This is a genomic window from Nocardia pseudovaccinii NBRC 100343 (genome assembly GCF_001613225.1).
Classification (GTDB): domain Bacteria; phylum Actinomycetota; class Actinomycetes; order Mycobacteriales; family Mycobacteriaceae; genus Nocardia; species Nocardia pseudovaccinii.
This window is the reverse complement of the sequence record NZ_BDBY01000144.1, coordinates 1-55,249: the sequence shown is the minus strand read 5'-3', so window position 1 is coordinate 55,249 and position 55,249 is coordinate 1. Positions and strand designations below refer to the sequence as shown.

Sequence of the window (55,249 nt, the reverse complement as noted above, 5' to 3'; positions counted from 1 at the left end):
CCGGTACCCCACGGACTCGGCACACGAACTCGCCCGCAGGCATGGCCTCGATATGCCCGACACCACACGCACGATCCTGCGCTGGGCCGACTATCTCGCCGCGCATCGGTTCGGGACTGCGCCAACCGGCAGTGCCGCACGGACTTTCGATGAATACGCCGGTGTCCGTACGTTCCGGATCGGCGAGCCCGACGCGCCCACCGTGATACTGCCCGGCCTGCCGGTCAATGCCGACACCTGGGCTCCGGTCGCCGCGGCCATCGGCCACGCCCAGGTGCTGGACCTGCCCGGTCTCGGGATGTCCGCGGGCGGTCGAGGCGACTGGCGCGCATTGCTCGAGGCATTGCTCGAACGATCACCCGGCGCGCACCTGGTCGGACACTCCATCGGCGCCGCCGCGGTGGTCGAGGCCGCGGCCGCGCATCCGGACAAGGTCGGATCGATCACGCTGGTCGCCCCGTTCTTTCTCCAGCCGAGCGCGGGGCTTTCGACACGGGTCACGCCCCTGACCCGCTGGTATCTGCGTCGGATCAGCCCGGAGGCCTTGTCCGAAAAGCTCACCGGCTCGACCGACCACGCGGCTGTTCTGCAATCGAGCGTCCAGGATCTGCGTCGCGCGAAGGTCGCGGCCAACGTCGCCACACTGTTCGCCGCTACGACGAACGCACGCTGGCGCAGCGAGCTCGCCGACAAGCTCGCGCAATATCCCGGACCGGTGCACGTGATCACCGGAAGCGCGGACCCGCTCGATCCGGTCCTGCTCGAATCACTCTCGCCCCGAATCGAACCAGCACCATTGACGGAGCTGCCCATCATCCACAATTGACTCACCCCGATGAGTCGGCGCGTGCTATTACCGGAGCGGAGACGGTTCATTTCAAGCGATGAGCCCCTAGTACTCCACTGCGGCCCCCGGAAAGTGCGTACCCAGGGCCGGAGTCAGCTCGTCGAACCAACGGGCAGTCGGGTCGTATCGGGCCAAGAATTGGCGGCCCACATCGGCCGGATTTCGGGCTTGCAGTAGGCGGAGGGCAAAAACCTTGACGCCCATGACGGTTATGATGCCGTCGATGAGGACCTTGCCGGGGTGGGCGGACATGACCGGTCCCCGGGCACTGCGCGCCAAGCCCGACACGCTGCGAATGGCATCAGTGTAGATGTCATGGGCGCGGGCCAAAGGCACTTCGAAGTAGTTGCGGGCACCGGTATCTCGCTCGACGAACATGTAGTACGGGATCACCCCGAGTCCGACCAACTGCTGCCACATATCCGCCCAGACCCGGGCGTCATCGTTGACATGCGCGACCAGCGGCGCCTGCGCCCGGATCACCGCACCGGTGCTCCGAATCCGGGAAATGGCCTGCCGCACCGCGGGGGTCGACAGCTCCTGTGGATGCGAGAAGTGCGCCATCACGGCGACGTGTCGACCGGTGTCCGCGCACTGCTCGAACAGACGCAGCAGATCGTCGGCGTCGTCGTCCTCGATGAATCGCGCGGGCCAGTACGACAGCGCCTTGGTACCGAAACGCAGCGTGCGGATATGGTTCAGCCCAGGTTCCGATATCGGCTCGACCCAACGGCGCAGGACCGCCGTCTTCATGATCAGCGGGTCACCACCGGTGAACAGCACATCGGTGACCTCGGGATGCGCGCGCAGGTAGGCGACCATGGTCGCCGGATCCGACAGCGCCTGGCGGGTTTCGGAGCCGACGAACTGAGCCCAGCGGAAGCAGTAGCCGCAGTAGGCATGACAGGTCTGCCCCTGGGACGGAAAAACCAGCACCGTCTCGCGATACTTGTGTTGCAGGCCGAGCACCGGCTTACCTCGCAGCACAGGAACATTGGCCTCGATTTGGCCCCCGGGGTGCGGGTTGAGCAGTCGACGGGCCTGTGCGCCTGCCTTGGCGAGCACCTCCCGGGTGGCGCCCGCGTCGTATAGTTCGGCGACGCCGGAGAAGACATCGGGCGGCAACATATCCCGATGCGGGAAGGTGAGCCGGAAGATCGGGTCGTCCGGCGCGGCCGACCAATCGATCAATTCGCGCTCGACGTAGTCGTTGACGCGGAACGGCAGTACCGCGGAAACGATCCGTAGCTCACGGAGATAGTCGTCGGAAAGGCCACGGGCGCCTGCCAATTCGGCCAGGCGCTCGCCGGTGTAGAGTTTCATGCGGTCACCAATTCTTCATCGCTGCGGTGGAGTGGAATGCCGCGGTGGCGGCGCAAACCGGTCGCCCAGACGACCGGTGCCGACACCCCGATGAGCGCCGCGGCCGCAAGAAACACCGGGCGCGGATTATTGCCGTCGAGCTGGGTGAGCAGTCCGGCCAGGACCACACCCACCGGCCCGGCCGCGAAGACGACCGAGCGGGTCGTACTGGTGACCCGCCCGAGCAGCTCGCGCGGGACCGTCTGTTGGCGCAGCGTCCGGATCACGATGCTCGCCAGCACATCAGCCCACACCAGCACCGCGTTGCTCGCGGCGAGCCACCAGATGCCGGGCGCGATTCCCGCGACGGCCAGGGCGACACCGATCAGCAGCACACCCAGCACACACACCGGGACTGGGCGATAGCGGGCGGCGACGGTGGAAGCCATTGCCGCGCCTAGGATTCCGCCGACACCACCGCCCGCGGCCACAACACCGACCAGACCGGGCGACGCACCGAAGACATCGCGGGCGAAGAAGACGATCAGTGTCGTCGCCGCCAGGCAGAGATTCGTGATCAGCTGCAATACCGCAAGCGAGCTCATGATCGAGGACGACGCGAGATACCGTAACCCCGCCCGGAATTCGGCTCGGAGCCGATGCCGCCGCTCGCCAGAGCGAATCCGCTGCGGCACACTGCGATACGTCCCCATCAGCGTCGCGAGCGACACCATGAACGTAACCGCGTCGATCAGCAGCGCCGCACCCGAACCCGCCGTGGCCGCCAGCAATCCGACCACCGCGGGACCGACTACCAAGGACGCCTGACTCGCGGTTTCGAGAAACGAGTTGGTGCGCAACAGTTCTCGATCACGGTAGATATCACGCACCACTACCGTCAGCGCTGTCTCGAAGAACACTCCGGCCGCTCCCGCGATGAATGCGAGCGCGAGAATGACAGGGACCAAACCGGTTCCGGTGATCGCCATGCCGAACAGGCCAAGGAAAATCGCCGCCCGCACCGCGTCGGCCGCGATGAGCACATGCCAGGGATCGGTCCGATCGACCAGCGGTCCGGCCGGAAACCCGGCCAGCAGGTAGCCCACCATGCGGGGTGCGGCGGCCAGCGCCACTGCCGTCGGATTGTGGGTGAGATGCACCACCAGCAGTGGAATCGCCAGTACAGCCAGCCCGTCACCGAACAGCGAGACGATCTGACCGGGTATGAACAGCCGACCAACCGTGGGACGGTTCAGAGCGTCCATGTGTAGCCCGCCAGCTGTTCCAGCCGACAGCCGAACGAGATCTTCTCCTGCCACTTCAAAGTGCCGTAGTCGATCTCGTTGATACCCCGCCGCAGTGCCGCCGCCACCAACTCGTAGAACAGCATCACGAAATAGGTGCCGTATACATCCGGCTCGTGGCCGCACCAGAGCACACGCAACGAATCACCGTGACGCAGCGACAGGGTGAAACCGACGACTCGGCCATCGCGACGAACCGTGGTGACCACCCGATCTTCGGGCTGATAGTTCCGGATCATCCGATCGAGCGTCGCAGCCTGGGTGGCACGGTCGGCGGCGGAGTCGTACTTGCGCAACAACCCCAAGCGCAATTCCAATACCTCGTCGCGGACCTTGCTCAGCTCGTCCTCGCCGAGCACCATGCCGTTCTCGTCGATCCGGCGCAGCAGCCGCCGCAGATCCCGACCCCGCTGCCGCGTCAACCGGCCCAGGTACTCGTCCAGATCCGCGAAATCCACCGGCCGGACGCAGGTCGGATACAACTGGACCGGCCGCGCCCCGAATTCGGTGAGCGCTTGCCGCAGAATGCGTTGCCGCTCAGGGACATACAGGAACGACACCGACCGGATGCCGTGCCGCCGCGCCCAGTCGTGCACGGCCTCCACGGTGCGCCCCAGCACGGCCGGATCGGCGGCGCCCGGCCCGGCGGGCGCGTAGGTGTAGCCGGGCAATACGAAAAGCAGGGCTGGGTACAGCGTCTCGGGCTCGAATGCCGAGAGCGGAACCGATCGCGGCTCGAACGCCGGGATTTCACCCCGCAGCACCGCGCCGATGTCGTAGCGAGGTTCCGCGGGTGCAGTTTCCAACAGCCGGGCATGCAATCCGACCTGCGGGCTGCCGTCGACACTGCCGATCAGCCAGCGCGGCTGCCCCGGCAGCAAAGGCCCCATGGTCTCGAGCCATCGGCCGGACACGGCGAAATCCGTGGTCGCGGCCGTCAGCGTCACCCATTCCGGCGGACAGTTATCGGGCCCCCTGAGTTCCACACGCATTGCTCACCTGCAGATTCCCGATGAGTGAGCGGATCGGCGCTGACACCGCGGAAGCACCACATCGATCATGCCGTTAACTGACGTAACTATATCAAGTGTGCCGTTGAACAGTGACATATACAACTTGGCTCGAGCGTAATTTTTTGTCGCCCCGCGTAACGATTCGGCCCTCGAGTCCGACGTCCTTCAAGACACACGGCCTGTCGGGGGGCCTGTCCGTCCACTTGTCGGTTTTTGGATTGGGGAACGGGACATGGCTCTTCGGGAGTTTTTCGCGCGCCATCGCATGGCTTCGGCCATCGTCGCGCCCGCGTCATTGGGAGTGGTAGCGATTGTCGCCGCCTCGATGGCGCTGACATCGACGCACGAAACCGTCGATACGCGCCTGCGGGCATCCGTGACGGAGTGCCACGACATGGTCACCATTTCGGTCGCCGGGCGTCGGGATACGCCCGACGCCGCGACCACGAAAATGCTGGTCGGGGCCAATGGTGAGGAGTTGCCCGCCGCGCTGTCTGGTGATCACAGCAGCGAATGGGTCGATCCGGTCGTCAACGCACCGGCCGACGATGTCGATCCCGGCTCGTATGCCGCTGTCTATATCGCCTATCCGGCGAATATGGACACCTACGAGGACGCCGTCAACGCGGGTGTCGCGAATACCGAACAGGTGATGCGGGAAATCTCGCAGGCCTGCCCGGACACCAAGTTCTCGATCGTCGGCTACAGCGAGGGCGCCGATGTGGTGCGCCGCGTCGCTATGACAATCGGACATCAGAGCGCCGATCAGGATGGTGGCTACGGCATCGTCGATCCGGCCGATGTCGTCGGCGTCGTCATCCTCGCCGATGCCGGACGTTCGGCGGGCGACGGTCCGTTCCCGGGTTCGAAGGATCCGTACAGCAACCCCGATGGGTTCGACCAGAAGTATCAGAACGGCACGAAAGCCACGTCGGGCCAGGGCGCGCTGCCCGGTACCAGCGGTGACTTCGGTGCGCTGAACGGCAAGATCGCGTCGTTCTGCTCCGATGGCGACCTCACGTGCTCGGCGCCGCAGAACATTTCGCTGCTGCAGTTGGTGGTGAATGTGGGTCGCCAGTTGAATGTCGATGCACTGGAACGCGACGGGCTCACCCCCGCGACCGGACAGGACGTCGCCGTTGTCCTCGGCCGAATCGCGCTGGCGGCATTCGCGGATATCCAGTCGCAGCCGAACTGGATGCAGAGCGATGAGACGTTTCTGCAAGTGCTGCTGAGGGTTTCGGATCCGGAATACAAGCCGGGACAGACGTCGCAGACTCCGGCCAAGGCGGATGCGATCTCGGCCAATCAGATGTCGCCGCTGGCCTATCTGCCGCAAAAGGTGTTCAACGAAATCATCGGTCTCATCGTGACGAACCAGAACACCATCCCGGTGATCATGAGCGACCCGTACCAGCAGACGCTCGGCCCCAATGCGACCGGTCACCACTTCGACTATTGGCGCGACGCCGACCCGAACAACGGTAAGCCGCTGACCTCCGCCGAGTACGCGGCCGCCTGGCTCACCCATCTGGCGAAGCAGGCCCAGGCGGGCCAGCCGGTCGACCCGACCGCCAAGCCGGAGTCGGCCGATCTCGCCGCCGCCTACCAGGCAGCGACCTCGACGACCAAGACGCCCGAACCGAGCAAGACCACGACCACGACCACGTCACCGACGACCACCACGGCCGCCCCCACGAAGACGGAAGTCAGCAGCCAGCCGACGACGACGACCACCACCACACCGGCGCCGCCGAGCACACCGGCAGTGACGACACCACCGGCTTCGACCACCACGACAACTCAGCCCCCGAAGCCGACCACGACCGAATCCACCACCACGACAACGCAATCCGCGGCACCGACCACCACCAGCGGGTCGAGTCGCCCCTGATCCGCTCAGGAGCGCAGGTCCGCACGGCTGACGCCGTCGCGGGCCTGCACCGACAACTTTTCAACGGTCGAGGCGTCAGATGGGTACCTGCCAGTAGCCCTAGGCGTCTCGATCGAACAGCCGCTTGGTCTCGTCCCGACGCCCCCAGGCGATGAAGACGAATAGCACCAGCAGGATCAGCGGGGTGTAGACCGGCCAGTAGCCGTCGATGACGAACGCGTTGGTATAGGCGGCGCCGATCATCGTGAGGCTCAGGCCGATGGCGGCCAGTCCCGACAGGCGGGGGATGACCAGGCCGATGGCACCGGCCAGCTCGACGACGCCGACGAAGTAGCGGAACCAGTCGCCGACCCCGATCAAATCGAAGCCTTCGACCGCGCTGGACTCGCCGATGAGCTTCGGCGTGGCGGAGGCGAATGCGAAGAACGCGGCAAGCAGGCCCTGCAGCACCCACAGGCTGATGTTGAGGGAACGGCCGGGCCCCGCGCCGACCTCGGCGGTGTTCTCAGCGGTCATGGTATGAGTCCTTCCGAGGACGTGTATCGGTTCTTGCGTCGGTACAGACGAGACCCGATCGCTGAATTCATCGCTCGTCCATCCATCCCGTGATGGGATGTATTCGTATAGGCTCCGATTCGATCGGAAGCGAGCAGGGCGAGATGGTGAAGCGATGACGCAGCGCGGGTGGGTGCTGTTCTTGGCGATGGGCGTCATCTGGGGCGTGCCCTACGCGATGATCCGGATCGCGGTCGAGGATTTCGACCCGATCGCGGTGGCATTCGGCCGGACGTTCCTGGGCGCGCTGATCCTGCTGCCGATCGCGCTATACACCAAGACACTCGCCCCGGTGTTCCGGCGTTGGCGCCCGCTGCTGCTGTACACGCTGGTCGAGATCACCGGACCGTGGTTTCTGATCGGGTACGCGGAGACCACGTTGAACAGCTCGACCGTCGGGCTGCTGATCGCCGCGGTTCCGCTGGTCGCAGTGGTGATCCTGTCCAAACCCATTCAGGGTCTCGGCGCCAAAATGTGGCCCAGGTACTCCTTCGCACACGATCGCTTCGACGCGCGCCGCACCACCGGCTTGATCATCGGATTCGCGGGGGTCGCTGCGCTGGTCGGCTTCGATATCGATCTGACACAGCCCGCGGCCATCGGCGCCATCGGGCTGACCACCATCGGTTACGCCATCGGCCCGATCATCATCAACCGCGGACTCGCCGATCTGCCGCCGCTCGGTGTTGTCACCGGATCACTGATTCTGGCCGCGGTGATCTACACACCGTTCGCCATACTCCGCCGACCGGCACATTTCACCGCCGACGCGTCGTGGTCGGTGCTCGGGCTGGCCGCAATCTGCACGGCCGCGGCGTTCCTGGTGTTCTTCGCACTGATCAGCGAAGTCGGCCCGGCCCGCGCCACGGTCATCACCTACATCAATCCCGCGGTGGCCATCCTGCTCGGCGTCACGATGCTGGACGAACCGCTGACCGTCGGCATGGGCATCGGCTTCCCGCTGGTCATTCTCGGCTCGATCCTCGGCACCACCCGCACCCGGGCCGCCGAGGAACCGGCCGCGACGCCGGTCACCCAGTCCTGAGCACCCGCACGCGCTGAGGGCTCCGCCGATGCCGCACGACCGGCGAGATCGATCAGTCGTCGCATACGGCCCTCCTGGCCATCGGCTTGATCCTCCCTGTCACGGGGCTTGGCGATGAAATTCAGCGTCGCGGATCGACTCGATGAAGGTGACAGGAGGGCATGATGTTCGGGTGACAGCGAACAGTCGAACCGATCCCGCGGACGTGGTCCACACCCGCGCCGCCTACGACGAGAACGCCATCCGCTACGCCGAATTCGCCAAAGATCACCTGGCGACACAGCCATTCGACCGCGCCATGCTCAGCGTATTCGCGGAACTGGTGCACGACGGTCGAGTGGCCGACCTCGGGTGCGGTGAAGGCCGAATGACCGCACACCTGGCCAGGCTCGGCCTCGATATCTTCGGGATCGACCTGTCACCACGGCTGCTCGAATTGGCGCGGGCTCAGTATCCGGCACTCGGCTTCGAGGAAGGCTCGCTCGAGCACCTCGATATCGGCGACGCCACTCTCGCGGGAATTCTCGTGTGGTACTCGATAATCCATCTGCCGCCCGAACGAATGCCCGCTGTGCTGGCGGAGTTTCATCGGGTACTCGAGCCGAGAGGGCACGCACTGCTCGCGTTCTTCCAGGCACCCGATGTCCAGGATCCGGAACCGTTCGACCACAAGGTGATAACCGCCTACCGATGGTCGCCGGATCGGCTCGCCACGCTGGCCGAACAGGCCGGTTTCACGCCGATCGCCCGGTTGGTCCGGGAACCGGATCCCGGCGAGCGGGGCCGCCAGGCGTACCTGCTCCTGGTCAAGGATCGCTGATTCGGCGAACGCGAATCCGCACCTTTCAGTAAGGTTGGGGACAGCGCACAGGGGACATGGCTGTGCGGGCCCTTATCGACATCGTGGTCGTTTTCCTTTTCACCAAGACCTCAGCACCACACCGTCGTCAGGGGGCGACAGACCATGGAGCTCATTTCTCCCATCGATGCCGTATTTCTGCTCGCCGAATCTCGCGAGCATCCGATGCACGTCGGTTCGCTACAACTATTCGAGGCACCGGAGGACGCCGGGCCCGATTTCGCGCGGCTGACCCACGAGAAATTATTGGCGGACAACGAATTCCACCCCACCTTCCGCAAGCGCCCGGCAACCTGGCTCGGCGCACCGCAGCTGGCGTGGACCCAGGACGAGCACGTCGAACTCGGCTATCACCTGCGTCGGTCGGCGCTGCCGAGTCCCGGCAGCTTCGCTCAACTGCTCGAACTCGCCTCCGACCTGCACAGCGCCCTCCTCGACCGGCACCGCCCGCTTTGGGAAATCCATGTGGTGGAGGGCCTGAACGACGGCCGCTTCGCGCTCTACTCGAAGATGCATCACGCGCTGATCGATGGCGTCGCCGCGCAGCGAGTGCTGCAGCGAACGCTCACCAACGATCCCACGGCGAGCGAAACACGCGTGCCGTGGAACCTGCCTCGATCGAAGCGCAAGGCCGAGCCGTCGGGCTCGCTGCTGGGCGGGCTCGCGCGAAATCTGTTGTCGGCGGCCAATTCCGGGCCCGCCGCGCTGCGGGTCGCGCGCGCCGCATTGGTGCAGCAACAGTTGACCATGCCCTTCGAGGCGCCGCGCTCGATGTTCAATGTGCCGATCGGCGGCGCCCGCCGGTGCGCGGTCCGGTCCTGGCCGCTGGAGCGGGTCAAGCAGGTCAAGAAGGCGACCGGCACGACCGTCAACGATGTGGTGCTCGCGATGTCCGCCGGTGCGTTGCGCGCGTATCTGATCGAACAGAATGCGCTGCCCGATAAGCCGTTGATCGCCATGGTTCCGGTCTCGCTGCGGACCGATGAGGACGATGCCGAGACCAGCGGCGTCAAGGTCGGCGCGATCCTGTGCAATCTCGGCACCGATATCGCCGATCCGATCGAACGGCTGCGCGTGGTGAGCGAATCGATGCGTCGCAGCAAAGAGGTCTACAACTCGCTCTCGCCCATCCAGACCATGGCGCTATCCGGGTTGATGCTCAGCCCGCTCGCCCTGACCCTGCTGCCCGGCATGCTGTCGTTCGCGAATCCGCCGTTCAATATCGTCATCTCGAATGTCCCGGGCCCCAAGGAACCGCAGTACTGGAACGGCGCGCGCCTGGACGCCTCCTACCCGATGTCGATTCCGTTCGACGGGCAGGCGGTCAACATAACCCTCACCACCAATGTCGACAGTCTGGACTTCGGGCTCGTGGGCTGCCGCCGCAGCGTGCCGCGACTGAACAGCCTGCTCGACCACCTGGAGAATTCGCTGGCCGAACTGGAGCAGTCGGCCACCTGAGGAGTCGAATCGCCCACGTCGCCAGTCGATAAGCCGAGGCAGGCGGTTGACTCTTTACAACCACACCGGGCAGACGTACGCGCGGACCCGGCAACCGGATCCGCGTATCGCCGCGGTCATCGATGACGCGGTACGTGACATGGACTCGATCGTCAACATCGGCGCGGGCAGCGGATCCTACGAACCGACCGGCACCGTGATCGCGGTCGAGCCGAGCGAGGTGATGATCGCGCAACGTCCGCCCGCCGCCGCACCCGCGGTACAGGCGGTCGCCGAGCAACTGCCGATCCACACCGATGCCGTCGATGCCGCCCTGGCCATCCTGACCGTGCACCACTGGACCGACCTCGATCGCGGCATCGCCGAACTGAAACGGATCGCCCGCCGCCGCATCGTCATCCTCACCTGGGACCACACCGTCTACCGCGAATTCTGGCTGGTCCGTGACTATCTGCCCGCCGCAGCCGTAACCGATGCGCGTTTGGCCGTCCCACTCCCGCGCCTCGCCGCCCTGTTCGGCGACGTATCGATCACCCCGATCCCGGTCCCGCACGATTGCGTCGACGGCTTCGGCGGCGCGTACTGGCGACGGCCCGAGGCGTATCTGGACGAAACCGTGCGCGCGGGAATGTCGATGCTGGCGATGACTCCGGCGGCACTGCTACAGGACGGACTGAACCGGCTCCGCGACGATCTCGCCACCGACGCGTGGTCCACCCGGTATGCCGACCTGCTCGGCAAATCCCACCTCGACCTGGGCTACCGGCTCGTCACCGCCGAACTCTGCTCCGGTCGGCCGTAACGGCTACCCCGAGAAAACTAGAACGTGTTACATTCGATGTCAGGCGTCCGCGCCTGTCGACGAAGCTACCGTCGCGTCATGGCGATATCTGCGGCAGTCGGCCGAATCGGCAGCGCGGGCCGGTGACCAAATATGCAACCCGTTCCAGCACTCGTCAGCCGTTGCGATCCGGCTGCTGAGCAAGTAGGGAGACCAGCACGCCATGCGTACCGAAATCTGCGACCGGCTGGGGATCGAATTCCCCATCTTCGCCTTCACCCATTGCCGCGATGTGGCGGCCGCGGTCAGCAATGCCGGTGGACTCGGCGTGCTCGGTGCGGTGGGCTTCACCGCCGAGGAATTGGAAGTCGAACTGGCCTGGCTCGACGACCATGTGCACGGTGTGTACGGCGTCGACCTCGTCATCCCGTCGAAGTACGAGGGCAAGGGCATCGATGACCTGACCCCCGAACAACTGGAAGCCAAACTGGCGGAACTGGTTCCGCAGGGACACCGGGACTTCGCGGAGAAGCTCCTCAACGACCACAATGTCCCGCATCTGCCCGACGGTGAGCACCACAACCAACTTCTCGGTTGGACCGCGACCACTGTCGCACCGCAGATCGAGGTGATCCTGCGCCATCCCAAGGCCAAGCTGGTCGCCAATGCCCTCGGCACCCCGCCGCCGGATGTTATCGAGCAGATCCAGGGATCCGGACGGCTCATCGGCGCGCTGTGCGGTTCGGTGAAGCATGCGCTCAACCACAAGCGCGCTGGCCTGGATTTCGTTGTCTGCCAAGGCACCGAGGGCGGCGGGCACTGCGGTGAGATCTCCTCGATGGTGCTGTGGCCGCAGGTGGTCGATGCCATCGGCGATATGCCACTGCTGGCCGCCGGTGGCATCGGCAACGGTCGCCAGGTCGCCGCGGCCATGGCGATGGGTGCGGCGGGTGCGTGGACCGGCTCGCTGTGGCTGACCGTCGAGGAGGCGAATGTGCCGCCCGCGCAGATGCAGACCTACATCGAAGCCACCAGCCAGGACACTGTGCGCTCGCGGTCCTGGACCGGTAAGCCGTGCCGCATGCTGAAGAACGACTGGACCGAGGCCTGGGAGGCGCCGGAGAATCCGGATCCGCTGCCCATGCCGCTGCAGATGATGGTGGCCCTGGACGGCGTCAAGCGCGGGCACCGCTATCCGGAAGCCGCCAAGGATGTGAACTTCAATCCGGTCGGCCAGGTCGTCGGCATGATGAACAAGGTGGAGCGCTCCGCCGATGTGATCGCCCGGCTGATCAACGAGTACGTCGAGGCGTGCGACCGTCTGAACAAGCTGAACAGCGCTCTTTGACGTCCTTCTCCCGCCTGAAGCCTGAAGCTGATGGCGGGAGATCCGGTCTGCGGGCTATGCCGCGCTTCCGGTGAGTTCCTGCTTCAACGCCGGTCGCTGTTGCCCCACAGTGGGATACAGGCGGGGAAGTTGTACCGAAGCTGCACACTCGATACTGCCATCGACTGATGGTCGACCGTGAGTCGTCCGCAACATGTGGGCGGTCTGTCATTGACACCACGCCCAGCGGATCGTTGGGCGTCGTCATCACTCCCGCGGCTGGGTAGCCGACCGTCGGTGCACGCGGTATACAAGTGATTCGCACGGTTGGAGTGCGAGCGCTCGCGTCAGTCTTGGGAGGTCGGCATGTATCCCTGCACCAACCCTCGGTGCGGAAGTCGCGGACATAATGAGCCGGAATGTCCGAACCTGGTGCACGCCGATCTGCCGCAACGGCGAAATTTGGTGGTGCTGGGCGTACTTGCCGTCGCGATCGTGAGCTCACTGGTCCTCGCCGCCTTCGCCGCGGCACCGCATTGATACCAAGCCAGTGCCGCGTCCAGCCAGTTCTGAGGTAATCGAGATCCGTCGAGCGTAGTCACATGGCGGCGCCACTGGGCGTGTCGTGCATCGTTTCGACTGCGCTCGGCGAGCGAGCCGGACCTGATGCGGGGCAACCTATCCGAGCGGGGCACTAGAAGTCGTAACGCACACCGGTCAGGTGCTCGCTGAGCTCCCACAGTTTGCGCGCGGTCGAGCGGCGGTAGGCAAGTGGATTACGCAGTGTGCGCCGCGGATATCCGGCGAACTCGAAACCCGGTCCCACATAGGAGTTTCCGCGCACTTCCGGAACCGTGGCGGCGTACAGCTGCGGCAATGCGCCCATGCGGTCGGACTGGGCCAGCGCGAACAGGATCGCCTGCGGGATCGCCGCCAAGACGCCGCTCACACCCTTCTCACCGTTGCGGTCGTAGAGATGGGTCGCCGACACTCCGGGATGCGCGGCCACCGCGCGCAGGTCGGAACCGGCCGCGCGGGCCCGGCGTTCCAGTTCGGCGGTGAACAGCAGATTCGCCAGTTTGGACTGACTGTAGGCGGGCCAGCGCAGATAGAGCCGCTGCCAATTCGGGTCGAGCCAATTGATCACGCCGACCCACGCGGCGACCGACGATACCGTCACCACGCGCGGCCGTTCGGCGCGCAGCAGTGCGGGCAGCACGCCGCCGGTGAAGGCGAAGTGCCCGAGGTGGTTCGTGCCGAATTGGGCGTCGAACCCGTCGGCCGTGCGTGAGCGCGGCAACGCCATCACGCCCGCATTGTTGATCAGCAGATCGATCCGCCCGATGGTGTCGTTGATCTGCTCGGCCGCCCGCGCGACCGAGGCCAGATCGGCCAGATCCAGCTGCAGCACTTCGGGTTCGGTCCCGGTGGCTACCGCGGTGACCGCATCCAGTGCCGTCGCGGCCTTCTGCGGATTGCGGCAGGCCAGCACAACGTGTGCGCCCTTGCTCGCCAATACCTCAGCGGTGCGCAGGCCGAGGCCGCTATTGGCACCGGTGACCACGACGGTCTTGCCGGATTGATCCGCGATATCCGCAATGGTCCAGCGGCGCGGCAGGATTGGTACCGATTTCACAGAGAACTCCTGGTTGATCAAGCGCAGATCCCGACGATGCCACCGAAGACCGGGGCCGAGCATGGCCAGCTCTGGGAGCTCGGTCGACGCCTTCACGGCCATAGACCTGGGGGCAAAAATGACCCAGACAGTCAATTCGGAAGAATCGAGGAGCGATCAGGCGGTCGCCGCGTGCTCCGCATCCTCGTGGCCCTCGGCCCCGACATCGAGCAATTCCTCGAACCGGGCGATCACCTTGTCGTGATACAGCCCGAACAGATCCTCGAACAGCGCGAGCTGCGCATCGGACGGCCCGAAACCGGAATCCCACACCGCGACCAGCGCACGCCATACCAGAACATGCAGATCCGCCGCACCCGCGAAGAAGGCCTCGACGGCCTCGGGTACCTCGAGCACCATCTCGCCGATGGAGTTCATGATCGCGCGCTGCATGCTCAGCCCGAGTGCGGTGAGCAGTCGGCGGACCAAGCCGACCTCGATGGCCAGGATCTGCCGGAAGTCGGGAACATCCTGCCGGGCAAGCGATTCCAGTTCATCGATCTCGGCCTTGAGTTCGGCCGGGTCGATCTCCTGCTCGCTGCTGGTGTATGCGAGCAGCGCCTCCATGACGATGCCGCGCTCCACCTCGACGATGTCGTGGAACATCTCGATGGCCACATCCGGCATCGGAACCGAGAACCGGAACAGGTGCCGATACACATCGATGCCGCCCGCCTCACGGACATCGCGGATCGTGAACCCCTTGCCGCGTCGCGCCTCGACGAATCCGTACGATTCCAGCCGACCGAGGGTCAACTGCGCGGTCGCGCGGTTCATATCGAACTCTTCCGCGACCTGACGGACCGACGGCATCAAATCCCCCGGCTGATATTCCCCTGCGGCAACCCGGCGTGCCAGCTCATCGGCAACGTCGGCGACTACCGTTTGGGATCCCATCGAGATGCCACCTTTCGACTTGGTTCCGATACGTCCCAGACAGTCTATGCCCTCCTGTGCGAGACTGCACCTGTGTAACACTGGTCAGCGTGCAGTGTGAGGTGAGTCATGACAATTCAGCGTGGCGACGGTCGATCGGCCGAGAGTTCGACAACTAGACGCGCACGCATTTTCGCGATGAGGTCGAACGGTAAACCTCCTGTTCGCACGGCGGTTCGCAATGCGAAATTGGCGGCGCTGCCGGTCGCTTTCGCGGGCCGTCAGGCCGCGGGCGTTGGTAAGCGCGCGCTGGGCCGACCGGCCGGTGAGGTCAATCGCGAAATCCAGATGCGCACCGCACAGCACATGTTCGAGGTACTCGGCGAGCTGAAGGGCTGTGCCGCCAAACTCGGTCAGCTGCTTGCCATTTACGAACTCGCACTGCCGCCGGATCTCGCCGAGCCGTACCGGATCGCGCTGAGTCGGCTACAGGATTCCGCGCCGACGATGCTCCCGCGCTCGGTGCACGCGGCGATGGCCGCCAGCATGGGGGAGAACTGGCGTTGGCATTTCCGGGAATTCGATGATCGGCGCGCGGCCGCGGCCTCGCTCGGCCAAGTGCATCGCGCGGTATGGCGCGACGGTACCCCGGTCGCGGTGAAGGTGATGTATCCCGGCGGTAGGCAGGCGGTCGCGAACGAGCTGGATCAGTTGCGCCGGATCTCGATGCTGGCAACGGTTTTCGTGCCCGGTGCGGATGTCAAAGGCGTGACCGAGGCGATCTGCTCCTGTGTGCTCGACGAACTCGACTATGCGGCCGAGGCCGAATCTCAGCGGATCTTCGCGGCGGCCTACGCCGATGATCCGGATTTCTACATTCCGCGGGTGATCGAACAGCGCGGCGATGTGCTCGTCACCGAATGGCTGGACGGTACGCCGCTGCCGCGCGTCATCGCCGCCGGTACGCGCGCCGAACGGGATCGGGTCGGCATGCAGCTGATTCGGTTCATGGCCTCCAGTTGGATCCGCAGCGGTCTGCTCTACGGCGATCCGCATCCCGGCAATTTCCGGGTGCTGCCGGATGGGCGGCTCGGCGTCGTCGACTTCGGGGCCTGCACACCGTGGCCGACCGAGGGTTTCGAGGAGTTCGCCTTCGACTACTGCGATGCGCTGTTCAACGGCGGCCCCGCGGAATTGGAGGCGGCGGCACGCCGGCACGGCTTCTGCGAACCGGGCCGGGTACTCGATGCCGAGGATCTGTTCCATGTGGTCGCGCCGTGCATCGAACCATTCCGGCACGCGAATTACCGGTTCACCATGCGCTGGCTGCGCAAACAGGTACTGCGCGTGACGAATCCGCGGCTGTCGAATGCCTTGCGTCAGGGCACGATGCCCGCGCGCTTCACACCGTTCGCGCGATCGATGCTGACGCTGATCGGTGCGATCGGTCAGTTGGAGACCGAGGGTTCGTTCCGCGACGAGGTCGGGCGCTGGCATCCGACGCTGCACGAGTTGGTGATTCGGCCCGTCGCGGAGGGCGCGTTGCCGGTCGATCTGGCGGTGGCTCGGCAAAAGCGCGCCGACGCGGATGCGCGACGGATGTCTGTCAGCTGAGTACAACCGCGCTGGCCTGCTCGGACGCCGCGGACGGAACTACCCGGGACACTACGTCTCAGACAGTGTGGCCGTTGCTCGCGGGCCGGGGGCATTCCGGCGTCGATGAGCGTCCGGCGTTTCCAAGGTTCGCGGCCCACCGACGATTCCGACTCCCCGGCGATGGGTGGATGCCGATCATCGCGGGGCCTCGATCGGCTCGTCGCCGCCCGACTGTCGGGCACTTTTCCGGATCGCTCAGCGCGCCAGCCAGTCTCGCCAGTCAGGGTGGACGAGCGCGGCCAATTCGTCGTAACCCGCCGCGCCGGGATGTGCGCCGTCACCCGCGCGCACCTCGCGCATCCATACCGCGCTGTCGCGCAGCGTTTGATGGACGCGCACGTAGGGAACCGCGGCGGCAGCGCAGATTTCGGCGAAATGTTCGTCGAGCGCGGCGGTCCTGGCATTCTGCTCGGCGTCATCGATGGGCGGCGGCGCGACGACCAGGACCGGAAGCGCGGCGGCCTGTGTGAGCAGTTCGGACAGATTGGCCGCCGATTGCCCGGGTGCGACTCGGGGCCCTCCCTCGATGAACGTGGTGTCGTTGACGCCGAACGAGACGACCAAGCGAGCATCGGAGCCGTCCGGAAATCGGGGCCCGCATTCGGTCTGCCAGCGGCCGAGGATCTCGGTCGAGGTCTGCATCCGCACACCCAGGTTGTACATGGTGAGCGGCTGGCCGTTCGCGTACGTCTGGGCGGCCAGGCGGCCGACCCAGCCGAGGCACAGCGGGTCGCCGACACCCGCCACGAAAGAATCACCGATGAAGCACACGCGTAGGTCGTTCCACATCCGGTGATCTTCGCAACTGCTGAGCCGGGCTACCGCCGGGGCACGAATTCCGCTCGTGCCCGCTAGGATCGCTGTGGTCATTCGGGAGGGATTCAAGTTGACAGGGGTAGCCGAATCCGCAGTGACCGCGGCGCCGCCGTGGTTCACGGATTTGTTCGCGCATCGGCGCTGGATTCGCCGAGTCGAACCGTTTCCGCATATCTACGCCAGGAATGTGTTCGTGCCCGCGTTCTACGGGCGGCTGGCCGATGAGCTGGCGCGGGTGCGCCGCGAGCGTCCGGAGGCCTTCGGAGCGGTAGCGGCGGACTACGGTGCGGTCGGGGCCTCGCTGGCGGGACTGCGGGACGGTCCGTTGGCGCTGTTCCTTTCACGGGAATGGCATGACCTGATCGCACGAGTGGCGGGGGTGGCGACGACCGGTGATGTCGAGGGGTCGGTGCACCATCATCGGCCGGGTAGTCCGTCGGGGTCACCGCACAATGATCTGAATCCGGCCTGGTTCAAGGGTTCGGCGCCCGAGCCGGGCGAGGTCAGGACCGTGGATCCGGAGGTGGATCTGAAGACCGGCCCGCGGCCGCCGGAGGTCTTCGCGCGGGAGACGGTGCGCGCCGTCGCGGTGCTGTTCTATTTCGGCAATCCGGACTGGCAACCGGGCGATGGCGGCGAAACCGCGCTGTATTCGCATATCGGCCCGAATCCGGTTCCCGCACTGACGATTCCGCCACTGGACAATTCGCTGCTGCTGTTCGAGTGCACACCGCGCTCATGGCATACGTTCGTCGGCGACAACGCCGCCGCGCGCAATAGCGTGGTGATGTGGCTGCACCGGCCGAAGGAGGATGTGGTGCGGCGCTGGGGAGGAGACAGCATTGCGCAGTGGCACTGAACGCCGGGTATGTCTGCTCACCGGAGCCGGAGGTGTCCTCGGTGACACCTTCTGCCGGGGCCTGTACACCGACTACGACATCATCGCGGTCTGCCGCAATCGCACCCCGGCCGCACCGTCCCAGCTCGAATGGTTCGTCGATCCCTTCGAACCGGAAATGCCGGTGCCGGAGAACGATTCGCGGATCTTCGTGATCAGGGCCGACCTGGCCGAGGCGGGTGAAGTCGAGCGCGTCGTCGATATCGCACTTGCCCGCTTCGGGCAGATCGATCTGCTGGTCAACAATGCCGCGCACCGCCGATTCCAGCCACGCGGCATCGTCGACGGCGATGCCGCACTCGACGAATTCGATCCGCATTTCGCGCTCAATGTCGGTGTGCCGCTACGTTTATCGGCTCGCTTGGCGCAACGGAGCTGGGTGCATGCCGGGGACGAGAACCGAGCCCGCAATCGCAATATCGTGAATGTCTCCAGCATCGCGGGCTCGCGGGTGTACCCCCGCGGACAGGCGCTCTACGCGGCGTCCAAGGCGGCGCTCAACCACCTGACCCGGCATATCGCGGCCGAATTCGAGGAGTTCGGAGTGCGGGCCAATGCCATCGCGCCCGATGATTTCCCCGCGACGGTGTCCACCGAACAGGTGGTGCGGGCCATTGTCGAACTCGATCGAGGCGAGATGAGCGGCGAAGTGTTCACCGTCGGTGTGGCGGCCGAGGGTGGGCGTCACGCACTCGGTGCGGACGCCCACTGACCTATGCCGTTCCGGTGATCTCTTCGGACATCGTCCAGAGCCGTTGCGCGAGTTCGGCATCCACCGCCTGCTTGTTCCGCGGCTCCTCCACCTTGAACCGGTGGAAGTACTTGCCGTTGATCTCGTCCGGCGTTGTCGCCAAGTGCACCAACGGATCCGCGCCTTTGTCTGCCCTGATGAAGAAGGGCCGTGACAGGGGCGAGCGGATGAACGCGCCGAGGCCGAGCGGAGCATTGTCGTAGACGTGGGTGGCGACCGCACCCGGATGGAATGCGGCGGTGACCAGCCCGGTGCTCTCGGTGCGGCGGGCCAGTTCCCTGGTGAAGATGATGTTGGCGAGCTTGGAGGTGCCGTAGGCGCCCAGCTGATTGAACGAACCGGTCGAGGCGTTGACGGTGTCGAGGTCCAGCTTCGCCATCCGGTAGGTCATGCTCGCGGTATTGACCACCCTGGCCTGCGACTGCACCAGCCGATCCAGCAGCAGGGCGGTCAACAGGAACGGCGACAGGTGATCGACCTGGAAGGTCAGCTCGTTGCCGTCATCGGTGACGGTGCGTTTCGCCCATGCGCCGCCCGCGTTATTGGCGAGCACATCGATGCGCGGATAGCGATCGAGGAGCTGATCGGCAAGTTTGCGCACCTCGTCGAAACGGGCGAAATCGGCGATGAACGGCTCCGCACCGACCCGCGTCGCCACCTCGGCGGTGCGCTCCGGCGAGCGCCCGACCACCGCGACGCTCGCCCCGCGCGCCACCAGCTTCGCCGCCGCCTCGGCGCCGATGCCGGAACTGGCGCCGGTCACCACCACCGTCTTCCCGGTTAGATCCTGTGCTGCCATGTCCTGCCTTCCGTCGGCTGATTCGTCCTGATCCTCATCGGCTGGGACAGATTCGGCAAGACCGTCTACTGACCGGTAGGTCGGCGGGGCGAACTCGCCAGGACGCCCAGGCCCAGCCATCCGGGGAAGCACCGGCCCGCAACGGTAAGTTAGGCACACCCAACACCGGCAGAGGCCCGGGGGAGGCGGACGAGCGGAGCCAGAGATGCGAGTTGATGGGCGGGATATCCCGGTCACGGGGAGCCTGCTGCAACCGCTGATCCGGCGGACCAGTGACATCATCCGTGTCGTACTCGCGGCACTGTGGGTCGGCGTGGTCGTCGCCGCATCGCTGATCACCCGGCCGGAGTGGCTGGCGCTGGAACGTTCGGTCTCGAATATCGTCGGCTTCCTCAATCCGGACCAGTCCAATCTGGTGTACCTGGTCTACGGCATGGCGATTCTGGCGCTGCCGTTCGCGATCCTCATCGAACTGATCATCGGCAGGCAGTGGAAGCTGCTCGCGGGCTACGCGACCGCGGGTTGGTCGCGGGCCTGCTGCTATCGATCACCGGCACCGGATTGTCCGCGCCGCAATGGCATCTGCAGGTACCGGATCGGCTCGATACCTTCCTGTCGCAGTTCCTCGACGATCCGCGCTGGATCGCCATGCTCGCGGCGGTGCTGACCGTATCCAGTCCGTGGCTGCCGACCCGGCCGCGGCGCTGGCTGTGGTTCCTGTTGCTGGCCTTCGCACCGATCCACCTGGTGGTCAGCACGGTGGTGCCCGCGCGGGCCATGTTCGGGCTCGCGGTCGGCTGGTTGGTCGGCGCGGTGATCGTGCTGGTGGTCGGCACCCCGGCGCTGGAGGTGCCGCTGGATGCGGCGGTGCGGGTGCTGGCCAGGCGCGGACATACCGTCACCGCGTTCACCGTCGTGCATCCCGCCGGACGCGGTCCGCTGGTGCTCGCCGCGGCCATCGACGGTCCGGAGCGCGAGTTGACCGTCGAGCTGTTCGGCAAGAATCAGCGCAGCTTCGGTGCACTGCGTCAGCTGTGGCGCTGGCTCACCTTCCGCAGCAGTGAAACCGCGGCACTGCACGGCTCCATGCACCGCGCCGTCGAGCACCGTGCGCTGGTGGCCATCGCCGTCGGCGAAATGGGTCTGGCCGCGGTGCAGCAAGTCGCCGTCGCGGCGCTGGAACGCGGCTGGATGCTGTACGCGCACACCATGCCCCGGGGTAAGCCGCTCGATGAAACCTCCGACGACGACCTCGCCGGTGTATGGAAATCGCTCGCCGCACTGCACTGCGGCCAGATCTCGCACGGCGATCTGCGGCCCGTCGAGATCCGAATCGAGAACGGCGCCACGCTGTTCAGTGGATTCATCAACGCGGAATTCGGCGCGTCCGATAAGCAGCGACAGTCCGATGTCGCACAGTTGCTGGTCTCGACCACCGCGGTCTTCGGCAAGGAAGCCGCGGTGCGCACCGCCATCGACACGCTCGGCGAGCCCACGGTACTGACCGCGGCGAGCCGACTCACCAAGTCCGCCATGCCCCCCGGCATCAAGAAATCGATTCCGGACTGGGGCGAGGTGGTCTCCTCGGCCCGCGACGAGGTGCGCAAGCAGACCGGCCAGGACAAGATCGAGGCCGAGCAGATCACCCGGTTCAGCCGCAATCAGCTCATCCAGTTGGTGTTGCTGATCGGGTTGGTCTATGTCGCCTATCCGTTCATCAGCGCGGTGCCGACCTTCTTCTCACAGTTGTGGACCGCCAACTGGTGGTGGGCGCTGCTCGGGCTGGCGTTCTCGGGGCTGACGTATATCGGTGCGGCGGCCGCACTGTGGGCCTGCGCAACACGCCTGGTCAGCTTCCGCAATCTGGTGATCATGCAGGTCGCCAATACCTTTGCCGCTACGACAACACCGGCGGGCGTCGGCGGGCTGGCGTTGAGTGTGCGCTTCCTGCAGCAGGCCGGACTCGGCGCGGTGCGGGCCACCGCCGCCGTCGCATTGCAACAGGCCGTCCAGGTGATCACCCATATCGGCCTGCTGATCCTGTTCAGCGTGGCGGCGGGCACCTCGGCGAATCTGTCGCATTTCGTGCCCGACGCAACTGTGCTCTATCTGGCGGCCGGTGTGGGCGTCGGCATTATCGGCGCGTTCATGTTCGTCCCGAAACTGCGTCGCTGGCTGAACAATTCGGTGCGCCCGCAGTTGCAGGAGGTGCTCGGTGAACTCGGTGATCTGGTCCGGGATCCGAAGCGCTTCTCGGTGATCGTGCTCGGCTGTGGCGCGATCACACTCGGCCTGGCGCTCGCGCTGTGGGCCAGCGTCGAGGCGTTCGGTGGTGGCGCGTCGTTCATCACCCTCACCATCGTCACCATGATCGGCGGCACCCTGGCCGCGGCCGCGCCGACACCCGGTGGCGTCGGCGCGGTCGAGGCCGCGCTGATCGGTGGTCTTGCCGCCTTCGGCCTGCCCGCGACCATCGCCGTGCCCTCGGTGCTGCTCTACCGCGTGCTCACGTGCTGGCTGCCGGTGTTCTGCGGCTGGTTCTGCATGCGCTGGATGACATCTAAGGACCTGATCTGATCAGGCGTCCTTGGTCGCCACCAGTACGCCGGTCATCGGTGGGATCGCGGTGAAGTCCACGGTCGCGAATCCGGCTGCCCGCAACGTTTCTCGGTAGCGGCGAATATCGATGCCCGCCAGTGGGTCCGCGTGGTGTCCCGGCGCGTGCGGGTCATCGGTGCGGCGCGCGGCGAAGCGGGACATGATGCGAACCGCCGCGGGCAGGACTCTTCCGGTCGGGTGGGTGTCGGCGAGCAGCAGTCGGCCGCCGGGGCGCAGCACGCGGAACATCTGTCCCAGCGCCGCTGTGCGCTGTGCCTCTGGAATGTGATGCATGACGAACGTCGAGGTGACCACGTCGACCGAGGCATCGGGCAGAGTCAGCGTTTGGGCGGCGCCGACTTCGAAACGGCAGTTGGCGGAGCCGACACGGCCGGTCGCGTAGTCGATCATCTCCTGGGACGGGTCGATACCGATCACTCGACCGCCCGGTCCGACACGATCGGCAAGCGCCCGGACGAGTTGGCCTGGGCCGCAGCCGATATCGACGGCATGATCGCCCGGGGCGGCACCGGTCAACTCGACGAGTCGAGCGTTCAGGCTGCCCACCCGGCCGAGCAAAAAGGCCGATTTCACCGCGAGGTAGCCGCGCGGCTTGGTGATGAGAATGCCGATCTCGGAGTTCCGGTCAGCAGGTGCGTTAGTGAACTGTTGTGCGTTTCCGGTCATGAGTCCATAATCGGACCGAATGACCGGATCGACCAGAAGCAAAAGTGCGGATATTGTGCCATTGCGAACGGATTCGCACGATCTGTACGGAAACGCGGTACTCGCGTTCGGAGGATGCCGATGACCAGCACCGATCGCCGGGTGCGGCGCACCAAGAGCCTGCTGCACCGTGCCTTGATCGAGCTGATGATCGAATGCGGTTATGACCGGATCACATTGCAGGACATTCTGAATCGCGCCGATGTCGGACGCTCCACCTTCTACGCGCACTTCCGGGACAAGGACGATCTGCTGCTGGTCAGCAGTACCGAGTACCTGCGCGCAGCGGTCGCCGATGTCGAATCGGGCGCGAATGATCCTGACGCACCGCAACATTCGGAACCGCTCGCACCGCTGTACACACTGTTCCGGCTGGCATCGGCGAATCCGGAGGTCTACCGGGCGCTGCTGGGCCGCCGGGCGACCGGGGTGCTGCTGCGCTCGACGCGGCGCATGGTGGAAGAGATTCTCACCGAACAACTTTCGGGTCGCCTGGATATGGACGACGACGAATTCGCGGTGACGATGACATTTCTGTCCTGGGGCGTCGTCGGCCTGCTCGGCTCGATCGCGGATGCGGAGCCGCCGCTGCCCGCGGCCGAAACCTACCGTCGGCTCGAAGTTCTGGTCGGTCCCGGCCTGACGAGCCGGGTGTCGCACACCGAACGGGTCAGCGGCGCAGGCCGTTGATCCACGCAGGTCGGTCCGAGGGCATGACCTTCACACCGATGTGCCGATCAGCTCCACCGCCTGCGCGGCGGTGCGGCAACCTGCCGTGGTCAGTCGATTCGGCGAAAGCTCAGGACGAATAGTCCTTGCGCAACTTCACTTTCACGACCTTGCCGCTGGCATTGCGGGGCAGCTCGGCAACGATCACCAGATCCTTGGGGTGCTTGTAGCGCGCCAAGCTCTCGTTGAGGAACGGCGCCAGCTCGTCGAGGGTGAGCCCGGCGTCCGGATCGACAAGGGCGACAACGGCAACCGGCACCTCACCCCACTTCTCGTGCGCCCGCCCGACCACCGCGGCCTCGCGGATCTTCGGATGCGCGAAGAGCACATTCTCCACCTCGGCGCAGTAGATGTTCTCACCGCCGGAAATGATCATGTCCTTCTTGCGGTCGACCACCCAGAGGAAGCCCTCCTCGTCCGCGCGGACCAGATCACCGGAGTGGAACCAGCCACCGGCGAAGGCCTCGGCGGTGGCCTCCGGCTTGTTCCAATAGCCCTGCATGAGAGTCGGTCCGCGATAGACGATTTCACCGATCTCACCGGGCGCGACATCGTTCATCTCCTCGTCGACGATGCGGGCCTGGATGGTCGGGATCGGCTTACCGACCGAACCGAGCTTGCGAATCGCGTCCTTGCCCTCCAGCACGCAGGTGATGGGCGACATCTCCGTCTGGCCGAAGACCGCGACATTGACCGCGTCCGGGAAGCAGTCGGCCATGGCCCGCAGCACGGTATCGGAGGCCGGGGCCGCACCCCAGCTGAGCACCTTCAGCGCGAGCTTGCGCTGCTTGACCGTCGGCTCCTCGCAGATCATCTGCCACTGCGCTGGCACGCAGAACGCGGTGGTGGCTTGCTCGCGCTCGACGGCGTCGAGGAATTCGGTGGGATCGAACGCACCGAGCGGGTGCAGCACGGTTTTGCCGCCGAGCAGGAAATACGGTGCGAGACTGCCGAGTCCGGCGATATGGAACAGCGGCGAGGTACAGAAGCCGACCGAATCGGGCCCGATATCCGTGGCCCGAATGCTGGTCAGCGCTTGGCCGTTCATATTCGAGTGCGAGAGCACCGCGCCCTTCGGGCTGCCGGTGGTGCCCGAGGTGTACATGATCAGCGAGGGGGTGTCCTCGGGAATGTCCAGCGGCGTATGGGGTTCGCCGTCCTCGGTAAGCACATCGTCGTAGCCGAGTACTCCGTCGGCGCTCTGGCCGCCGATCACGATGCAGGTCGCCAGTTCGGGCGCCTGACCCCGCACGGCGGTGGCCAACGGCTGCAGCATGGTGTCGGTGACGATCGCCTTGGCGCCGGAATCGCTGACGATATAGGCGACCTCGGGCGGGGTGAGCCGGAAGTTCACCGGGACCGCGATGGCGCCGAGCGCGTTGATGCCGAAGACGGCCTCGAGGTATTCGGGATAGTTCAGCGCCAGGATCAGCACCCGGTCACCGAAGCCGATGTCGCGGCGGGCGAGCGCGTCGGCGAACTTCAGCGAACGCTCGTGCAACTGCCGCCAGGTGGTGTCCACACCACGGAACCGCACGGCGACCGCGTCCGGGCGCATCTGCGCATGCGACGCGATCTGGTTGTTCCAGTGGTTGCGCCGCGACCTGATCGGCTCGTCGAGCGCCTGTGCACCGGTGGTCATGCCACTCCTCTCGGACCGCCAACCGTGCGCCGGTGTATCCGACGGCGTCGACGGGCTGAACTGAGAGCAGAATAACAACTAACTTATTCCGGCGGCAAGCGATCAATATGGGAATCGCTGTTAATCGTCTCGATGTGGTGATGCTGAACCAGAAATCACCTCTAGCAGTGCTTTTATGCGCTATCTCGATGGTTGCTTCGCATCTTCGCGCGCATCCAGAGGGCGATACGATGCGAATCACGGCTCACTTACAAGTTGAACAGCAGACGATTCCCGTGTCACCATCACTGCGTATGGGCGCCACTGGCACGCCCCGCAACGCATAGGAGAAGCGCAATGCTGCGTACCAGGTTCACCGAGACATTCGGCGTCGAACACCCGATCGTGCAGGGCGGCATGATGCATGTCGGCCGCGCGGGCCTCGTCGCGGCCGTCGCCAACGCGGGCGGGCTCGGTTTCATCACCGCGCTGACCCAGCCCACCCCCGACGACCTGCGCAAGGAGATCGCGCGCACCCGGGAGTTGACCGATAAGCCGTTCGGTGTGAACGTCACGATCCTGCCGTCGATCAATCCGCCGCCGTACGCCGAATACGTGCAGGCGATCATCGAGAGCGGCATCAAGATCGTCGAGACCGCGGGCAGCAATCCGGAGCCCTTCCTGCCGTACTACCGGGAGGCCGGTATCAAGGTGCTGCACAAGTGCACTAGCGTGCGGCATGCGTTGAAGGCGCAGAAGATCGGCGTCGACGGCGTCAGCATCGATGGTTTCGAATGTGCGGGACATCCGGGTGAGGACGATATTCCCGGGCTGATCCTGATCCCGGCCGCCGCACGGGTTCTCGATATTCCGATGATCGCGTCCGGCGGTATCGCCGATGCCCGCGGTCTGGTTGCCGCGCTCGCGCTCGGCGCCGACGGCGTCAATATGGGCACGCGCTTCCTGTGCACGCAGGAGTCGGCGATCGACCAGACGGTCAAGGAACAGATCGTCGCCAACTCCGAACTCGACACCCAGCTGATCTTCCGGACCATGCGCAATACCGCGCGCGTCGCGGATAACGAGATCAGCCGCAAGGTCGTCGAAATCGAAAAGGCCGGTGGCACTTTCGACGATGTCCGCGATCTGGTCGCCGGTGCGCGCGGACGACGCGTCTTCGACGAGGGCGATCTCGACGCGGGCATCTGGTCGGCAGGCCTGGCCCAGGGCCTCATCCACGACATCCCCTCCTGCGCCGAACTGATCGGCCGGATGGTCGCCGACGCGGAGGAACTCATCACCGCGCGACTCGCCGAGAAGGTGGTCGCCTAGCTGTTCGTTACGAGCCCTGGGCTGAGCGCCCAGGGCGCGTCCGATAGTCGAGCCAGGCCCATCGACGGGTGACCACGACCGAGGTCGAGCGAGGCGCTGACCTACGATGACGTCGACTACCAACCAAAGGACGGTCATCCGTGCCGGAAGCGTTCGACTGGTCTCTGCCGAAGACCTACATCCTGCCGGTGGATATCGACGGTTACCTGTCCATGCCCGAGGACATCGCGCGCAATGTCGAGATCCGAGACGGGATGATCATCCACTGCGAATCCGCCTCGCCGAATCACAATGCGATAGCCCGAAATATCGAACGGGCACTGCTGGACGGCCATGCCAAACGCGGTTCGGCCGAGCCGTGCTTGCGGATCAACCGAGATGTGGACATGTTGGTCTCGGAGGGTCCCTTCCACTACAAGCGGCCGGACGTCATCGTCTACCGCTGCATCGATGAGCCTCGACCGAAGTGGCGGATGAAGCCGACAGCTGCGGACACCGTGCTGGTGGTCGAGGTTGTCTCGCCGACGACGATCACCGCCGACCTGGTCGACAAACGCGCCGAGTATGCCCGGTTCGGTATCCAGCACTACTGGATCGTCCGTATGGCCAACGAGGACGGTCCGGCGGTTTCGATCGAGATGCTGACGCTCAACTCTGCCGGGGAGTACGTCTCGGCAGGACATCACACCCGATCGGACCGTTCTGCCAGTGCGATCGATTCGCTGGTGCCGTTCGAGGTGCACGCCACTTGGCAGCAGCTCGACGAGGGCATCGACTGAGTTCCGCCCTGATGGGGCGGGTTACCGCTTCCGTGCTGCGAGCGCCTCGACGGCCGCGCAGTCGTGTGCGGCGACGATTTCGATGCCGTCCGGCAGTGCGTGTAGGCGGTGGATGGTGGCAAAGGTGGCGTCGCGGTCGGCGTCGAAGAGTTGGCCGGGCATTGGTGCCTTTTCGCGAATCAGCTCGACCTGGATTTTGTTCCACACCGCGTCGCCCGCGAGCAGTACCCGGGTGCCGTCGTCGACCGCGAGCAGGACGCCGATGCTGCCCGGGGTATGTCCGGCGAGGTCGACGAGCAGCACCGAACCGTCACCGAACAGGTCCAGGCTGCGCGGGAAGGTGAGCACCGGCGGGCCGTCGAGTTCGAAGGTGTCGAAGGCGCGCCCGCGCAGTGGCCCTCGGGCAACGCCGACGGGGGCATGCGGGCCGTCGAGGGCCCAGGCGCGTTCGACGGCGGGCAGTCGGATGGTCACGGAATCGGGCAGTTCCAGCAGGCCAGAGATGTGATCCCAGTGCAGATGGGTCGGCAGGACGAAATCGATCGCGTCGACGGCGATATCGCGGGCGGCCAGCGCGTCGGAGAGCCCGAGCACCGGCTTGTCGGGCGCGACCAAGAGCGGAATCGGGAACGGCAGCTCGGGCAGCACCCGGTCGTGCACACCCGCGCACAGGGCCGGATCGACCAGGAATCGTGCCTTCGGATGTTCGATCAGATAGGCCGACATGGTCATCGGCAGTTCGCGCAGGCTGCGCACGCCCTCCGCGACGATCGTGGTCGGCGCGGCCATGCGGGCCTGCATCAGGACGGTGAGCCCGACGTTCGCCTTGGTCTGCGGCAGCGGGACCGGCTCCAGACCGGCCAGCAACGCGGCATCGGGACGACGCGGGCGCAGCAATCGACCAGGCGTGGCCGCCAGTGCGCTGCAGCAGCGCAGCACGGTCGGCAGGGTGGGCGTCCGCTCGGTTCCGGATTCGGGCACGGTGCCACCGTAGGCGATCACGATAAACGACGAAAGAGCCGGGTATGCAGGACAATTCCGGACAATCCACCAGCCTGGACGACACCTTGATCGCGCCGATATCTACGGCATAATCGCAGGGGGTACCGGCGTGGGGGCACCAGCCCTCCGGCGACGGGAGGAGGATGGATGGGGCCTGATCTTCCGGACGGGCAGGGTGTTGTCTCGAGCGACCTGCGAACAGTCGCCGACGTTATTTCGAACAGAGCCGGTTTGCGACGTGCCGCGCTACTGAGCGCTGCCACCGCCGCCATCGCCGACCTGCTGAATGTCGATGCCGCAAAAGTATCGACCGATGCGCCGTTCAGCGATCTCGGCCTCAGCTCGCTGCAGCTGGCGCGGCTGACGGCGCATCTGGAAGATGCCATGGGAGTCGAGGTTTCGCTCACCACCCTCTACGACCATCCGGACATCGAGCAGCTTGTCGAGTATCTCGCGATGCGATGAGCACCGCCGATACCGCCTCCGTCCGGCCGGATCCGCCGGTATCGATCGTGGGCATCGGCTGCCGGGTGCCCGGGGCGCCGAATGTATCCGAGTTCTGGCGGATGCTGTGCGATGGCCGGGATGCCACCGGTGCACCACCGCCGGATCGACCTGGCACGCGGCACGCCGGATATCTCACCGATGTCGACGCCTTCGACAACGACTGGTTCGCGATCTCCGGTCGCGAGGCCGCGCTGATGGATCCGCAGCAGCGGCTGGCACTCGAGGTCGCGATCGAGGCGCTCGACGATGCCGGGATCGGCCATCGCACCAGGGGTTCCGGGGCTGCGGTGGTATTCGGTGCATGCGCCTACGATCACGGCATCGCGGTGTTGGGCCGCGCCGGGCACGATGCGCCGTACGCGGTCACCGGATCGGCGCTCAGCATCATCGCCAACCGGCTGTCCTATGTCCTAGATCTGCACGGACCGAGTCTGGTGGTGGACAGCGCGTGCTCGTCCTCGCTGGTCGCGGTGGATCTCGCGGTGCGTCTGCTGGCCGATGAGGCGGTGCCGTTCGCGATCGTCGGCGGGGTGAATCTCACGCTGCTGCCGCATACCTCGGAGTACCTGGCCGAAGGCGGATTCCTCGCGCCCGACGGGCGGTGCAAACCATTCGATGCCGCCGCCGACGGCTATGCCCGCGGTGACGGATGCACCGTGGTGGTGCTGCGGCGCACCGCCGACGCGCTGCGGGACGGGCATCGGGTGTATGCGGAAATCCTCGGCACGGCAATCGGTTCGGACGGACGGTCCAATGGGCTGTACGCGCCGAACGGCCGGGCCCAGCAGGAGATTATTCGTACTGCCTGGGCACGGGCCGGACTCGATCCACATGATGTCGGGTACGTCGAATGCCACGGCACCGGAACACCATTGGGTGATGCGGTGGAGGTGGGTGCGCTCGCCGCGGTAGTCGCGAGCGATGCCGAACCGATCTGGATCGGCTCCCTCAAATCCAATATCGGACATCTCGAGGCGGCCGCCGGAATCACCGGAATGGTCAAGGCGGCGCTGTCCATCCGACAAGGCGTAATCCCGCCTACCATCAATTTCCACACCGAGAACCCGCTGCTGAAGCTCACCGAACACGGACTGCGGGTACCGACCGAGCCCGTCGACTGGACCGACACACCGGTTGGTGCGCGATGTGCCGGAGTCAGCTCATTCGGATTCGGCGGGACCAATGCGCACGTGGTGCTGCGCGGTCTCGAGGCCGTTCGCCACCGTAGCTATGAACCGCCCGTATTGCTGCCGGTCACCGGTCGCGACATCGCGGAACTGCGGTCGCACGCGTTGCGGTGGGCCGAACTGCTCGAGGGTGCAGGCATGTCGTCAAACGGCACCAGCGGCGATTCCTCCAGCAGCATGAGCAACGCCCCACACAACAGGCCTGGCAACGCCACTCGCGATGGCATGAGCAGCACTTCACGCGGCAGCATCCCCTCGCACGACGGCATCGGCACCCCGCCGGGCAACGACACCGACTCGGCATCGTGCGGCGACATCACCACCCCTTCGCGTGACGGCGAAAACAGCGCCTCCCGCGACGGCACGGGTAACCCCCGGCTCGAAGGCACCGGTCTCGAGTCACGCGAGGGCACCAGTCGCACGTCACGCGATCGCCCGAGCGACTCACACAAGGGCACGAACAGCGATTCCCTCGGCAGGGCCAGGCGCGATGGGCTGAGCAGCACTTCGGAAATCGACACCGGCAACGCATCGCACGATAACATCAACGCCCCTTCGCGCAACATCGCAAACAACGCCTCCCGCGACGACACAGGTAACCCCCGGCCCGAGGGCACCAGTCGCACGTCACGCGCGGGCACGAGCGACTCGCACAAGGGCACGAACAGCGATTCCCTCGGCAGGGCCAGGCGCGATGGGCTGAGCAGCACTTCGGAAATCGACACCGGCAACGCATCGCGCGATAGCCTCAACGCCCCTTGGCGCAACGGCGCAAGCACCTCCTGGGGCGACACCAGCAACGCTCAGCGCACGGGCACCAGTCGCGCTTTGCGTGCGCATACAAGTGACTCGCGCAAGCGCATGAGCGGCGATTCACGCGAGGGCGCTAGCGACGATTCAGATGGGCACAGTGGCACTTCGCGCGAAGGTACAAATGGCGATTCACGCGAGCGCACAAGCAGCACTTCGCGCGCGGACATGGACGCAGCGACCAACGCGGTGGCGAACCACTCGGGTGCAGGCAGCGGCGATCGCGAGATTCTTCGGCAATTCGCGGCTGCTGCGGCGCGGTTGATACCTGAGAATGCCCGGGCCGCAGTGGTTGCGCGGGATCTGGACGATGCGGTGGATCAGTTGCGGGCGTTGGCGGGTGGGGAGCCGGGGAGCGGAGTGATCGGCGCTGGTTCGGTGCGGCGGCGGGGTGGCGTGCTGTTCCTGTTCTCTGGGCAGGGTGGGCAGTATTCCAAGATGGGGCGGAGTCTGGCGGCTCGTTATCCGGTATTCGCGCAGGCGGTGACCGCTGCCGCGGATGCGATTGCGGCGGCGGGTGGCGGGCGAGTTTGGACACCGCGCAACGGGTTCGCACTCGGCGGTGCGGCAAGCAACGGCAGCAGTGCGACGGAACTCGTGCAACCGGCGATCTTCGCATTCCAGGTGGCGCTCGCCGAACTGCTGTCCGCGTGGAGGATCGAACCGGATGCGGTGGTCGGGCACAGCCTCGGCGAGGTGGCCGGGGCGGCGGTGAGCGGTGCGTTATCGCTGTCGGATGCGGCCCGAGTCGTGGTGCAGCGCAGCAGGATTCTGGCGCGGCTCGACGGGCACGGTGCCATGGCAGTGCTGGAGGCGACGGCGGATGAGGCGGCACGGCTGGTCGAACCACTGCACGCGACGGTAGCGGTCGCGGCGATCAATGGACCGCGTTCGGTGGTGATCTCCGGTGCGCCGCGCTACATCGACGCGCTCGTGCGCCGAGCCAAACGCAGGCAGATATTCGCACAACGGATCGCCGTCGACTTCGCCGCACACAGTCCACAGGTAGGCGCGTTCCTGCCCGAATTCGTCGACACGCTCGGCGGACTCACCGCGCAAGTGCCGCGCGTCCCGGTGTACTCCACGGCGCGTCGATGCGAAACCATCACCACGGCCGCGATGGACGCCGACTACTGGGCCGAAAATGCTTCGAGAACCGTCGACTTGGCCGCCGCGCTGCAAAAAGCCGCCGACGACGGATTCGCCACGGTGCTCGAAATCGCACCCCATCCGGTCCTGACATCCGCGATCCGTGAGTTCCCCGAATTCGCCGACGCCACCCACACGGTGACCACCCGCGACAACGAGGCCGGAGCCTTCCTGACCTGCCTCGCCAAGCTCTACCTCGAAGGCCGCCCGTTGAATTGGGCCGCGAACGGCCCCTTCACCGCGCCCCCGCCCGCACGCCAATGGTCCCACCGCCGATTCCCCCTGATCACCACCCTCGATCCCGGCACCACATACGTCGCGGCCACCGAGCCCGACACCACCAATGTCACCGGCACCAAGCCCCGCACCTCGTACGTCCCTGCCACCCAGCCCGACACGACCAGCGACGACGCATCCGAATCCGGCACTACCCGCAACGCCGCAACCGACCCGCGCACCACCCGCGACATCGCCACCCAGCCCGACACCACCAATGTTCCTGCCACCGAGCCCAGCACGTCGTACGTCGCTGCCGCCGAACCGCGCACGGCCCACGACGCAGCAACCAAGCCCAACACAGCAACCAAATCCGGCATCATCCGCGACGCTGCCACCAAGCCCAGCATCCGCAACGCAGCAACCGAACCCGACAACACCTACAGCGCCGCAACCAAGCCCACCACCACCGGCCCCGTCGGCACCAAGGCTGAAACCACCTACGGCGCCGCCACCGACAACAGCGCCCCCCGCGACGCCGCCACCGAACCCAGCAGCATCCGCAACGCCGCAACCGAACCCGACACCTCCCACAGGGCCGCAACCAAGCCCACCACCGGCAACGCCGACACCACCTACAGCACCGCCACCGACAACAGCACCCCCCGCGACGCCGCCACCGACAACAGCACCCCCCGCGACGCCGCAACCAAGCCCACCACCACCGGCAACGCCGACACCACCACCTACACCGCCAGCGAAAACAGCACCACCCAAGGCGCTGCGACTGAACCGGGTACTACCCATCGCGGTGCCACCGATCCCGCTATCAACGGCCACACTGTCAACAACTCGTCGGTCTCCGACTTCGGCGCAGGGATCGGGGTCGATGTCGTCCGCAGTGGTCGGGATACGCACGACCCGAACGCAACCACCCAGTTCGCGGCTCCGCGCGGCCGAAATGCCCAGGACGCGACCACGACCACCGCGCCCGATGCTGGTGGCGGCCAAGACGTTCTCGACTCGAACACAACCGCCCGGCCCGACACGGCTAGCGGCCGCGACACCCACGACGCGAATACAACCACCGGACGCGACACCATTCGCGGCCGAAATGCCCAGGGCGCGGACAAACCCACTGGATTCGACATCGGTGGCAGCCCCGACGCTCACGACTGGAACACGATCGCCCCTTTTGGTACCGCTCGCGGCCGAGACATCCACGCCACGAACACAACCAGTGGTTTCGACATCAGTCGCAGCCGAGATGCCGTCGATTCGGGCGCATCCAGCGTCTTCATCGCTGAATCCGAATTCCCCGCAGATGATCTCCACGACCACGTGGTGCAGGGTGTCCCGACGGTCCCCGCGGTCTTCTGGCTGCTCAGGCTCATCGGCCTGGCTGGGGCCGGGCGGGCGATCGGTGATTTCGTGGTGCATGAGCGGACCGGGCTTGCCGCGCTGTCCGCTGTCACTTATCGAGCCGGTGGTGCTGGAAGGTTGCAGGCGGAGGTCACAGGCGCCGGGACGCTGGCTTCGGCACGGTTGGCCGGTGACCCCACACCCGGGGATATCGTCGCATGGATGCGGGTGGTCGATGCAAATCGGGCGGCCCGTCGGCGGATGCGAGTGCTGACGCCAGGTGTTTTCTACGACTCGTTGCGCGCGCGGCAACTCGACTACGGTCCCGGCTTCCGCGCGCTGCGCGAAATCGAGGCCGGACCCGATTGTGCGGTGGGGTTGTTCGATTCCGCCCCGCCGCAGCGCTCGGCGACCCTCGACGGCTGCCTGCATCTGCTCGCCGCCGCGAGCTGGGACCACCTGCCCGCCGATGCCATTGCGCTGCCGATCGGGATCGAATCCGCCTGGCTGTCCGCCGAACCGGACCTGGTTCTGTTGGAAGCCCATGCGCTCGTGCGTGATCGATCGACGAACGGACTGACCGGCGACATCATCGGCACCGATCAGCACGGCGTCCCCGTGCTCGCGCTGTCGGGTGTCCGCATACGTTTCGCGACGGTCGAATCCACAACGCAGGTCGGCCCGTTCCGCCATGAAACGTGGATCCCGTACCTTCGCCACGCAGAGAGCAACGGCCAGCGCAACAGGACCATGAATCCGCAGCGCGCCTTGGTTGTCGGCGAATCCCAGCTCGCCATCCGGCTCGCCAGAGAGCTCGACCGTACCCTGCCCACCGAACGCGTCGCCCGCGAACCGGACGCCGCCGGTCCGATCGTGTCCGCCGTACTCGCCGGACGCACCGGCACCGCCGACACGGCAGTCGTCGTGGTCTGGCCCACCGAATCCGGCGCGACTCACACCGGCGATGCCATCGAGTCCGCGATAAGTGCCACCGCCACAACCGGACGCGTACTGGATCTGCTTCAACGCGTCCAATCCGAGGACACCACAGCATCTTTGACGATCGTCCTCCCGGAACCCGGCACGACCGACCACCAACCGCCCGCTCGGAGCCGACAGCACAGCTCGCCGGACAAAACGATCATGCCGATGGCGGTAGCCGGTTTGGTGCGATCGATGCAGCTCGAATCGGGCCTCGACGTGCGGCTCGTATGGACCGATACATCACCGCCCGCAGTGTCGCGTCTGCGAGAACTCATCGCCACCGCCCACGCGCTCCCGGATGAGCTCCGCATCTCCGCCGACGCCATCACGGCACGCCGTTTCATCCTCACCCGTCCCCGACCGACCACCCCTACGCCGATCGATCCCAACGGAACCTATGTGGTCACCGGCGGATTGGGTGCGCTCGGTTCGGTCGCGGTGCGCTGGCTGCTCGACGCGGGTGCCCACGATGTCGTGGTGCTCACCCGCGCACCCAGACCGGTGCCCGCGGTCCTGGACGGACTCGAGGACCGGATAGTCGTGGTGCGCTGCGACGCCGCCGACCGCAGCGATCTCGCCAACGCGCTCGACGATGTTCGCGAATGCGGTTCCACCATCCGGGGCGTCGTCCATGCCGCGGGCGCACTCGAAGACGCCGCCTTCGAGGCCGTAACCGCCCGTCAACTCGCGCGCATGTTCGCGCCGAAACCCATCGCCGCGAACAACCTCATCGAGCTCACCGCCGCCGACCCAACCGACTTCGTGCTGCTGTTCTCCTCGGCCACCGGTGCACTGGGCGCACCCGGACAGGCCGCTTACGCCAGCGCGAATGCCGCAATGGACGCCCTCGCTCACAGACACCGGGGTCGGCGTGTACTGAGCATCGGCTGGGGCGTATGGGATTCGGGCCTCACCGAGAGCGCGGGTGGTGCGGCACATCTGCGTCGCGCCGGGATCTCCGCATTCGATATCCCACGCGGCACCGAGTTACTCGCCCGGACCTTGCATTACAACGAGCCCTACCTGCTCGCCCTCGACTACACGCCGACCGCCGATCCCGACCCGGTCGCCACCCGCCTGCGAAATCTGCTCACCGACCAACCGATAACGGTCCCCGCGTCGCCGAACCCGATACCGCCGCGTCCATCCGAACCACTCACCACGACCATCCGCACCGCCCTCGCCGTCACGCTCGACCTGACCTCCGACCACGTTGATCCGGAAGCCGATTTCAACGAATTGGGCCTGAGCTCCCTGCTCGGCATAGAAATGCGCCGACACCTCGAATCCCGCCTCAATATCCGCATCTCGACCGCCGAACTGTTCCAATACCCCACCATCACCGCACTCGGCGCAGCCCTGGCCGACCGAGTCGCCGCCGCGAAATCCGATGGGGTGCTGTGACTTCTCCGAACACGACGCGACCGACCGATACACTGGCGGCCCGGGTCGCCGAGTGGGCACGAACCAAGCCCAACGACAGTGCGTACACCGAATTACGTTATCGCGGACAGGATTGCACTCCGGTCACACTGACCTACGAACAACTGCACCACGCGGCGGGCGCCCAGGCCCGAAAACTCAGGGCAACAACCGATCCCGGTGATCGAGTGGCGATCCTGTGTGCCCACGGAATCGACTACGTCATAGCCTTTCTCGCCTGTCTCTACAGCAATCGCATCGCGGTGCCACTATTTCCGCCGACGGGCAACAGAAACCGTACCCGACTCGAAGGTGTGCTCGCCGATGCTCGGCCCGCGTCGAGCCTGATCTCGGCGACCGACACCACTACCAGCGAGATCTTCGGTCCGGACCTGGGCCGAGTGCGGATACTCGCACCCGAATCCGCCCCAGCGGCCGACCCGATTATCGATCGGACAGAGACGGCCTATCTCCAGTACACGTCCGGATCAACCAAGACCCCGGCAGGCGTCGAAGTAACCCACGCGAATCTCGCTGCGGCACTGGATCAATTGTGGACGGCGTTGCCAGCGGTGCGCACCGAACCCATCGTCTCCTGGCTCCCGTTCTTCCACGATATGGGCTTGATCCTGGCCCTTTCACTACCGCTCTATTCCGGCGTGCACGGCGTGACCATGGCACCGGCCGAATTCGTGAAACGCCCCATCCGCTGGCTGCGCGCCCTCGGCGACTACCGTGCCGGTGCCACCGGCAGTCCCAATTTCGGCCTGACCCTCGCGGTCTCGGCAACCACCCCCGCCGAACGCGCGGGCCTCGACCTATCCCACCTCGACGCACTCCTCAACGGAGCCGAGCCGATCCGCACCGAGTCCCTGACCGCCTTCACTGAAACCTTTGCCCCCTACGGATTCCGACATCGCGCCCACACACCGGGCTTCGGCTTGGCCGAGGCCACTCTCTCGGTCACAGTATGCGAGCAGTCGACCGAACCCGTCACACATCGATTCGATCGAACAGCCTTGGCACAGGGCCGCGCACAGACGGCACAGGACGGCGTTCCCCTCGTCGGCTGCGGCGTACCAGCAGGGCAGCGAGTCGCGGTGGTGGAGCCCAACGAGCACACCGAGGTCGCAGCGGGCACCGTCGGCGAGATCTGGGTCCGCGGCCCCAATGTCTGCGCCGGTTACTACAACAATCCGATCGCCACCGCGGCGACGTTCCGGGCCACCCTGTCCGGAAGTGACGAATCCTGGCTGCGCACTGGCGATCTCGGCTTCTGGCACGAGGGGCAGCTCTATATCGCGGGCAGGCGCGAGGACCTCATCATCATCGACGGCCGCAACCACTATCCGGCCGATATCGAATCCACGGTTTCCGACTGTGCCCCAGAGCTGCGCGTCGGCCACGTGACCGCGTTCGGCCACGATGACGGGCACCGCGAGGATCTGGTAGTCGTCGCCGAACTCGCCGACACGGCGTCCACCGGATCAGCGGAACTGGCCCTTCGCATCCGCAATGCCATCGCGGCCACCCACGAGGTGACACCCGGGGCCGTCGTCTTGGTCGAACCGGGCCGGATTCCGAAGACATCCAGCGGCAAATTGCGCCGCGGCGAATGCCGAGCGCTCTACCGCGCGGGTCACCTGACCCAGCCATAGCGGAAACACCCACCGACCTACCCCAGCTCGCCTATATGGGGCGCGATGATGGGCGAATGGCGACCGCAATCATCCCCGTGACGTGGAAAGACCACCCGGAAGAACACGACTACCCGGCAGCCGCCGACTATCTGGAGCTGCTCGCCGAACCGGACGTGGTCGACGCCGTGATCGCGGAACTGCGCGCCGCACCGGTCGTGCACAAGAAGGCCAAGGACATTCTGCGCGCGGCCGGACTCGAACTGGTGTCGGCCGAGAATCCGTATGTCCGCCGCGATCTGATCAAGATCAATAATCGCAAGTCGCTATCGCCGATCCTGCTGGTGCGCGGCGACTTCCGCACCGGCGTGCCCATGGTGATCGCCGATGGCTACCACCGCGTGTGCGCAGTCCACTGGGCCGATGAGAATATCGCCATCCCGGCGAAGATAGCCGCCATGCCGCAATGACCTTCGCAACCCTCGCCCTGGTCATCGCGCTCGGACTGTGCGGACCGCTGCTCGCACTGCGGCAGAACTGGCACATCCCGGCGATCCTGGGTGAACTACTCGCGGGCATTGTCTTCGGCACCACCGGATTCGGCATCCTGCACCCCGCCGACCCGATCTTCGCCTTTCTCGCCGATATGGGTTTCGCGGTCGTCATGTTCGTCGCGGGCACCCACGTCCCGGTGCGTGATCCGGCGGTTCACTCCGCACTCGGTAAGGGCGCGGTCCGGGCCGTCCTGGTCGGATTGCTCGCGGTCGCAGCCGGATTCGGGCTGGCCCGCTGGTTCGGAACCGGACACGGTGCGGTCTACGCGGTGCTGATGGCGTCCTCATCCGCGGCGTTGGTGCTGCCGATCATCGACTCGGTCGGTCTGTCGGGAAAGCCGGTACTTGCCCTCACCGCGCAGGTCGCGATCGCCGATACCGCCTGCGTGGTGGCGCTGCCGCTGGTGATCGATCCCGGGAACGCGGGCCGCGCGGCGCTCGGCGCCGCTGCGGTGGCGGCGGCCGCCACTGTGCTTTTCCTCGTGCTGCGCAAACTGGAGCTGTCGGGTCGGCGACGACGAGTGCATCGACTGTCCGAGAAGCGCGCATTCGCCCTGGAACTGCGGGTCAGTCTCGCGGTGCTGTTCGCCCTGTGCGCATTGGCAACCCAGACCCGGGTGTCGATCATGCTCGCCGGATTCGCCGCCGGACTCGCGGTCGCCGGAATCGGGGAGCCGCGGCGCGTGGCCCGCCAACTCTTCGCCATCAATGACGGTTTCCTCGGCCCACTGTTCTTCGTTTGGCTGGGCGCCCGACTCAACCTGCGCGAATTCGGCGACCAGCCACGGCTGATCGGACTCGGCATCGCACTCGGCATCGGTGCGGTACTGGTGCACCTGAGCACCCGCGTCGCGGGACAGCCGATCGCCTTCGGCACCCTCGCGGCGGCCCAGGTCGGCGTCCCGGTCGCCGCTGTCACCGTTGGCTCCCAGCTAAGCGCCCTGGTGCCCGGCGAAGCATCCGCGATGATGCTCGGCGCCCTGTGCACCATCGCCGCGGCAGCACTAGCGGCTAGCCGAATCGCAACCCGCACCGCGAAATCCGGCGTGAATTAGCGCCTCAGTTATCGGTGCGGCCGAGTAGCCGATCCGTCTCGCGACGTTCCCGCTTGGTGGGTCGACCGGAGCCGCGGTCGCGGCGCGGCATGCCCACGAGAATCTCCCGAGGTGGCGGCGGGGGGCTGCGGTCGATCAAGCACTGTGCGGCGATCGGCGGGCCGACGCGCTTGGTGATGACGCGCTCCACGATGACAATGCGTTCGACGCCACCGGCTCGGACCCGGACCTCGTCACCGGGGCGAACCGGTTGGGCTGGTTTTGCCGCGACACCATTCACCCGGACGTGGCCGCCGCGGCAGGCTTCCGCAGCCGCGGACCTGGTCTTGAAAAGACGCACCGCCCACGTCCAGGAGTCCACGCGGGCCTGGTTCGGGGCGGTGTTCTTGGTAGTCGGTTGGGCGGGTGCCACCCTTAGACCATACGGCGCGCCGTCACAACCATGTCGGGGCGCAGGGGGGTGTAGGACACCGGCTGACCGGACTGGACCGCATTGAGCAGCTTGCCGTCGCCCGCGTACAGGCCGACATGGCCGCCGCCGTTGGTCACCACGATATCGCCGGGCTGCAGGTCCTCGAAGGCGACCGGAGCGCCGACGTGCGACTGTTCGAAGCTGGTGCGCGGCAGTTCGATTCCGGCCTGCTTGTAGGCCCACTGGACCAGACCCGAGCAGTCGAAGCTGAACGGTCCGGAGGCACCCCAGGAGTACTGCGCGCCGACCTTGGTCTTGGCGGCGTCCAGCGCGATGTCACTGGCGGTGTTGTGGAACATCTGCGGCATGGCCGGGGCGAACAAGCCGGGGAGCGACGGCGCGGCCTGCGGGGCAACGGCCTCCGGGGCGGGCACTGCGGGCATCGAGGCGAGTGCCTGGGTGAGCTGCTTACCCAGATCCTGGGCCTGCTGGTCGAATTCCTGCGGAACCGGAACATCGAAATCGCCGATTCCCGGGATGTTGATGGTGGCTGCCATCGCGGGGATCGCGGGCATCGCACCAGTAGATGCGGCGACCGCGCCCATGACGAGCGCACCCTTGACGGAATTCGGTAGCCGCGATTCCCGCTGCAAGCTGTGTTTACCCACCGAGCCGAGTCTCCGATCTTTCTGCTCTCCCGCCGACCGGGTCAGCTGTCGGTTCGGACCGGCAGAACGGCCCCAACTCCCAGTTGAATCTCTGGGTCCCGGTACGGCCGTCGGAATTGGTGGCCCCGACAGCCGTTTTGGCGGTAACTCAGTGGCGCCGCTTCTCTTCCGAACCGACAGACTCCACTGGGTCACGAAGAGATTACGGCCAGGACGCGGTGTTGTCCAGCGCACAGACCAGCCTCTTCGTGGATGATCGAAAAATCCCAGGACGAGCGGCGCAATTGCGACACGCCCAGATGGTCACGACACGGTATCGGCGGCGCACCGCGCGTTATCGAACCGAAGTCTCGATCGGAATTGACACTGCCTCCACCGGATTCGCGATCCACCGCTTGCTACCCGTCGGATCCGGCACTGCGCTGATCGAGCGCCCGCTCCAGTTCATCGATCCGCCGCCGTGCATCGGCCAGGCCGACCTCCAGCCGACCGAGCGCCACCACCAGCGGACCCACCGCGATATCCGCGACGAGTTGCGGATCGTCGAGGCCGCCTTCGATCGCCTCCAGAATGTTGGACCGGATGTGACCTGCCACAGGGGCTTCGGCGGGAACTTTCCATGACTCGACCAACTCGGCAAGGGTGGGGAGTGGTTCCGTGGGCATGCTCCTCAGCATGCGACAGTTTGCTAGCAATATCTAGGACACGCCTTATATATGGCCAGATTCGGCTGACGAAACGCGCTACGGTGTCTGGGCATGGACCCCGTGCGGAATCCGTATGCTCCCGGAGCCGGACAGCGCCCACCCGAATTGGCCGGGCGCGATAAGCAACTCAAGGCCTTCGACGTTGTGCTGGAGCGGATCGCGCGTGGTCGGCCGGAACGCAGCGTCATGCTCACCGGATTGCGCGGTGTCGGAAAGACCGTGCTGCTCAACCAACTTCGCTCCGCCGCAGGCTCGCGCGGTTGGGGCACAGGCAAAATCGAGGCCCGCCCGGATCAGGAACTGCGCCGCCCGCTGTCGTCGGCACTGCATATGGCGGTCCGTGCGATTGCCATGGCACACCGCAACCAGGAGCGCGTCGACGACTTCCTCGGCATACTCAAGGCTTTCGCGCTGCGCTCCACCGCCGATAAGGGCATGCGGGAGCGCTGGCAACCGGGTATCGACGTGCCAGCGGTGACCGGTCGCGCCGACTCCGGCGATATCGAGATCGATCTGATCGAACTGCTCAAGGAGGCGGCCGCGCTGGCCAGCGATATCAACGTCGGCATCGCGGTCTTCATCGACGAAATGCAGGATCTCGGTCCCGCCGATATCTCCGCGATCTGCGGCGCCTGTCATGAATTGAGCCAGGACACCGCGCCTTTGATCGTGGTCGGCGCCGGGCTGCCGCACCTACCCGCGGTGCTGTCCGCCTCGAAGAGCTACTCCGAGCGACTGTTCAGCTACCACCGCATCGACCGGCTGGATCGCGAATCGGCCGATCAAGCCCTCATCGCACCGGCCGAGCGCGAAGAGGTGAAGTTCACCGAGGAAGCGCTGGATGCCCTGTACCAGAGGGCGGATGGCTATCCGTACTTTGTGCAGGCCTACGGCAAAGCCGCTTGGGATCAGGCGCCCGAGAGCCCGATCACCGCCGAGGATGTCGAGGTGGCGGCGCCGAGCGCCGAAGAGGAACTGGCCGTCGGATTCTTCGGTTCCCGGTACGAGCGCGCCACCCCGGCCGAACGCGAATATATGCGCGCCATGGCCGATTTGGCTGGCGACGACGGGCCGGTGCCGACCGCGGCGGTGGCCAATGAGCTCGGCCGCAAACCCGCCTCGCTGTCACCGGCCCGCGACGGTTTGATCAAGAAGGGACTGATCTATTCGGCCGAGCGCGGCACCATCGGGTTCACGGTGCCGCACTTCGGTCGCTATCTGCGCAGCGTGTAGCCGAAAGCTCAGAGCGGCAGCGGAAGTGGATACCGGTAGTCGCAATTCCCCTCCAGCGACTTCCCCTGTGCGGCGCAGGCATTCTGCAACGACCGCCAGGTGGCGGGACCGACCACTCCGTCGTCGTAAATGCCAACGGCCCGTTGAAAGTTCCGCACCGCGGCGTTGGTCTTCGGACCGAACTTACCGTCGACATCAACCTGGCCGTTGCCATAGCTGTAGGTGAGGAATGCCTGCACCGCCGCCACACAGGGTCCCTGATTGCGCACCCCCTCCTTCAATGTCGGTCTGGCCGCAAGACACTGATTGATCGACGCCGGGTACTGGACCTCGGCATGTGCGGGCACCGCGATGGCGGCGGTTCCGGCGACCGCGGCGACCCCGATGGCCGCTGCGGCAATCACCCGGCGAATCCGATCAGCGCCGGAAAGCTGTGCTGCGTACATGATGTTCCTCGTGGTGCGCGAAGCCTCACCCCGCTGGCGAAGCTGGTAGCGCGAAGTTAGGAAGCGCGACCAATGACAGACCAACGAAGTACTCACGCCCGCAGCTCAGGCCAGCGGCCGCCGCACCTCGAGCGTCACCGATCCGATCCGGATGCGGTCCCCGTGCACCAGCGCGGCCCGACCCCGAATGCGCTGGTCATTGACGAACACGCCATTGGCCGACCCACGATCCTCGATCCGGACCGCAGCACCGTCCAACACAACGCTCGCGTGCTGCCGACTGGTCTTCGCATCCTCGAGCCGGATGTCGTTATCCGCACTGCGACCGATCGTCATACTCGCCCCGGTCACCTCGAAGCGCCTGCCGTCGTCGACGTACAACAGCACGTGGCCGAGCGTCTCCAGCAGCGTGGATCCATCGGTATCCACATTGAGGCGCAAGCAAATTCGGCCCCGGTTCGGCAGCGGTTCATGGCGCAGGATCCGATGTTCGAGCCCGGTCACCCGGTTACCCGGATTCGTTCCCTGGTCCCGCAGCATTCGGCGCACCGCCCGACATGCCTCCAGCGCATCGCCGTCGCGCCCCGATTCGTACAGTGCCGTGATCAGCTGGGCCCACAGGGTTTCGCGCAGCGGATGACGTGCGGTCAACGCGCGCAGTTCCCCGATGACCTCGGCGCCACGGCCTGCGGCGATCTCCAGATCCAGCCGCGCCTCCAGCGTGCGCTGTCGCTCCTCGTCCATATGTGCGCAGAACGCCTCGACGAAGGTGGACATCGGCAACCCGTCCAGGGCCGCGCCGCTCCATTCCCCGAGTGCCCGCAGGAAATGCTCGGCGGCATGTTCGTGCTCACCGCTGTCGAAGGCGGCCATCGCCTCCGTTCTGGCCTGTTCGAAACGGCCGAGATCGCATTGCTCGTCGCGAATATCGAGGCAGTAGTTGCCGGAACTGTCGGTGCGCAATATCGCGGTCGCGGCCACATCGGCGGCCTGCAGCGTTGCCCGCAGTTCGGCGATGCGATTGTGCAGGTTCGCGCGAAAACTGGGCGGCGGGTCACCATCCCAGATGGTGTTCGCCAATCGTGGCGGTGAGATCGCATTGCGCCGGTTGACGACCAGAACCGCGAGCATCGCCCTGGTCAGCGGTCCGCCGACGGCGAGCGGACGGCCCGAGACGTACCACCGGACCGGACCGAGGATGCGCACATCGAGCGGCGTCTCGGCACCGGGTGTCATGGCGCCGGTGCGCATCGGCCGTCGAAGGCACCGTCGGCGACCCGAAATACCGGCCACTGGATGGCTTTCGCCCGCGTCTCCGGTCCGTAGATGCCGTCGACCGCGGCGCCGTAGTCGACCTGCAGATGCCGAATGGCGCGCTTCATCGGGGTGTCGTACACCGTCGTCGCATCCAGTTCGATGCCGTGGCACATGGTCAGCGCCTGCCGCAGGGCCAGCACCGAATCGCCTCGGTCACCGTCATTGAGCGCGCACCGTGAATCGTCGTGATCGGCTGCCCCGCTGGGCAATTCGAGATAGAAGTCGGTGCCGATCGGTACCCGCGCCCGCCAATAGCACCGCAGCAGGCCCGTCTTCGCAGCGCTCGTCTGCGGCACCGGTGTGGGGGTCGCGCCATCGGATCGATGCGGAGTCGGCCAGACAGCGGTCAGCACTGCTGCCACGACAACCACAGCGGCCGCCGCGAGCGCGGCGATGCGGCCACGCGGACGACGCACCAGGCCGGACAACCCCCACCGGTACGGCCAGCGTTCGGTATCGCTGACCGCCAGCTCGACGGCCCGCGCGAATTCCACGCAGGTCTGATACCGCCGCTCGGGCTCCGCCGCCATCGCCCGCGCGATGACCTCTTCCAGCGCCAGCGGCACATCCGGACGCACTCGAGTCGGCGCGAGCGTATCCCGCACCGTTCGGGCTCCCGCGGGCGACGGCGCACCACCATTCGGATTCGCGCCGGTCAGCAGCGCCAACAGGGTGGCACCCAGGGAATAGATATCCGCCCGGTGATCGACCGCGAGCCCGCGCAGCACCTCCGGCGCGGCGAAGGCGGGAGTGCAAGCGCGCCAACCCGTTTCGGTGACCGTCGCCGCATCCTCGACGGTGCGGGCCAGCCCGAAATCGGCGACCAGCACGCGTTCACCGTCGACGCCGTCGGCGACCAGGATGTTCGACGGTTTGACATCGCGGTGCAGCAGATTCTGCTCATGCGCGTGATGCAGCCCCTTCGCGGCTTCGCACACGATGCGCGCCGCCCGGTTCGGCGCCAATCCGCCCGGCTCGGAGTGCATGAGCTCGCTCGCATCGGTGCCATCCACATACTGCATCGCCATCCACAGGGCCTCGCCCTCCTCGCCCCGGTTGTAGACCGAAACGACATTCGGATGGTCCAGGCGGCACACCAGATCGGCCTCGCGCCGGAAGATGCTGCGATAACGTTGATCAGCCCCGAGATTCTTGGCTAGTACCTTGAGTGCCACCCGCCTCGGCAGGGCCGGATCATCGGCCAGATAGACCGCCCCCATTCCGCCGGAACCGAGGGGCCGCACAATCGAATACCCTGCGAATACCTGCCCGGGCCGCAATGACATCCCCACCCTCCAAGGGAATTCGGACCACGTTGTCCGGCACGTTTCAGCCCACTACCCCACATCCGAAGCTTGGTGTCAAGACAACTCGGGCACACGGCAAGTGCCAGCTGACCCTTTCGAGCGATCTGCAAGCAATCGCTACGGCACATCTCCCCGTCTATCAAGATCATTAGAGATTGATAGATAACGCTCTACCCGAACATCTACCGACCGGTAACAAACCCTCCTACACTCTTATGTGATCCTGATCACGTCCGAGGAGGACATCATGGCGACAACCGCGAAAGTCGACGCCACCGAAGAACAGGCCCGCGCACTGGTCGAGGAGTCCCGCGAAACCAGTTGGGTCAAACCATCGTTCGCCAAGGAGATGTTTCTGGGACGATTCCGGCTCGATCTGATCCACCCCTATCCCCAGCCCAGCGACGAGGACGCCGCGCGCACCGAGGCCTATCTGGCCCGGCTGCGGCCGTTCTGCGAATCGCTCGACGGCAGCGTCATCGAGGCGGAGTCCAAGATTCCGGACGAGTACGTCAAGGGCCTGGCCGAACTCGGCTGCTTCGGCCTGAAGATCCCGGAGGAGTACGGCGGCCAGGGCCTTTCCCAGGTCGGCTACAACCGGGCCCTGATGCTGGTCGGGTCCGCGCACCCCAGCCTCGGGGTGCTGCTTTCGGCGCACCAGTCGATCGGCGTCCCCGAACCTCTGAAGCTAGCGGGCACCCCGGAGCAGAAGGCCGAATTCCTGCCCCGCTGCGCGGCGGGCGCGGTCAGCGCGTTCCTGCTCACCGAACCCGATGTCGGCTCCGATCCGGCCCGCATGGCCAGCACCGCGACCCCGACCGCGGACGGCGAGGCCTATGAGATCAATGGCGTGAAGCTGTGGACCACCAATGGCGTGGTCGCCGAACTGCTGGTGGTCATGGCCAGGATTCCCAAGAGCGAGGGCCACCGCGGCGGCATCTCGGCCTTCATCGTGGAGGCCGATTCGCCCGGCATCACGGTGGAGCGGCGCAATTCGTTCATGGGCTTGCGCGGCATCGAGAACGGTGTCACGCGCCTGCACAACGTCCGGGTACCCAAGCGCAACCTGGTCGGGCGCGAGGGCGACGGCCTGAAAATCGCGCTGACCACGCTCAATGCTGGCCGCCTCGCCATCCCGGCGCTGTGCACGGCCGCCTCGAAATGGTCGCTGAAGATCGCCAGGCAGTGGTGCACGCAGCGGGTGCAGTGGGGTCGGCCGGTCGGCGAGCACGCGGCGGTCGGGGAGAAGATCTCCTTCATCGCGGCCACCACCTACGCACTCGAGGCCGCACTCGACCTTTCGGCCACCATGTGCGACGAGGCTCGCAACGATATCCGCATCGAGGCGGCCCTGGCCAAGCTCTGGGCCAGCGAAATGAGCTGTCAGATCGCCGACGAACTCGTGCAGATCCGCGGCGGACGGGGCTACGAGACAGCGGCATCGCTGCGGGCCCGCGGTGAGCGCGCGGTCGGGGCCGAACAGCTGGTCCGCGATCTGCGGATCAACCGCATTTTCGAGGGGTCGAGCGAAATCATGCGACTGCTGGTCGCCAGGGAGATGGCCGATGCCCATATGGCCGCGGCGGGTGCGCTGGTCGATCGGAACGCGGAGTTCAAGGACAAGGCCAAGGCAGCGGTCGGCGCGGGTGGTTTCTATGCCAAGTGGTTCCCGCAACTGGCCGTCGGCGCGGGCACGGTGCCCGCGACCTATGCCGAATTCGGGCCGCTGGCACGGCATTTGCGCTTCGTCGAGCGCAGCGCCCGCAAGCAGGCCAGATCGCTGATGTACGCGATGGCGCGCTGGCAGGCCGGACTGGAATATCGGCAGAACTTCCTCGGTCGCATCGTCGATATCGCCGCGGAGTTGTTCGCGATCTCGGCCGCCTGCGTGCGCGCGCAGGCACTGCGGACAGCGGGCGCGCCGGAGGCCAAGGCCGCCGAGGAATTGGCCGATACCTTCAGCAGGCAGTCGCGGATCCGGGTCAAGAAGTTGTTCGACGCGCTGTGGGACAACACCGATGACGACGATCGCACCCTCACCCGCCACATCCTCGACGGCCGCTACGAGTGGCTCGAGGATGGCATCTTCGATCCGAGCGAGGGCACCGGACCGTGGATCGCCGAATGGCAGGTGGGTCCGTCGACCGAGACCAACCTGCTGCGACCGTTCCTACCGTCGACCCGTAGCCACGCGGGCACCTAGGCGCGCAACCGCGACGAGCCGTCACTCAGGCATGGGTGACGGCTCGTCGCGTGATGAGTATTCATATATCTCGCAAAATTTCTAGATATAGACATAATTCCGATACTCGACGTATGGTTACGGTCCCATAACAATTTCTAGCGGACTCTAGGAGATCCGATCGATTACCCGATAGACGGCAATGCCGCGGGTCGATCATGGACGTCTACCGGAATCTAGCGCCTGACCTATCCATTCATAGATTTACCGATCCACGGGCTCGTGCGCCCTGGCCAGGTCGATCAGCGGCGTCAGTTGGACAACGCGTACATAACGGACGGTATGGCGCGCTAACAGGGCGGGAATTCCGCCCGACAACCGGGCAAGAACGCTCCGAACCGGGTGTCCTACCAGACACAGGAGAATCGTCATGTCCACGACGACTGCCCGCCGAGCCGCCGACTACGACGGCCACCGGATGACGGTATCGGCCGACGACGGCACCCCGATCGCGGTCCGCACCTTCGGCGCCGACGGTGCGCAACTGACCGTCGTCTTCGCGCACGGTCACTGCCTGCGCGCCGAGTCCTGGTCATTCCTGCGCGATCAACTGTTGCGGCAATTGGGGATGGCGACCGGCGAAGCCGGCGGGGCGGGTAAGTACAGCGGTTCGGACGTACGGATGGTCTTCTACGACCACCGCGGACATGGCGAATCCGGTGTTGCCCATCCCTCGACCTACACCATCGAGCAACTCGGCCACGACCTCGACGCCGTGCTGCGGTCGGTCGTGCCGACCGGCCCGATCATCCTCATCGGACATTCGATGGGCGCGATGGTCACCCTCGCCTACGCCCGGCTGTTCCCGGCGACCATCGGCACCCGGGTGGTCGGCGTCGGCCTCATCGCAGGTGCGGCCAATGGCATCACCGAGGTCGGCCTCGGCCGTTTCCTGAATCGGCGCGCGGTGAGCTCGTTGCAGCTCGCGGTGCTGCGAGCGCCCCGATTCATGCAGGCCTCGAAGCGTCTTTCCCGCCGGATCTTCGAGCCGATCGCGCGCGAGGCGAATATGGGCACCAAGCGAACGAATCCGCGTATGGTCGCGGTGGCCGCGGCGATGATGAACGACACCCCGCTGCTCACCATGTCGAGCTTCCTGGCCTCGCTGATGACCTTCGACGAGACCGCATCGCTGCACCACCTCGGCGGCATTCCGGCGCTGGTGCTGGCCGGTTCGGCCGACATCGTTGTGCCCTTCGCACATTCGGTGGTACTCGCCTCGCAACTGGCGGGCTCGGAGTTGGTCCGGCTCGAGGGCGCGGGCCACAGCGTGCATCTGGAGCGGGCCGAGGAGGTGGCGTTGTCCATCGTCGCGCTGGTCGACCGGGCCATCACCGCCATGCCCGGGCACGGCCCCGAGTACGCCACCGCCAGCTGACGAACCGTTCGCCGGAACACACAACAGGCCGGTAGCCAACCCATGGCAACCTTCGGGCGAACCACCGGAATTGTGGGCACCACGAGCCAAAACCGAATTCCTCACGTACTGTGTTAAAGATCACGTTGTGTGGTGAGTCACACGACTCGGTAGAGCGCGTTCCCAGGCAGACCGTGGAACCCATCGCCACCTATCGAGTTCGTCTGTCCGCCAAGGAACACAGGAGGTATCGATGACACGCAGCGACATAGCGGAACTGCGCTACGCGGTCGGCCAGCTCCGGCAATCCATCGGCGCACTGCGCTCCCACTACGGCGACGCCAATTCGGTGCGACGACTGGAAAACGACCTCGAGCGGCTCGTCATCGATGCCGACGAACTCGAGCAGTCGCCGCCGCAGGAGATCACGCGCCGTCCACAAGAGACCATCTACGTACCGGACAGCAAATCCGACGAAGCCGCGTGGATGGGCGCACAGGACGAGGGCCTCGGCTTCCATTCCCGCCCGCGCACAAAGTAATCCGGTTCGCGGACGCTCCTCCGCCTCCCCGCGCCTTTTGCCGGTCGTAAGTGCGTGAGGAGTTCGCGACCGGGGCGACGGTCGAGCACACAGTGACCCTTGGGCGTGCCCGACGAGTTACCCATGTTCTTGCGAAATCAGTTGTTGCGTCGCGCGCAGTTTCGACCTGACCTGCGCAAAGGTCTGGCTTGACCACCCGGTGTGGCGACCAAACCTCGATCGAATGTGGCAGAAATCACGGCCCCCCAGGCGGGTCGGCTTTGCCGGGACCCCGCTCGAGCCATAGCGGGGGTGTCGTATGGTGCTCAGCATCACATTCGATTGCGGAGGTCGCGCGGACCATCCGCACAGCAGATCAGCGAGGCATCCACCTGTGAGTGCCGCACCGACCGCCGCCCCGGAAACGGGCACCGGCGTCTTCAGCAAGACCAGGGCCGCCATCTCCACGCGCACCCTGCGTACCGACCGGTGGTGGGTCCCACCGCTGGTAACCGCCGTCGGACTAGCCGCTTTCGTCACCTACGCGACGATCAGATCGTATGTGCGGACGGCATATTGGGTTCCGGAGTACCACTACCTGACCCCGTTCTACTCACCGTGCGTGAGCAGCGACTGCGTCGAGGGCTCCAGCCATTTCGGCGCATGGTTCGGCCACATCCCGGCCATCCTGCCGCTGGGCTTCCTGGTGCTGCCGTTCCTGCTCGGGTTCCGGCTCACCTGCTACTACTACCGCAAGGCCTACTACCGCGCGGTGTGGTTTTCCCCGCCCGCATGCGCGGTAGCCGAACCGCACGCCAAGTACACCGGCGAGACCAAACTGCCGCTGATCATCCAGAACGTGCACCGCTACTTCTTCTATGTGGCCGTGCTGGTTTCGCTGATCAACACCTATGACGCGATCACCGCGTTCCACGGCAAGACCGGCGGTTTCGGCTTCGGTCTCGGCAATATCGTCCTGGTCGGCAATGTGGTGCTGCTGTGGGCCTACACGCTGTCGTGCCATTCCTGCAGGCACATCATGGGCGGCAAGCTCAAGCACTTCTCCGCCCACCCGGTGCGGTACTGGTTCTGGACCCAGGTGTCCAAGCTCAATACCCGGCACATGGCGCTGGCCTGGACCACCCTCGGCACGCTCGTGCTGACCGACTTCTACGTGATGTTGGTTGCCAGCGACACGATTTCGGATCTGCGGTTCATCAACTAACCGCCCTCACAAACCAGGAGTTTCGCGGCCATGCCAGAAGTGGAACGGCACAAGTACGACGTCGTCGTCATCGGTGCCGGGGGCGCCGGACTGCGCGCGGTGATCGAAGCACGCGAACACGGTCTCTCCGTCGCGGTGGTGTGCAAGTCGTTGTTCGGCAAGGCGCACACCGTGATGGCCGAGGGCGGATGCGCCGCCTCGATGGGTAATGCCAATGAAAAGGACAACTGGCAAGTCCATTTCAAGGACACCATGCGCGGAGGCAAGTTCCTCAACAACTGGCGCATGGCCGAACTGCACGCCCAGGAGGCGCCCGACCGGGTGTGGGAACTGGAAAGCTATGGGGCGCTGTTCGATCGGACCGCTGACGGCCGGATCAGCCAGCGCAACTTCGGTGGCCACACCTACCCGCGGCTGGCGCACGTCGGCGACCGCACCGGACTCGAGATCATCCGGACCATGCAGCAGAAGATCGTTTCGCTGCAGCAGGAGGATTTCGCGGAAACGGGCGACTACGAGTCGCGCATCAAGGTTTTCGCCGAATGCACCATCACCGAATTGCTCAAGGACGGCGACCGGATCGCCGGTGCGTTCGGGTACTGGCGCGAGTCCGGCCGGTTCGTACTGTTCGAGGCGCCCGCCGTGGTGGTCGCGACCGGCGGCATCGGCAAGTCCTACAAGGTCACCTCGAACTCGTGGGAGTACACCGGTGACGGCCACGCGCTCGCCCTGCGGGCCGGTGCGACGCTGATCAATATGGAGTTCCTGCAGTTCCATCCGACCGGCATGGTCTGGCCGCCCAGTGTGAAGGGCATTCTGGTCACCGAGGGTGTGCGCGGTGACGGTGGGGTGCTCAAGAACACCGAAGGCAAGCGGTTCATGTTCGAGTACATTCCGCCGGTCTTCAAGGGGCAGTACGCCGAGACCGAGGAAGAGGCCGATCAGTGGTTGCGCGATAACGACTCCGCGCGCCGCACGCCGGATCTGCTGCCCCGCGACGAAGTGGCCCGCGCCATCAACTCGGAGGTGAAGGCGGGACGCGGCACCGAACACGGTGGCGTGTACCTGGATATCGCCTCGCGACTGCCCGCCGAAGAGATCCGGCGGCGGCTGCCCTCGATGCACCATCAGTTCAAAGAGCTTGCGGACGTGGATATTACGAAGGAGCCGATGGAGGTCGGCCCGACGTGCCACTACGTGATGGGCGGAATCGAGGTCGATCCGGATACCGGCGCGGCGACCGTGCCCGGCTTGTTCGCCGCGGGTGAGTGTTCCGGCGGTATGCACGGCTCGAACCGGCTCGGCGGCAATTCGCTGTCCGATCTATTGGTATTCGGTCGGCGGGCCGGACTCGGCGCGGCGACCTATGTCGAACAACTGTCCGAGCGCCCCGCGGTGGCCGATGCCGATATCGATGCGGCCGCGAAAGCCGCTGTGGCGCCGTTCGATCCACCCGCCGAAGGGACCGGGGAGAACCCGTACACCCTGCACACCGATCTGCAGCAGGCCATGAACGATCTGGTCGGCATCATCCGCAAGGAACACGAGCTGCAGGAGGCGATCGAGCGCCTCGCCGAATTGCGGACCCGCTTCAACAGTGTGACCGTGGAGGGGCACCGGCAGTTCAACCCGGGCTGGCATCTCGCCCTCGACCTGCGCAATATGCTGCTGATCAGCGAATGTGTCGCGCAGGCTGCGCTATTGCGCACCGAGAGTCGTGGCGGACACACCCGCGACGACTTCCCCGCCATGGATCCGGAGTGGCGCAACAAGCTGCTGGTGTGCGCGGTCGATTCCGCGGACGCCGACGGACCGGTGCCCGGCGTGCGGGTCACCCCGGAGGACCAGATCCCGATGCGCGACGATCTGCTCGCGCTCTTCGATCTGGGTGAGCTCGAAAAGTATTACAACTCAGCCGATCTCGCCTCCCATCCGGCAGGTTCGGTTTCGGCCACGGAAGGCGAGGCGTAAGAATGGGTTACGACGCCAAATTCCGCGTGTGGCGCGGTGATATCGACGGCGGAGAACTGCACGACTTCACCGTCCTGGTGAACGAGGGCGAGGTGGTGCTCGACATCATCCACCGGCTGCAGGCCACCCAGGCCCCGGATCTCGCGGTGCGGTGGAATTGTAAAGCGGGCAAATGCGGTTCGTGTTCGGCCGAGGTGAACGGTCGGCCGCGGCTGCTGTGCATGACCCGGATGTCGACCTTCCAGCCGGACGAGCTGATCACTGTCACGCCGATGCGCACCTTCCCGGTGATCCGCGATCTGGTGACCGATGTGTCGTTCAACTACCAGAAGGCAAGGGAGATACCGTCTTTCACGCCGCCGGATGACCTGAAGCCGGGCGACTACCGGATGCAGCAGGTCGATGTGGAGCGCTCCCAGGAGTTCCGCAAGTGCATCGAATGTTTCCTGTGCCAGAACACCTGTCACGTGGTCCGCGACCACGAGGAGAACAAGGAGTCGTTCGCCGGTCCGCGCTTCCTGATGCGGATCGCCGAATTGGAGATGCATCCGCTCGATGTGGCCGACCGTCGCGATCTGGCTCAGGAGGAGCAGGGGCTCGGGCTCTGCAATATCACCAAATGCTGTACCGAGGTCTGCCCTGAGCACATCAAGATCACCGATAATGCCCTGATTCCGATGAAGGAGCGGGTGGCGGACAAGAAGTACGATCCGCTGGTCTGGTTGGGCAACAAGCTTTTCCGGCGCTGATCAACCGATACTGGACCACCGGCCGGGGTAGGAATACCCGGCCGGTCGGCGCACCCTTATAACAACGCGACAACCCCGACGGCGACGACCCACACGAGCACTCCGACGAAAAGTGCCGAGAGGAACGAGCCGGTCAGGACGAACACGCCGACCGCGGACACCGCGAAAAGCAGTGCCACGATCAGCCATTCCACCCAATCGCCCGGCCGCAGTTTCTTGTACCGGGGATGGGAACTCTTGAGCCCACGGTCCACAAGAACTGGGCTACCCGTAATGACCCTCGGCAAACGCGGTTTCGTTGTCGAATCTGCGCTATTTCGTGATCTTCCCGAGCAGATCTGATCAATACGGCGGGACCCGGTCTGCCGTCACGTGACCGAACCCGGCGGGCACGACAACCGCCGGGTCGCTCACCCTAGGACTCGGGCCGGTCGAACTCACCGTCGTGCACACCCGCTGTGAAAGCGGCCCACTCACCGGGGGTGAAGACCAGGACCGGCCCGTCCGGGTCCTTACCGTCACGCAACGCGACATGCCCGGCATCCAATAGCGCCACCTCGACGCTGTCCTTACCCGCGCCCTCACCGGCTTTACGCCAGACCGCGCCGGTCAAATCTACTTTCGCGCCCTCATTGATGCTCACGCCCGCAACTCCTCAGAACTCGCCGCCCGCAACACCTGCGGTGAAAGCGTGCCATGCGCCCGTACCGAAGACGAGAGCAGGTCCACCGGAATTTTTGCTGTCGCGTACGCCGATCCGGCCGCCCGCGAGAAAAGCGACCTCGACGCAGTCCTTGCCCGCACCGCTGCGGGTGCTCTTGAACCATTGCGCGCCAACCAAATCCATACTCATGCCACATACTCCTTCGCTATCTGCCGGAGCAGATGTCTACTGGGTTGAATATCCAGCGCGCAGCGCTGGAGGCACTCGTGCGCACGATCGTACCGCCGTACATCAGCATGTCTTTCGAGGTAGAGATCCCCCGTGAAGCCCTCCGCATACACCACCGGCGGCTCGATCGGCTGGCCTTTGCTATCGATACCGAATTCGAGAACTGTGAACGGTCCGGTGGACACTCCGAGCGGAACACCGGCCGCGAACGGCAGAATACGCAGGGAGATATTGGGTTGGGTGCTGATATCGGCAAGATGACGTAGCTGCGCCGCCATCACTTTGGCGCCACCGACCACCCGATGCAAAACCGACTCGTGCAGGATCACGTTCACCGTCGCCGGTGCGACCTTACGGGTGATCAAAGCCTGTCGCTGCATACGCAATTGGACCCGGCGCTCGATCTCCGCATCCGAATCATCCGGGTAGCCGAGACGATTGAGGGCCCTGGCGTAGTCGGCAATCTGAAGTAGGCCCAGTACGATTTCGGATTGGTAGGAGGTGAGTTTTTGTGCCGATGCCTCCAAACCGACATAGACGTCGAAGTTTTCGGGGATGAGATCGCCGTAGGCGTGCCACCAACTCTTGACCGCGGCTTGCTGGGCCAGACCCTTCAGACCATCGGACAAATCGTCCGGTATGCCGTAAATACGACACAATTCTTGGACATCGAT

The 55,249-nt window shown here is 65.6% G+C and carries 46 protein-coding genes and 1 pseudogene; 26 read left to right on the top strand and 21 right to left on the bottom strand.

Annotated elements, in window-relative coordinates; translation table 11 throughout:
• Positions 1–826: alpha/beta fold hydrolase (locus NP3_RS17485; RefSeq protein WP_218024868.1), on the top strand; the 826-nt coding region annotated here is incomplete at its 5' end.
• A 66-nt stretch (positions 827–892) separates the two neighbouring features.
• Here NP3_RS17485 and NP3_RS17480 read toward each other — a convergent pair.
• From NP3_RS17480 to NP3_RS17470, 3 genes are read right to left on the bottom strand one after another with little or no spacing between them, the layout of a single operon-like run.
• A complete protein-coding gene (locus tag NP3_RS17480; protein ID WP_245720986.1) occupies positions 893–2,170 on the bottom strand; it encodes a KamA family radical SAM protein in 1,278 nt (425 codons plus the stop codon).
• Positions 2,167–3,414: an MFS transporter gene (locus NP3_RS17475; RefSeq protein ID WP_063042597.1), complete on the bottom strand. Its 1,248-nt coding sequence runs from the start codon at positions 3,412–3,414 to the stop codon at positions 2,167–2,169. The genes NP3_RS17480 and NP3_RS17475 overlap by 4 nt, the downstream gene beginning before the upstream one ends.
• Positions 3,402–4,445: a GNAT family N-acetyltransferase gene (locus tag NP3_RS17470; protein WP_063042595.1), complete on the bottom strand. Its 1,044-nt coding sequence runs from the start codon at positions 4,443–4,445 to the stop codon at positions 3,402–3,404. The genes NP3_RS17475 and NP3_RS17470 overlap by 13 nt, the downstream gene beginning before the upstream one ends.
• A 253-nt stretch (positions 4,446–4,698) precedes the next feature.
• Here NP3_RS17470 and NP3_RS17465 point away from each other — a divergent pair, with 253 nt between their 5' ends.
• Positions 4,699–6,360 carry a cutinase family protein gene (locus NP3_RS17465; RefSeq protein ID WP_063042593.1) on the top strand — a complete coding sequence of 554 codons (1,662 nt, stop codon included), beginning with the start codon at positions 4,699–4,701 and terminating at the stop codon, positions 6,358–6,360.
• Between the two features lie 99 nt (positions 6,361–6,459).
• Here NP3_RS17465 and NP3_RS17460 read toward each other — a convergent pair whose 3' ends face one another.
• On the bottom strand, positions 6,460–6,876 hold the full coding sequence (locus NP3_RS17460) for a DoxX family protein (protein ID WP_063042591.1): 417 nt from the start codon (positions 6,874–6,876) through the stop codon (positions 6,460–6,462).
• Positions 6,877–7,030: 154 nt separating this feature from the next.
• Here NP3_RS17460 and NP3_RS17455 point away from each other — a divergent pair, with 154 nt between their 5' ends.
• The 5 genes from NP3_RS17455 (at position 7,031) to NP3_RS17435 (ending at position 12,409) form a co-directional block, all read left to right on the top strand.
• Complete coding sequence (locus tag NP3_RS17455) at positions 7,031–7,960, top strand: DMT family transporter (protein WP_063042589.1); 930 nt, start codon at positions 7,031–7,033, stop codon at positions 7,958–7,960.
• Between the two features lie 172 nt (positions 7,961–8,132).
• A complete protein-coding gene (locus NP3_RS17450; protein ID WP_245720985.1) occupies positions 8,133–8,780 on the top strand; it encodes a class I SAM-dependent methyltransferase in 648 nt (215 codons plus the stop codon).
• A 144-nt stretch (positions 8,781–8,924) separates the two neighbouring features.
• Positions 8,925–10,280: a WS/DGAT/MGAT family O-acyltransferase gene (locus NP3_RS17445; RefSeq protein WP_063042585.1), complete on the top strand. Its 1,356-nt coding sequence runs from the start codon at positions 8,925–8,927 to the stop codon at positions 10,278–10,280.
• 46 nt (positions 10,281–10,326) lie between these two features.
• On the top strand, positions 10,327–11,082 hold the full coding sequence (locus NP3_RS17440) for a class I SAM-dependent methyltransferase (protein WP_063042583.1): 756 nt from the start codon (positions 10,327–10,329) through the stop codon (positions 11,080–11,082).
• A 202-nt stretch (positions 11,083–11,284) separates the two neighbouring features.
• Complete coding sequence (locus tag NP3_RS17435) at positions 11,285–12,409, top strand: NAD(P)H-dependent flavin oxidoreductase (RefSeq protein WP_063042581.1); 1,125 nt, start codon at positions 11,285–11,287, stop codon at positions 12,407–12,409.
• Between the two features lie 673 nt (positions 12,410–13,082).
• Here NP3_RS17435 and NP3_RS17430 read toward each other — a convergent pair.
• Both NP3_RS17430 and NP3_RS17425 read right to left on the bottom strand, forming a co-directional pair.
• A complete protein-coding gene (locus tag NP3_RS17430; protein WP_245720984.1) occupies positions 13,083–14,024 on the bottom strand; it encodes an oxidoreductase in 942 nt (313 codons plus the stop codon).
• 156 nt (positions 14,025–14,180) lie between these two features.
• The gene (locus NP3_RS17425; protein ID WP_063042579.1) at positions 14,181–14,960 is read right to left on the bottom strand and encodes a GntR family transcriptional regulator; all 780 of its coding nucleotides are present in this window, start codon (positions 14,958–14,960) and stop codon (positions 14,181–14,183) included.
• 177 nt (positions 14,961–15,137) lie between these two features.
• Here NP3_RS17425 and NP3_RS17420 point away from each other — a divergent pair, with 177 nt between their 5' ends.
• The gene (locus tag NP3_RS17420; protein ID WP_084508657.1) at positions 15,138–16,553 is read left to right on the top strand and encodes an ABC1 kinase family protein; all 1,416 of its coding nucleotides are present in this window, start codon (positions 15,138–15,140) and stop codon (positions 16,551–16,553) included.
• A gap of 237 nt (positions 16,554–16,790) precedes the next feature.
• On the opposite strand, the gene NP3_RS17415 is transcribed toward NP3_RS17420, so the two are convergent.
• Complete coding sequence (locus tag NP3_RS17415; protein WP_245720983.1) at positions 16,791–17,465, bottom strand: GDSL-type esterase/lipase family protein; 675 nt, start codon at positions 17,463–17,465, stop codon at positions 16,791–16,793.
• Between the two features lie 16 nt (positions 17,466–17,481).
• On the opposite strand from NP3_RS17415, the gene NP3_RS17410 reads away from it, so the two are divergent.
• Positions 17,482–18,270 (top strand): 2OG-Fe(II) oxygenase family protein, encoded by a 789-nt coding sequence (locus NP3_RS17410; protein ID WP_063042615.1) that lies wholly within the window; start codon positions 17,482–17,484, stop codon positions 18,268–18,270.
• On the top strand, positions 18,254–19,021 hold the full coding sequence (locus NP3_RS17405) for an SDR family NAD(P)-dependent oxidoreductase (protein WP_245720982.1): 768 nt from the start codon (positions 18,254–18,256) through the stop codon (positions 19,019–19,021). Before NP3_RS17410 ends, NP3_RS17405 begins: the two co-directional genes overlap by 17 nt.
• Before the next feature lies 1 nt (position 19,022).
• On the opposite strand, the gene NP3_RS17400 is transcribed toward NP3_RS17405, so the two are convergent.
• Complete coding sequence (locus tag NP3_RS17400) at positions 19,023–19,859, bottom strand: SDR family NAD(P)-dependent oxidoreductase (RefSeq protein WP_063042573.1); 837 nt, start codon at positions 19,857–19,859, stop codon at positions 19,023–19,025.
• Positions 19,860–20,064: 205 nt separating this feature from the next.
• On the opposite strand from NP3_RS17400, the pseudogene NP3_RS17395 reads away from it, so the two are divergent.
• Positions 20,065–22,436: pseudogene (locus NP3_RS17395) on the top strand (lysylphosphatidylglycerol synthase transmembrane domain-containing protein).
• Here NP3_RS17395 and NP3_RS17390 read toward each other — a convergent pair.
• Complete coding sequence (locus tag NP3_RS17390) at positions 22,437–23,144, bottom strand: methyltransferase domain-containing protein (protein ID WP_063824801.1); 708 nt, start codon at positions 23,142–23,144, stop codon at positions 22,437–22,439.
• Positions 23,145–23,264: 120 nt separating this feature from the next.
• Here NP3_RS17390 and NP3_RS17385 point away from each other — a divergent pair, with 120 nt between their 5' ends.
• Positions 23,265–23,873 (top strand): TetR/AcrR family transcriptional regulator, encoded by a 609-nt coding sequence (locus NP3_RS17385; RefSeq protein ID WP_063042613.1) that lies wholly within the window; start codon positions 23,265–23,267, stop codon positions 23,871–23,873.
• Positions 23,874–23,982: 109 nt separating this feature from the next.
• On the opposite strand, the gene fadD5 is transcribed toward NP3_RS17385, so the two are convergent.
• Entirely contained in the window at positions 23,983–25,554 is a 1,572-nt protein-coding gene (fadD5, locus tag NP3_RS17380) for a fatty-acid--CoA ligase FadD5 (RefSeq protein WP_063042571.1), read from the bottom strand.
• Positions 25,555–25,890: 336 nt separating this feature from the next.
• On the opposite strand from fadD5, the gene NP3_RS17375 reads away from it, so the two are divergent.
• Both NP3_RS17375 and NP3_RS17370 read left to right on the top strand, forming a co-directional pair.
• Positions 25,891–26,865, top strand: a complete 975-nt coding sequence (locus NP3_RS17375) for an NAD(P)H-dependent flavin oxidoreductase (RefSeq protein ID WP_084508656.1) — start codon at positions 25,891–25,893, stop codon at positions 26,863–26,865.
• 140 nt (positions 26,866–27,005) lie between these two features.
• A complete protein-coding gene (locus NP3_RS17370; RefSeq protein WP_063042568.1) occupies positions 27,006–27,644 on the top strand; it encodes a Uma2 family endonuclease in 639 nt (212 codons plus the stop codon).
• 21 nt (positions 27,645–27,665) lie between these two features.
• Here the strand turns inward: NP3_RS17370 and NP3_RS17365 are convergent, their stop codons facing one another.
• On the bottom strand, positions 27,666–28,625 hold the full coding sequence (locus NP3_RS17365; protein ID WP_245720981.1) for an MBL fold metallo-hydrolase: 960 nt from the start codon (positions 28,623–28,625) through the stop codon (positions 27,666–27,668).
• 168 nt (positions 28,626–28,793) lie between these two features.
• Here NP3_RS17365 and NP3_RS17360 point away from each other — a divergent pair, with 168 nt between their 5' ends.
• Genes NP3_RS17360 through NP3_RS17340 form a run of 5 tightly spaced genes read left to right on the top strand, consistent with a single transcriptional unit; the run spans position 28,794 to position 39,529 of the window.
• Positions 28,794–29,111 (top strand): acyl carrier protein, encoded by a 318-nt coding sequence (locus NP3_RS17360; RefSeq protein ID WP_084508655.1) that lies wholly within the window; start codon positions 28,794–28,796, stop codon positions 29,109–29,111.
• Entirely contained in the window at positions 29,108–36,265 is a 7,158-nt protein-coding gene (locus NP3_RS17355) for a type I polyketide synthase (RefSeq protein WP_063042566.1), read from the top strand. Before NP3_RS17360 ends, NP3_RS17355 begins: the two co-directional genes overlap by 4 nt.
• Entirely contained in the window at positions 36,262–37,941 is a 1,680-nt protein-coding gene (locus tag NP3_RS17350) for a fatty acyl-AMP ligase (RefSeq protein WP_063042565.1), read from the top strand. Before NP3_RS17355 ends, NP3_RS17350 begins: the two co-directional genes overlap by 4 nt.
• Before the next feature lie 56 nt (positions 37,942–37,997).
• Positions 37,998–38,390 carry a hypothetical protein gene (locus tag NP3_RS17345; RefSeq protein ID WP_063042607.1) on the top strand — a complete coding sequence of 131 codons (393 nt, stop codon included), beginning with the start codon at positions 37,998–38,000 and terminating at the stop codon, positions 38,388–38,390.
• Positions 38,387–39,529 carry a cation:proton antiporter gene (locus tag NP3_RS17340; protein WP_063042564.1) on the top strand — a complete coding sequence of 381 codons (1,143 nt, stop codon included), beginning with the start codon at positions 38,387–38,389 and terminating at the stop codon, positions 39,527–39,529. The genes NP3_RS17345 and NP3_RS17340 overlap by 4 nt, the downstream gene beginning before the upstream one ends.
• Positions 39,530–39,533: 4 nt before the next feature.
• On the opposite strand, the gene NP3_RS17335 is transcribed toward NP3_RS17340, so the two are convergent.
• From NP3_RS17335 to NP3_RS17325, 3 genes are all read right to left on the bottom strand, one after another.
• Complete coding sequence (locus tag NP3_RS17335; RefSeq protein WP_063042563.1) at positions 39,534–39,941, bottom strand: RNA-binding S4 domain-containing protein; 408 nt, start codon at positions 39,939–39,941, stop codon at positions 39,534–39,536.
• A 2-nt stretch (positions 39,942–39,943) separates the two neighbouring features.
• Positions 39,944–40,609 (bottom strand): C40 family peptidase, encoded by a 666-nt coding sequence (locus tag NP3_RS17330; protein WP_084508654.1) that lies wholly within the window; start codon positions 40,607–40,609, stop codon positions 39,944–39,946.
• 398 nt (positions 40,610–41,007) lie between these two features.
• The gene (locus NP3_RS17325; RefSeq protein WP_063042561.1) at positions 41,008–41,274 is read right to left on the bottom strand and encodes a hypothetical protein; all 267 of its coding nucleotides are present in this window, start codon (positions 41,272–41,274) and stop codon (positions 41,008–41,010) included.
• Positions 41,275–41,367: 93 nt separating this feature from the next.
• Between NP3_RS17325 and NP3_RS17320 the strand changes: the two genes are divergently transcribed.
• Positions 41,368–42,549 carry an ATP-binding protein gene (locus tag NP3_RS17320; protein ID WP_063042559.1) on the top strand — a complete coding sequence of 394 codons (1,182 nt, stop codon included), beginning with the start codon at positions 41,368–41,370 and terminating at the stop codon, positions 42,547–42,549.
• Between the two features lie 8 nt (positions 42,550–42,557).
• Here the strand turns inward: NP3_RS17320 and NP3_RS17315 are convergent, their stop codons facing one another.
• The 3 genes from NP3_RS17315 to NP3_RS17305 all read right to left on the bottom strand — a co-directional run bounded on the left by NP3_RS17315 (position 42,558) and on the right by NP3_RS17305 (position 45,598).
• Entirely contained in the window at positions 42,558–42,995 is a 438-nt protein-coding gene (locus NP3_RS17315) for a peptidoglycan-binding domain-containing protein (protein WP_063042557.1), read from the bottom strand.
• Positions 42,996–43,100: 105 nt separating this feature from the next.
• Entirely contained in the window at positions 43,101–44,246 is a 1,146-nt protein-coding gene (locus NP3_RS17310) for a BTAD domain-containing putative transcriptional regulator (RefSeq protein WP_063042555.1), read from the bottom strand.
• Positions 44,228–45,598, bottom strand: coding sequence for a serine/threonine-protein kinase (locus tag NP3_RS17305; RefSeq protein WP_084508653.1), 1,371 nt, complete (start codon positions 45,596–45,598; stop codon positions 44,228–44,230). The genes NP3_RS17310 and NP3_RS17305 overlap by 19 nt, the downstream gene beginning before the upstream one ends.
• 268 nt (positions 45,599–45,866) lie before the next feature.
• On the opposite strand from NP3_RS17305, the gene NP3_RS17300 reads away from it, so the two are divergent.
• The 6 genes from NP3_RS17300 to NP3_RS17275 all read left to right on the top strand — a co-directional run bounded on the left by NP3_RS17300 (position 45,867) and on the right by NP3_RS17275 (position 53,683).
• On the top strand, positions 45,867–47,822 hold the full coding sequence (locus NP3_RS17300; RefSeq protein ID WP_063042603.1) for an acyl-CoA dehydrogenase family protein: 1,956 nt from the start codon (positions 45,867–45,869) through the stop codon (positions 47,820–47,822).
• Positions 47,823–48,231: 409 nt separating this feature from the next.
• Complete coding sequence (locus tag NP3_RS17295; RefSeq protein WP_063042552.1) at positions 48,232–49,239, top strand: alpha/beta fold hydrolase; 1,008 nt, start codon at positions 48,232–48,234, stop codon at positions 49,237–49,239.
• Between the two features lie 232 nt (positions 49,240–49,471).
• A complete protein-coding gene (locus tag NP3_RS17290) occupies positions 49,472–49,759 on the top strand; it encodes an Rv0250c family protein (RefSeq protein ID WP_063042550.1) in 288 nt (95 codons plus the stop codon).
• Between the two features lie 373 nt (positions 49,760–50,132).
• Positions 50,133–50,963: a succinate dehydrogenase subunit SdhC gene (gene sdhC / locus NP3_RS17285; RefSeq protein ID WP_063042548.1), complete on the top strand. Its 831-nt coding sequence runs from the start codon at positions 50,133–50,135 to the stop codon at positions 50,961–50,963.
• A gap of 30 nt (positions 50,964–50,993) precedes the next feature.
• A complete protein-coding gene (locus NP3_RS17280; protein ID WP_063042546.1) occupies positions 50,994–52,934 on the top strand; it encodes a fumarate reductase/succinate dehydrogenase flavoprotein subunit in 1,941 nt (646 codons plus the stop codon).
• Between the two features lie 2 nt (positions 52,935–52,936).
• Positions 52,937–53,683, top strand: a complete 747-nt coding sequence (locus NP3_RS17275) for a succinate dehydrogenase/fumarate reductase iron-sulfur subunit (protein ID WP_063042544.1) — start codon at positions 52,937–52,939, stop codon at positions 53,681–53,683.
• 56 nt (positions 53,684–53,739) lie between these two features.
• Here NP3_RS17275 and NP3_RS17270 read toward each other — a convergent pair whose 3' ends face one another.
• The 4 genes from NP3_RS17270 to NP3_RS17255 form a co-directional block, all read right to left on the bottom strand.
• On the bottom strand, positions 53,740–53,937 hold the full coding sequence (locus tag NP3_RS17270; RefSeq protein ID WP_040697654.1) for a hypothetical protein: 198 nt from the start codon (positions 53,935–53,937) through the stop codon (positions 53,740–53,742).
• 161 nt (positions 53,938–54,098) lie between these two features.
• Positions 54,099–54,326 (bottom strand): DUF397 domain-containing protein, encoded by a 228-nt coding sequence (locus NP3_RS17265; RefSeq protein WP_063042542.1) that lies wholly within the window; start codon positions 54,324–54,326, stop codon positions 54,099–54,101.
• Between the two features lie 12 nt (positions 54,327–54,338).
• Positions 54,339–54,536 (bottom strand): DUF397 domain-containing protein, encoded by a 198-nt coding sequence (locus NP3_RS17260; RefSeq protein ID WP_063042541.1) that lies wholly within the window; start codon positions 54,534–54,536, stop codon positions 54,339–54,341.
• A partial coding sequence (locus NP3_RS17255) for a DUF5753 domain-containing protein (RefSeq protein ID WP_063042539.1) occupies positions 54,533–55,249 on the bottom strand: 717 nt, incomplete at its 5' end. The genes NP3_RS17260 and NP3_RS17255, both read right to left, overlap by 4 nt.

Bases quoted from the DNA above. Each gene is read 5' to 3' on its own strand.
- NP3_RS17385 (WP_063042613.1), top strand. From the start codon at position 23,265: ATGACCAGCACCGATCGCCGGGTGCGGCGCACCAAGAGCCTGCTGCAC.
- NP3_RS17465 (WP_063042593.1), top strand. From the start codon at position 4,699: ATGGCTCTTCGGGAGTTTTTCGCGCGCCATCGCATGGCTTCGGCCATC.
- NP3_RS17400 (WP_063042573.1), bottom strand. From the start codon at position 19,859: ATGGCAGCACAGGATCTAACCGGGAAGACGGTGGTGGTGACCGGCGCC.
- fadD5 (WP_063042571.1), bottom strand. From the start codon at position 25,554: ATGACCACCGGTGCACAGGCGCTCGACGAGCCGATCAGGTCGCGGCGC.
- NP3_RS17455 (WP_063042589.1), top strand. From the start codon at position 7,031: ATGACGCAGCGCGGGTGGGTGCTGTTCTTGGCGATGGGCGTCATCTGG.
- NP3_RS17390 (WP_063824801.1), bottom strand. From the start codon at position 23,144: ATGACCGGAAACGCACAACAGTTCACTAACGCACCTGCTGACCGGAAC.
- NP3_RS17280 (WP_063042546.1), top strand. From the start codon at position 50,994: ATGCCAGAAGTGGAACGGCACAAGTACGACGTCGTCGTCATCGGTGCC.
- NP3_RS17415 (WP_245720983.1), bottom strand. From the start codon at position 17,465: ATGACCACAGCGATCCTAGCGGGCACGAGCGGAATTCGTGCCCCGGCG.
- NP3_RS17360 (WP_084508655.1), top strand. From the start codon at position 28,794: ATGGGGCCTGATCTTCCGGACGGGCAGGGTGTTGTCTCGAGCGACCTG.
- NP3_RS17300 (WP_063042603.1), top strand. From the start codon at position 45,867: ATGGCGACAACCGCGAAAGTCGACGCCACCGAAGAACAGGCCCGCGCA.
- NP3_RS17325 (WP_063042561.1), bottom strand. From the start codon at position 41,274: ATGCCCACGGAACCACTCCCCACCCTTGCCGAGTTGGTCGAGTCATGG.
- NP3_RS17445 (WP_063042585.1), top strand. From the start codon at position 8,925: ATGGAGCTCATTTCTCCCATCGATGCCGTATTTCTGCTCGCCGAATCT.
- NP3_RS17375 (WP_084508656.1), top strand. From the start codon at position 25,891: ATGCTGCGTACCAGGTTCACCGAGACATTCGGCGTCGAACACCCGATC.
- NP3_RS17435 (WP_063042581.1), top strand. From the start codon at position 11,285: ATGCGTACCGAAATCTGCGACCGGCTGGGGATCGAATTCCCCATCTTC.
- NP3_RS17355 (WP_063042566.1), top strand. From the start codon at position 29,108: ATGAGCACCGCCGATACCGCCTCCGTCCGGCCGGATCCGCCGGTATCG.
- NP3_RS17290 (WP_063042550.1), top strand. From the start codon at position 49,472: ATGACACGCAGCGACATAGCGGAACTGCGCTACGCGGTCGGCCAGCTC.
- NP3_RS17460 (WP_063042591.1), bottom strand. From the start codon at position 6,876: ATGACCGCTGAGAACACCGCCGAGGTCGGCGCGGGGCCCGGCCGTTCC.
- NP3_RS17275 (WP_063042544.1), top strand. From the start codon at position 52,937: ATGGGTTACGACGCCAAATTCCGCGTGTGGCGCGGTGATATCGACGGC.
- NP3_RS17295 (WP_063042552.1), top strand. From the start codon at position 48,232: ATGTCCACGACGACTGCCCGCCGAGCCGCCGACTACGACGGCCACCGG.
- NP3_RS17305 (WP_084508653.1), bottom strand. From the start codon at position 45,598: ATGTCATTGCGGCCCGGGCAGGTATTCGCAGGGTATTCGATTGTGCGG.
- NP3_RS17470 (WP_063042595.1), bottom strand. From the start codon at position 4,445: ATGCGTGTGGAACTCAGGGGGCCCGATAACTGTCCGCCGGAATGGGTG.
- NP3_RS17480 (WP_245720986.1), bottom strand. From the start codon at position 2,170: ATGAAACTCTACACCGGCGAGCGCCTGGCCGAATTGGCAGGCGCCCGT.
- NP3_RS17260 (WP_063042541.1), bottom strand. From the start codon at position 54,536: ATGAGTATGGATTTGGTTGGCGCGCAATGGTTCAAGAGCACCCGCAGC.
- NP3_RS17320 (WP_063042559.1), top strand. From the start codon at position 41,368: ATGGACCCCGTGCGGAATCCGTATGCTCCCGGAGCCGGACAGCGCCCA.
- NP3_RS17310 (WP_063042555.1), bottom strand. From the start codon at position 44,246: ATGCGCACCGGCGCCATGACACCCGGTGCCGAGACGCCGCTCGATGTG.
- NP3_RS17475 (WP_063042597.1), bottom strand. From the start codon at position 3,414: ATGGACGCTCTGAACCGTCCCACGGTTGGTCGGCTGTTCATACCCGGT.
- NP3_RS17315 (WP_063042557.1), bottom strand. From the start codon at position 42,995: ATGTACGCAGCACAGCTTTCCGGCGCTGATCGGATTCGCCGGGTGATT.
- NP3_RS17425 (WP_063042579.1), bottom strand. From the start codon at position 14,960: ATGGGATCCCAAACGGTAGTCGCCGACGTTGCCGATGAGCTGGCACGC.
- NP3_RS17345 (WP_063042607.1), top strand. From the start codon at position 37,998: ATGGCGACCGCAATCATCCCCGTGACGTGGAAAGACCACCCGGAAGAA.
- NP3_RS17340 (WP_063042564.1), top strand. From the start codon at position 38,387: ATGACCTTCGCAACCCTCGCCCTGGTCATCGCGCTCGGACTGTGCGGA.
- NP3_RS17420 (WP_084508657.1), top strand. From the start codon at position 15,138: ATGAGGTCGAACGGTAAACCTCCTGTTCGCACGGCGGTTCGCAATGCG.